This is a genomic window from Alteromonas sp. ABH4_456 (assembly GCF_056160645.1).
Window position 1 is genome coordinate 1 of record NZ_JBSWXO010000012.1, and the last position, 57,671, is coordinate 57,671.

The window sequence follows — 57,671 nt, forward strand, 5'->3', positions numbered from 1 at the left end:
CGGTAATTTCTTTTTGGCGATTGATCTGATCGCAGAAATCACACTGAGTTCCCCTATGGGGTGCTCTACACTTAAGAACAGTTATTTAGCAATACGAACAGGCAATTGAATGACAACTCCGTTTAGTTTTAACCCGCGGCGCCAAACAAGCGACAGACTTCCGCTTTCTAAGTGCAAAGCGAAACTATGACTTACCAGACACTTCAGATATGTCATACACCTGTCTTTACGAACATCTCGCCCATGTTGAAAATGATAACAATTATCATTAAGATGTAGAGGTCTGAGAATAATTACCAATACGATGTTCAGACAAACAATAAAGGAAAACGGACCTTTCCTACCTCACCATACATAGTTTTGCCTGACTGTTTGTCGGGGCTGGAAAGTTGCCGTTTGTTATATTCCTCAACCTTTCAGGACACCTAATGAACAGATTATCTTATTTATCAATGTGTATGTCTGCCGGCATACTGGCATCATGCCCGGTATTCGCTGAACAGAGCCCCCAATGCGCTGATGACAACAAAAACTGTACTTCAGAACAACGGATTCAACAGCTCGAAAAAACCGTCGTCACGGCCACACGAACAGAAACAGATGACGCCAGTTTTGCCGGTCAAATCGGCGTTGTGTATCCCGTCGATCTGGAAAGAAGTGCTAATGTAGTTGATGCATTATCCACGATTCCGGGCTTCGAAGCCGGGGGAGATGTTGGACGAAATATTGGCTCTCAGTTCACCATCCGTGGTTTTGGTTATCAGTCTGAAGCTCGCGTAATCATCAGGCAAAATGGCGTACCTCAGTCTCCCAGCTTGTTCTCAAACCATATCTCCAGTTTCAGGACTGACACTGACATTCTGAATCATGTTGAAGTAGTGAAAGGCGCTTCGTCAGTATTATATGGTAGCGGCGCCATCGGCGGGATTGTAAATATGCAGACAAAGAAAGCCACAGACTTCCTGACTGACGGAGAATCACTGGGCGTGATGATAGGAGGCAGGTATGAATCAAATAACATGCACAGTATTCGGGCTGGATTATACGGTCGGAGCAGGGACGTCCCTGTGGACTTTCTGGTATATGCCAAACAAGCAGATTACGGCGATATTGACCTGGCCGGTGGCGGTACTGAAGACTATCAGACTATAGGTAATGATGAGTCTATCGATACGGCCTATGCAACGGTGGGCTTTGATATTTCAGATGAACAACGTATTACATTCTCTGTATTCGACTTTGACGAATCACTGAATACAGTATGGCAAACTCTTTATCACTACGAAATTGATACCTCAAGCCCCATTACCGGCTCATTGCAGCAAACCGATTATGTGCTCGATTACAGCTGGGAAAGTAATGACAACACACTACTCGACCTTGATATTAAGCTATACAGTAATGACGCCTATTACGATCGTGGCTGGGATGACTACGAGCCGGAAACCGGTGAACGGGACACACTGCAGTATAAAAATGAAGAGAGCCGCCGGGGATTTAATATTAAAAACCTGGCAACTTTTTCTACAGGAGATATTGCTCACAGACTGCTGACCGGAATCGACTTTAATAATCGTGAAGAAGACGCCGTATACATCCGGAACGGTGTCCCGACTCAATTTAATTCTATGCCGAACACCTACGATGACTGGGGATTATATATTCAGGACATAATGTCTTATCAGGCACTTGAACTCACGCTTGGTGGACGGTTCGACAAGTTTGATCGTGAAGTACACCAGTCGGGTGCTACCGAATATAAAAACAATCATTTCTCGCCCCGCATTGCTTTAGCCTATTCTGTTACCCCCAGATTAAACTTACTTTTGGGTTATTCCGAAACTTTCAGGGCACCTACTCCTCATGAAACATCTTCTGTTGGTGCGCTCAATCCACACTATTACTATATGGCGAACCCTGACTTACAAGCGGAAACAGCCCGTGAAATTGAAGGCGGGTTTGCATACAACGCAAGGGCACTTCTCACGGATTCTGATCAACTGTCGTTAAAGGCTACCTATTTTGAGGGAAAAATAAACAAGCTTATTTCTTTACAACCTCGTCCTGAACTCGGCGATCCACCAGAATCAACCACGTATGCCCAATACATGAATGTGGAAAACGCCCGCAGAAGAGGGCTGGAAGTCAATGCTGACTACCTTATTGATGCCTGGCGAATAACCTCTACCTTCGAGCACCTGAAGTTATACGACGAAGCTACCGGGGAAGATGTGAATCAAAGCTTTGCTGATAAAATACAGCTTTCTGCAACGTATTATGCCGATGCAGTTAATCTGGAAATTGGTGCGAATGTCGAGCATTGGTTCGCGCCGGACCCTAATCCTGCAACAGTAATGTCCGGTGGCGTACTATATACCTATGTTGATCAAGCGTTTACCCAAGTGAATCTTCGGGGAAAATGGGATATCCCCCTTGCTGACACTGCACTTTTTTCAATGGCTACTGTGAATTTCGGGATTAGCAACCTGACCGATAAAAAGTACATTAATGCCCGCTATACAAACACAACCTCAAGGGTTGGTACTGGTCGTAATACGTATATCGATATTGAACTGCGATTCTGAAAAAAGACGGGCTGTCCACCGGACAGCCCGTCATGAGTTGCTGATAAATTACAAACTGAAAGACCTGCTTCCCTGCTGGCAAGGGAATTTACGCACTTCAACCCGTGAAGTGCGTAGTGTTTATTCTTCCTTGTTTGAAAGACTACTGAGCAGGCAGAACGTTGAAAGTCACTGAACTCGGGTGCGCCGCATCGTGGTAGATGGTGTGCTGAGCACGGACGAAATCATCTTGCGTCGCATGAAATATATTATCCACGTAAGTTTGCGGGTTCATATCAAGGAACGGGAAGATAGAGCTTTGGATCTGGATTTGTAATCTGTGGCCCCGTTTAAAGTCGTGCAGCAAATCGTAGAGATCAAAAGAGACCTGAGCCGGTTTGCCCGGTTCAAAGGGTTTGGGCTCAGAGAAGCTGTCACGGAAACGTCCGCGGATAATGCCCCAGCGCACCAGTTCATGACGGTCACCGGTTTCTTTGTCCACTTCATTGGTGTTTTCATCCACGCCCGGGAACACGTCAATAATTTTCACCACAAAATCCGCTGCGGTTTTATCCGTGGACACCCACAGGTTCACGTTCACTTCACCGGCAACGGTCATATCACTTGTCATGGGCTCGGTTTCAAATTTCAGCACATCCGGACGGCGGGCGGTGAAACGCTGATCTTCAGCCATATACGGGCGATCCCATCCACGGCTGATTGCTGCAGAATGAGGAACAGGATTACGGGGATCGGATACATAGTCTGAAGCACCGCCATCTTTATCCGGTTTGTTCTCAGACAAACTGTCGCCCTTTGTCAGATACAGTGTTTTTTCACTGGTATCAGCAGGTGGCCACTGACCGAAGAAACGCCAGCGGTTCGCACCTGTCTCAAACATGGTCGCAGTCTGCTCGTACTTATCTTCCGACTCTTCCTTCAGGTGCTGGTTAAAAAACGGCAACAGAACATTGTCACGGAACCACACACTGGTTTCGAAGCCGAACCGGGCCTCGCCCATATTGGAGCCTTTATCACCAATCCACTGACCGTGATACCAGGGGCCCATGACAATTTGCACATTGTCACGTTTGTTTTTGCGCGACATAGTCTGATAAGTCGCCAGCGGACCATACAAGTCTTCGGTATCGTACCAGCCACCCACAACCAGCACGGCCGGCTTTACCTTATCGAGATGCTGCAGAACATTACGGGCCTGCCAGTAATCGTCATAATTCGGGTGCTCAGTCAGTTCATTCCAGAACGGTCGCTCGCCGTGGAAGTAGTTTTTGTTTACGTTAGCCAGCGGCCCGAGGTCGCGGAAGAACTCGTAACCGTCAGGCGTAGTGGCTTTGCGTCCTTCCAGGCGGTAAGGATACGGTTCTGTACGGGGCGCATCGAAGGTATCAAAAAACAGAAATGCCATAGGTGTAGAAAACGCACCGTTGCGGTGAAAGTCATCAAAGAACCAGTCGGCAATAGGCGCCTGCGGAGAAATGGCTTTAAGGGCTTTATGGCTGTTGATACCGGAAACCGATGTGTAGTATCCGGGATAGGAAATGCCCCACTGCCCTACACGGCCATTGTTGTTGGGCACATTTTTTACCAGCCATTCGATAGTGTCGTAAGCATCTGTGGCATCATCAACAGCGTCTTTTCCGCGTTTATATGCGTCCTGCGGGCGCATATTTACAAACTCACCCTCAGACATTTGTTTGCCGCGAACATCCTGGAAAACAAAAATGTAGCCTTCCTGTTCGAACTTCTCACTGGGGCCTAAACGGGTTTTAAAATCTGACGAGCCATAGGGCGCAACGCGATAGGGTGTACGCTGCATCAGCATAGGCCAGCTTTTACTCTGATCGTAAGGTATATAGACCGAAGTAAACAGTTTTGTGCCATCCCGCATGGGGATGTTGTATTCATATTTAGCGTAGTGTGAACGGATATATTCCGCACGGGTATCTTTGTCAGGTGCTGCAGAAACAGCGGGAGTCATCACGCAACTGGCAATAACCAGCATGGCGTAGCGAAGGTATCGCATAAGCATCCTCTTTTTATATGTGCCGGTGACCGGCTATGGGAGACAGACAACGGTATCTGTCGTGATGTCACCTTATCACAGCGGGCTTGAGAAATTATTCCGCAGCGCTCTCGTTTAGCCCGGAGGTTCAGGCACTTATCGATTTGATGGAAGATGGGAGTCTTAGCGTACATCAGGCGCACATTTTATCAGCAACGTTGCTGTATCCCCCGGCGAGCTCCGGGAAATTAAGTAGAGTAAATTTCAAACAGAAAGGTTGACGAAGTACGCCATAAACGATAATAATTCTCAATACCATTTAACTAAATAAGTCTGAGTGATGCTCAAACAACTTGTTGCCAGACGATGCCCTTGTTGTTCACATGAAGTGCCGTTCTCCCACCGACTGCTCTTTTTGATCAGGGAGCCTGTAACCTGCCGTTATTGCGCGAAAACACTTAGACCGGATATCCGGACCATGAGTTTTAATATGTTCTGGCTGAGCATGACAGTAGCGTGGATGGTCCTGAGGTACACTTCACTCACGGACATTTTCGCTTTCATGGTCGCGGTATGCAGTGCGAATCTTTTATTACCCGCACTCGATTTATTATTTCCCCTGGAAGAGAGTTACAACAGCCCGGAGTAGCGATCAGCTCATCCGGACGGTATTGATTCACAAAGCGTTAGCCCGCTCCCTCAGGACATTCCCCACAGAATGTATAAGCCGAATAGCAGAAAGCCTGCAGTTACTACAGTATAAAATGTGTGAAAGGCAGCAGAAAAACCGGCCACTGGTACTTTCTGGGTGTAATCAGTGCCGATTTGCCAACCCGCCAGCAGAGAGTTCAGCATCACAACAACAAGGGTGATTGTTGAGTAGAGTTTGAATCCGGTTGACTGATGAAATGCAGTCCAGCTTTCGTAGTCAATATTCTCCATAGTGAAAACGCTCACCAGATAAAATATTGCATAAGCAAAAATCATCACGTTACTGATCCGCTGGAAAATCCACTCTTTTACGCCATTTCGCTTCATGTCAGTTAACCCCAAACCCAAAATCCGAATAACACACTCAGCAATATGCCTGATGCAATAGCCACCTGCGATATCAGCTTGCCACCTTCAAGTGTTTCAAAATAACCAAACTCCTGAATGAGATGCTTTATCCCACCCATCATGTAGTAGCCCAACGCGGTGAGAAAACCCCAGGTAAAAAATTGCGCAATGAAGTTGCCACTGATAAGTGACTGCACATTTTCAAAGCCTTCAGCACCTTGCAAAGAAAGAAACAATAACGGCAGAAACCAGGCCAGAGAGAACCAGATAATCACAGCACATATCCGGTGTAAAATGGAGGCCAGCCCCATCACCGGCAGCTTGATGGTAGTTAAGTCCATATTACGTGGACGGGTGTCTTTCATTCAGAAACTCCTGTAATCATACTTCTGGTAAACACGACAATACCTGAACCTTTGTTCAGTAAACACACTCATTCTGCATGTTCAAAACCGGGAATCAAATAGCACGCGGAAATTACATAGCCATTCGGAAATAAAAAGTTTCCATGATTTAAGCGCTGGTAATTTACTGCCTCGCACGTGATAATAATAATTCTTATTTGCAATAAGATACTTCATTTTATAAACGCCGACAATGAACACCGGAGCTTTTCTTATGCCAGACGCCGTACTCAGTTCTTCTTTCTGCCGCACACTATTCGGGGCGTTTATCACGTTAATCAGCCTGAACAGCTATGGAAACGGTGAACCGGCTGAAGCTGCAAAAGCAGGCAAGTGTGCAGCACTACCCCAATACGTGTTTGGCTGGCAATTCTTCGACGAACCTTGCAACTTCAAGCCACGTGGCGGCACATCAACAGGTAACAGCACGACGAAGGATCTTACCCCTACCCCGCACTGGCTGAAACTGCAAACGGAAGACATGGATAAATTTGAGCGGGACCGGCAGGCCATACTGGCGATGTCGGGGTATTTTCGCGTGGGCTTCGATTTTATAGAAACCATGGGCTTCACTGATAATTACACGCCTGCTGCCCCCTATCGTTCCTGGGGCACGGAAATGGTGATTGTTGTCGACAATGAACCTGAATTCATCAGTCTTCAGCACATTATGGTGATGTATTTTGTTGGTGAAGACGGCAAGATCAGTGAGCCAATGGTGATGAAACACTGGCGACAGGACTGGGAATACGAGAAGCCTTCAGAGTTTGTATATACCGGAAATAATGTATGGCGAAAGCACGAGCTCAACGGCCAGGATATTGAAGGCACCTGGTCTCAGTCGGTTTACCAGGTAGACGACTCGCCACGATATGAGTCTCACGGTAAATGGCAGCACAAAGGAAACCGCTCAGAGTGGATAAGCGAGTTAACCTGGCGGCCACTTCCCCGGCGGGAAAGCAGTGTGAGACAGGATTACCAGATCCTTGAAGGGATAAATAAACACATTATTTTACCCGATGGCTGGGTACAGGAAGAAGAAAACTACAAGCTGGTAATAAATGATACCGGCAAACCGGCCTCACCGGCTCCGTACCTTGCAAAAGAACTGGGGATTGCCCGTTACGAGCGCATCAAAGACCACGACTTTACGCCCGGCGAAGCATACTGGGAATCAACATCATCATTCTGGAGGAACGTACGTGAGGTGTGGTCCTCACTGATTGCTGACAATACGTCCATTGAAATCAACAAGCAGGCAGACGGAAAGTTCATGTTCATGCCATTCTTCGACTACGCCCAAAACGTCAGTGACAGCGCCCCTGTTGACCCTTCGACGGAGCAGCAAAAAATAAGAAACATGCTGGCGCCGTTTACAGAGCCAGCACGTTAAAGAGGGAATCAGCGAAGGTGACTACAGTTCCGCCTTCGCTTCCTTCACCAGTTCGCGAACATCTTCCAGCAACTGCTGAGCGTCGTACACGATGCCGTCTTTGATGGTGTAACGCACTGCTTTTTTTCGAACGGGCTCGTTGTTCTCATCCAGCTGGAAGTGGCCGGTGCCATAAAGTAACTTGAAGTTTTCCAGCGGATTACCATCCACAATAACCATGTCGGCATTTTTACCCACGGCAAGACTGCCAATTTTATCGTCGAGACCCAAAGCTTCTGCGCCATTTAATGTGGCTGCCTGAATGACTTCCAGCGGATGGAAACCGGCTTCCTGTAGTAACTCCAGTTCACGGATATAAGCAAAACCGTAGATTTTATAGATGTAACCGGCGTCGGAACCGGTAGTCACCCTGCCGCCATGGTTTTTGTAGTCATTAAGAAATGTCATCCAGCGGCGGTAGTTGTTGCGCCAGTTGATTTCATCCTGCGTGGTCCAGTTAAACCAGTAGCTGCCGTGGGCATACCGGCTGGGTTCAAAGAACTCCCACAGCACGGGTAAAGTGTAATCGTCATGCCATACGGCCTGACGCTCACGCATAAGATCACGGCTGGCTTCATAAATTGTCAGTGTAGGGTCGATGGTGAAGTCCAGATCGATAAGCTCGTCTCTTACCTGCTGCCACTTATTACTGCCGGGGGCTGCTGCCTGAAGCCAGAGTTTTCCGGCTTCAGAAAACCGGTGCTGCTCGTCGTTGTAATTATAGTGTGAGGTGTAGTCCTGAATAACCTTATCTTCAAACAGCGCTTCCGGCAGTCCGTACCAGTGTTCCATAGAGGTTAAACCTAACCGGGCTGAATCCAGAGCATTGGTGCCCATCACGTTCAGCTGGGCATGGTGCATCATAGTGCCTAAGCCCTGCTTCTTAGCTTCGTCTAAAGCTGCTGCCATAATTTTGGGGCTGGCACCGAAAAACTTGATTCCCTTCGCACCTTTACGGGCGATGTCTTTCACCCAGGCCCTTGCCTGCTTCTCTTTGGAAACCGGCTGATCGCCGCCCATACCAAAACCCACATAAGGCACAATTCGCGGAGCAACAATTTCATTTTTATCACTGCGCGCCTGATGCTCCAGCACCCAGTCTACGCCATTGAAGCTGCCGGGTTCGCGGATGGTGGTAATACCGTGAGCCAGCCACAACTTAAATACATACTCAGCGGGAATATTGTCGGCAGAACCGCCAATGTGGCCATGCATATCAATGAAGCCGGGCAATACATACTGGCCCTGAATGTCGATTTCCTTATCGCCACTTTTCAGCTCAGGACGGCTGTATTTGATAGGTACGCCCGGGTGGCCCACCGATACAATTTTCGCAATTTTGCCATTCTCAATCACAATATCCACAGGACCCTGAGGGGGTGCACCTTCGCCTGAGATAATGTTGCCGCCTCTCAGAATAAGACGGGATGCTTCCATACCTTCACCGGCCTTTCTGTCAGGGGCCTTACTGCCCGGTGTGGCGGCAGCCTGAAATGACAATGTGATACAAAGCACCAGAATAAATTTTTTCATTGCCTTACCTTGAAGCTATTATAATCAAAGGCCTATCATTACTCATTGTCAAATACATGCGCAAGCGCATCTTGCCGGGATTCGAACACTCGCTCTCACCCGAGGGTATTAGAAAAAGCACAATGCTTATTAATATATTGCTGATGAGATGGTAACGATGCTGCGGTTCTTTAAGCATTTGAATACCGGCCTGCACCAGATGAATACTGGTTGACTCCAGCGGCTCTATAAAGCCCCCCGCTAACCCTATCGCTATACAATTATTTTTCCAAAATGTCCTGCGGTGATCAGTACGGAAACGTAAAAAATTGGGCCCGGTAACCGGCTCCCCATGCAAATCGCTTAACAGGGAAATCAAAGCTTCCTGCTGCTCCTGAAACTGGCCAGAATACACATAACCGTTCCCAAAACGGCTTTGCAACGGAATTTGCTAACGCCACCCTGCCTCTTTGGCGTAAGCGCGTGTGTATGGCGGAGCATGTATATTCTCATAGATTGGGATTGCAATAGCGCGGTCGCACCGCAGAAAGTGTGTCCAGTCAATGAATTCACTTTGCAAATGTTCATTGATGAGTAAACCACGAAACCCGCTGCAGTCGATAAACAAGTCGCTGGCTATGACCAGACCGTTTTCAAGCCTTACAGACGTTATATCCCCACTTTTCGGCTCAACAGAAACATCAACAATCATGCCTTCAATTCGCTGAACAGCCCTTTGCTCTGCATACCGGCGCAAGAATTTCCCATAGGCGCCGGAGTCGAAGTGCCAGGCATGTCGCACGGTAGACAAAATGGTATTCGCCCCCCTTGAGCCTGTGAAAATCGTACTGATTTTGCTGCCACTGTGCACAAATTGTATTCGCAGATATTGCCGCAGAGCTCTTCCGGTAGTTCACCATTCCGTACTAAGCTATTGAGCTTTAGCCACAACTGAGCAGTTGATTCCAACATCACTTCTGCCCTAAGTAAGGATCAATGGTTACGATAGAGCCGTCCGGATTATAGGTAAGCTCTGTCATTTTCACACTTCGCAGGTGAGTTTGACCATCTGATAATGAGCTATCGTGATAGAACAGGTACCACTTTCCTTTGAACTCAGCGATTGAATGATGATTGGTCCATCCTATAACAGGCTGCAGAATCACCCCCTGATAAGTAAACGGGCCATACGGATTGTCACCCGTCGCATAAACAATTTTATGCGTATCACCTGTAGAGTAAGAGAGATAATATTTACCCTTATATTTGTGCATCCAGGCTGCTTCAAAGAAACGGCGATCGTTATCTCCTTGCAAAATTGGGTTACCTTCTTTATCCAGCAACTCAAGTTCTTTAGGTGTTTCTGCGTAGGACAGCATATCAGCGGCCATTTTCGCTATACGAGGTTTTACCGCTGGTGCATTATCTGCGGGATAGACATCTTCAGCATTATAGGAACCGCCTTCATAGCGTTGTAGTTGTCCTCCCCATATGCCTCCGAAGTACATGTAATAAGCCCCGTCATCGTCCTTAAATACGGCAGGGTCCATGCTGTAGCTTCCCTCAATGGGTTCAGCCTCTGGCACGAAGGGGCCTTCAGGTTTGTCACTTGTGGCAGCACCGATATGAAAAACATCGTTTTTGTCTTTCAGTGGGAAGTAGAGGTAATAAGTCCCGTCCTTATAAGCTGCATCCGGAGCCCACAACTGTCGACCGGCCCAGGGAATATCCTTCACAGATAAAGCCACACCGTGATCTGTCACTTCACCGCCGACCTCATCCATACTGAGTATATGATAATCACGCATGTCAAAATGATCACCATTGTCATTTTGGGGAATCCCTGATTTCACATCGTGTGACGGGTAAATGTACAGGCGTCCGTTGAAAACATGTGCAGAAGGATCTGCGGTATAAATATGTTCAACAAGAGGATCGCTTAATCCACTTTTTACTGAGTTTTTATCTCCGGAATGTTTTTGAACCGGAATATCTTTGTCTTCAACATCTTGTTGTTGTGGCTGACACGCTGTCAGAATGAGTGCAGACAGGATCGCTGAAAAAGTTAAAGAGAGTTTAGGTTGAAACGTCATATTACGCTCCCTGTTAGTGATGAAAAATGCATAGCCCGATAATGCAGGGAGAGTAAATTAACGGCAATATCAACGGGTGCGAAAACGATAAAAAGACAACGAGGTAATGAATAACATAAAGTTCACAACACTATTTTTCCTATCACAGCCATCACCACTATAAATTATCTATTTGAACCAAATGGTTGCGAGAACAAAAATATTGTAAGAACGCGTTCTCCAGAAAGTGATGTTACCTTAATGTTAAGCTCACTTAATTTACCTTAGCGGGATTTCAAAATCTGGCGCTGCAATGACATAAGCCCCTCAATGCAGATTCTGGAATATTTATTTTTTCTTTTATTTGTATTTAAAGGGATAATGATGTTCACGATGTTCGTCTGTAGTTTAGACGTATTACCCGTCACCATTAAAGGAAATGAAGAGGTGCTATAATGTCTGATACTGAGTCCCTGTTAGATTCCCTCAATACGCTTGTCTGTAAAGCGAACAAGGACGGATATTATACTTATCTGAATAACTATTGGGTCGTCAGTTTAGGCTGGAGTCTCGATGCACTGAAGAACCAGCCCTTTTTATCCTACGTACACCCTGAGGATCGGGCTGACACCAGCGCCACGATGGCGGCACTTTTCAATAGTAAACGCACTGTTGAGGGTTTTCGGAACCGCTACAAAAGTATCTCAGGTGAAGATGTCTGGCTTGAGTGGTTTGCAAAAGCCACCTCAGATACCGAAATAGTCGCATCAGCGACTATTATCACCGGGAAGGTGGTATTAGAAGAAGCAGACAGAAAACAAAAAGCTTTGTTGCAACAAGCTGAGTTGATTGCTTCCTTAGGACACTGGAGTGTTGACGTTGTAAATGAAAAGGTATTTTGGTCCGATGAGATATACCGCATTCACGGCGTTAGTAAAAGTGATTATGAACCATCGCTGCAATCTGCCATCGATTTTTACCATCCGGACGATATTTCTATCGTCCAGAATCACGTTAATGAGGCAGTCGAAAAAGGAGAAGGTTGGGAAGTAAAATTAAGAATTGTCCGTCCGTCCGGTGAAATACGACATGTGCATAGTAAGGGGATGGTAGAACATGACGCGACAGGAAGTATTAGTTCTATTTTCGGTACATTTCAGGATGTAACTGATCGGGTTAAAAAATCTCTGGAGCTGGAAGCAGCAAAAAGAAAGGCCGAAGTTGCGAATATTGCCAAAAGTCGCTTTCTGGCCTCAATGAGCCATGAGATTCGTACACCTATGAATGGTATTTTGGGTACCCTTCAGTTACTCGAAGACGAATTGACTAAGTCTTCTGACAGAAAACTTTTAAGCAATGCGCTTACTTCATCTTACTACCTGCTTAAAATTGTTAATGACATTCTGGATTTCTCAAAAATTGAAGCAGAGATGTTATCCCTCGAAAAAATAGCATTTTCTATCAGACAACTGTTAAACGAGGTCGCTTCCAATTTTGTTCCCCGTGCAAAGGCAAAAAACATTGTATTCCGAAGCTCCCTGCAAAAGAATCTACACGATGTTTGGTTGGGAGACCCAGTAAGAGTAAAGCAAATTATCACGAACCTCATTTCTAACGCAGTAAAGTTCACAGATACCGGTAGCGTCACAGTTGCAATGTACTCTGAGCAAACCACGGCCTCGTCAGCGTTGACGATTCAGGTTATCGACACAGGTATTGGTATGGAACAAAAAGTAATAGACGGATTATTTGAGAGGTTTACACAAGCAGATACTTCAACCACCCGCAAATATGGCGGTACTGGTTTGGGAATGGCCATAACAAAAAGCCTTGTAGAACTGATGAATGGCACACTGACGGTGACCAGTCAGAAGGATAAAGGGACTACTTTTTCCGTTACTTTACCTCTGGGAAAAGCCGAAAAGGCAGAGCCAATAAAAATATCAAACGCCAATGCCCCTGACCTCACCGGTAAAAAAATTCTCGTTGCCGAAGATAATGATATTAATCAGGTTATCATTACATCAATGCTGGAGAAAACCAATGCCGAAGTCAGGGTAGCGGAGAATGGACATGAGGCCGTTGAACTAACTCAAATATTTAAACCTGATTTAATTTTGATGGACATTCAGATGCCTGAATTAGACGGCCTTGAAGCCTGTAAACAGATTCGCCGCGATAATAGCACTATTCCCATACTCGCACTTACTGCTAACGTGATGTTAGAGGACATCAAAACCTACCTTGATGGAGGTTTTAATGAACATCTCGCTAAACCCGTTGAGGCCGGTAAGCTATACAGTAGACTAGACTTATATTTACGGAAGAAAAACCGCTGATTACCAGCTACGCTAATTTACTCACCATCCCCGTCAACCGGCAAATCGTCAGCTCTGTGAGTCAACCAGGTTAGTAAATGCCATAGCCAGCGCTTCTGCCACGCGGATGCCGTCAATGCCCGCAGACCAGATCCCGCCGGCATAACCTGCGCCCTCACCGGCCGGGTACAAACCCTTTACGTTCACGCTCTGGTAATCCTTACCACGCTTAATACAAACCGGAGACGAGGTACGGGTTTCCACACCGGTCAGCGTGCCATCAGCTTTGGCAAAGCCTTTTATCTGGCGGTCGAACGCAGGAATGGCTTCACGGATAGCTTCAGTGACATAGCCCGGCACCACTTTGCTTAAATCTGTCAGGGTAACGCCCGGCGTATAAGACGGCGTGACGTCTCCCAATTCTGCGCTTGGCTTACCGGCAAGAAAATCGCCGATAAGCTGGCCCGGCGCATGGTAGTTTTCGCCACCGGCTTTAAAGGCCATTTCCTCCAGCCTGCGCTGTAATTCAATCCCCGCCAGCGGGTGACCGGGATAATCTTCTTCCGGCGTGATGCCTACCACAATGGCACTGTTCGCATTGCGTTCATGACGCGAGTATTGGCTCATGCCGTTGGTGACCACACGACCCGGTTCAGAGGCCGCCGCGACCACGGTACCGCCCGGACACATACAGAAACTGTACACCGTGCGGCCATTTTTACAATGATGCACCAGCTTGTAATCGGCAGCACCCAGGATGGGATTTCCGGCGTTATCACCGAAACGGCATTTATCAATCATGCTCTGTTCGTGTTCAATGCGAAAACCGATAGAGAAAGGTTTTGCTTCAATATATACGCCCTGGTCGTACAGGTTTTGGAAGGTGTCCCGGGCGCTGTGACCCAACGCCAGAATTACCTGCTTGCAGGCCAGATAGCCGCCGTCAGACAAATGCAGGCCTTTCACCGCATATTCGCCGTCTTTTTCATCCATATCGAGCTTTTCTAGCCGCGTGGAGAAACGGATTTCACCGCCAAGGTCGATAATTTGCTGACGCATTTTCTCAACCATGCTCACCAGTTTGAATGTACCGATGTGGGGCTTACTCACATACAGAATTTCTTCCGGCGCACCGGCTTCCACAAATTCATGCAGCACTTTGCGTCCGTAGTGTTTACGATCTTTTACCTGACTGTACAGCTTGCCGTCAGAGAATGTACCGGCACCGCCCTCCCCGAACTGCACATTGGATTCGGGATTTAAAGGCTGTTTGCGCCAGAAACCGAAGGTATCTTTGGTACGTTCACGCACCGCTTTGCCCCGTTCAAGCACAATGGGTTTGAAACCCATCTGTGCGAGGATTAACGCGGCGAAAATACCGCAGGGACCGAGTCCCACCACCACCGGGCGGTTGTTCAGATTTTCCGGTGCCTGCGCAACAAACTTATACGTCATATCCGGCGTGATTCTGACCTGCTGATCAGCGCTGAATTTTTCCAGTAATTTTTCCTCATGGTTTACCGACACATCCACAGTGTAAATCAACTGAATATCTTTATTGTTGCGGGCGTCATAACCGCGCTTAAACACACTGGTTTCAAACAAATCACTGGCAGCAATACCAAGCTTACTGATGATGGCCTGCGGCAAGGCATCGTCGTTATGATCAAGGGGAAGTTTTATATCGGTTAAACGCAACATGAGGGATTTCCTGGTTCGCCGGACAGCCTGTCTGTCAGAGCCAGCATAGTGTAATGCAGATACTGACGATCCGGTAGACATTCACCGGCATTTGTCTTTTGATCCCTCTGCTTTACACTTATAATCCGCCCACATTTTCAGACATGCGGATAAACCATGACATTTGTAGTAACCGACAACTGCGTGAAGTGCAAATACACCGACTGCGTCGCCGTGTGTCCGGTGGATGCGTTTTTTGAAGGTCCGAACTTTCTGGCTATCGATCCGGCCATTTGTATTGATTGTGCTTTGTGTGTGCCGGAATGCCCTGCCGAAGCGATTATTCAGGATACCCATTTAACCGAAGAGCAAAAGCCCTGGCAGGAAATCAATGCGGAACTGAGTCAGCAATGGCCGAATATTACAGAGGTAATTGCGCCGCCGGAGGATGCCGACAGCTGGAACGGTGTGCCGGACAAACTGCCGCTGCTGGAACGCTGAGCTGCGACAAACAGGCTTAGCATGCAGTATGCGCCGCCGCTGGCGCATACAGGCCGGTTCAGCCCTTGAATCCGGTAGCCACCAGATACACTTCCCGGGAACGCGGGCGGGACGCCGCAGGTTTTCTTACCACCACTTTTGAAAATGACGTTCGTACATCTTTCACGTACTCATCGTAGCCTACGCCCTGAAACACTTTTGCACAGAAGCTGCCACCCGGTTGTAATACGTTTCTGGCCATGTCCAGTGCCAGCTCAACCAGATACATAGACGCATACTGATCGGTGGTATTCACACCACTCATGTTTGGCGCCATATCAGACACCACCACATCGACCCGGTCATCCCCGAGGGTATTCAGGATCTGGTCATAAACGGCTTCATCAGTGAAATCGCCCTGAATAAAATCCACGCCGATAATGCTGTCCATGGGCAGAATATCTGACGCAATCACCCGCCCGTTGTCACCAACGATGGGCGCCACAATTTGCGACCAGCCACCGGGTGCAGACCCCAGATCCATGACCACGCTGCCGGGTCGGAACAATTTGTCTTTTTCATTAATTTCGAGAAGCTTGTAACTTGCCCGTGAACGGTAACCGTCAGCCTGCGCTTTTTTAACGTAGGGATCATTAACGTGTTCTTCCATCCATTTTTTGCTGGTTTTTGAGCGGGCCATAGTCAGTTCTGCAGTAGCTAAAGGGAAAACGGCGTTCATTGTAATCACGCACAGCGGTTTTGCAAATGCAGCGCACCAACAAACTTCACAGCCTGCCTGACTTCCCTGCGGTTACAGGCTACAATGCGCAGCTTATTACCGCTTTTTGCAACACTGTTTCCGGAACTTACCTGCACATGAAATTAGACGACGTAAAAAAACTGCACCAGAAGAAATACCGTTCGCAGTTTGGCTTTTATCTTGTTGAAGGTGAGCATTTAATTCAGGAACTGCAACGCTCGTCATTGATGGCGCAGTCTGTCACTCTGTACGTAACGGAAAGCTGGCTTTCCCGTGGCATTGAGCTGGACACCCGTTTTGATGTAGTAACTGTCACAGACCGGCAAATGGCTTCACTCAGCGATACCAAAACCCCGCAGGGCGTGATTGCCAGAGTACCGCTGGCAGCCCATGCTGTGGCACCTGAGAATAAAACCGCCGGTGAGCGAAGTATTTATTTACATGAAATTCAGGACCCCGGGAACCTGGGCACCATTTTACGTTCTCTGGCCTGGTTCGGAGGCTTCCGGTTACTGCTGAGCCCCAACAGCGTTGACCCGTTTAATTCCAAAGCGGTGCGTGCGAGTATGGGGGCAATTTTTCATCTGCCGGTAGAAACCGATGTTACACTGGATGATTGTCAGCAACGCTTTACCCGCTTTGCCTGCCTTGATCTTAACGGTAAAGCCATCAGCGACCCGCAGTTCAACGATTTTCCCTGCTACCTGTTTGGCAACGAAGCCCGTGGTATACCGGAAGACGCACTGGCCCGGGCCGGCGCTGAGGCCTTCACCATTCCCGGCAACGGCCAGATTGAATCACTGAATCTCGCCAGCGCGGTTGGCATGTGCGTGTATCAGCTTTCACTGAGCAACAGCTGATAGCTACCTGATAATTTATGCCAGTGACTCCGGACTATGAATCAAATACATTGACCTGCGACTACCGGCGGGACGGTTTCACACGTACAATCAATCACTACCAGACAGACTAACCACACCGGTCAGATTAAACACCTCAGATAGTCACCGGCATTCAACAGGAGCCCTATGAACCTGTCGCAGATTGAAGCTTTCTGTGCCATCGCCGAAACAGGCTCGGTATCGGAAGCTGCCCGTCAGCTGGAATGTAACCGCAGCAAACTGAGCATGGCCATTAAAGTGCTGGAAAGTGAGCTGGGTGTGGATTTATTTGTGCGTACTGGTAATAAGATTGAGCTATCGGAAGTGGGTAAAGCCATTTATAAAGACTGCGAAAGTATGCTCATCACCGCCACCCGTATTCGCGGCACCTGCGCGCAGGTAACCGGTGAATTTGCTGCTGAAGTATGGATTGCGCCGGACGATTCATTGCCAGACCCTGTCTGGCAAGGCTTTATCCACTCGCTGAATAAACTGTTTCCGAATACGTCCTTCAACCTCGTGCTGGCGTCCAGCGGTGACCTTGCCAATCTGGTTGCTACCCAGCAGGTGGATTATGCTTTTGGCGTGGATTACGAGCGTTTCGATGATGCCAGGATCAGCTACAAACCACTGGGCAAAATTCGCATGATGTCGGTGTGCAGTGCTTCCCACCCGCTGACCCGCCTGAAACGGGTAACCGATGAAGATCTCCGCAATGCTATGCAGGCGGCGATGGTGTATCTGAACGAGCAGAATAACTCCAGTCTTGAACCCTTCTCCCGCCACTACATCGGGTTCTCCAGTTTTGAATTTATGCTGAATACCATTCTGACTGAAAGTGCCTGGGGTGTGCTGCCTGAACCACTCATCCGCCATCATTTGCGTGAGCAGCGCCTGTCGGTTATCCGCCATACCTATGGCCTTACTCAGGAAGATTATTGCATGGTCAGCCTCAACGGCAGTGCTGAAAACCCGGCCATGGCCTGGCTTGCCGATAAGCTGAGCGACTACCTTTTTGACTTCTGATGTAAAAGCACGCGGCTGCTGTCAAAATTATTGACAGCAAGTTTTATCTTTATCTCATTGTTTTAAATAAACTTTTCCAACCCCCCCCTGTCAGCCCTCTATCACGCGACCAAATCGTCATTGTAAATTACCGCCACCGGGCGAAAATCAGCGCAGATTTTTCAGAGGTTATCTTTCCCATGTGTGCCCGTACCCGTAATAACGAAAAGCAAACACTGACACTTTCAGCCCTTTTTGCCGGCCTTTTTGCCGTTGCAGGCCTGATGGTCGGACTGTTTGTTGACTCAATGGTTATTGTTTTCGACGGTGTGTATTCACTGGTGAGCCTGCTGTTAACTTTATTGTCGCTGGCAGCTTCCCGTTTCGTTATGCGCCCGTCCTGTGACCGCTTCACCTTTGGCCGTGCCATTTTTGAACCGGCCGTCATAGCTGTAAAAGGTGCGGTGATCCTGCTGGTTGTCGGCTATTCCCTCTACTCCGCCATTGTTTCACTGCTGACAGGGGGCCATGAAGTCGATGCGTCAGTCGCTACCGTATTCGGTGTGGTTAACGTAATTGGTTGTGTCTTTGTGTGGTGGAACGTGGCTGCGAAGAATAAACCTGTGTCATCAGACCTGATTGAAGCTGAAGCCAGTCAGTGGCAGATGGACACATTATTGAGTGTAGCCGTGACAGCAGGATTTGTGATTGCCTGGTTATTGTCACTCAGTCCCCTTGCCTCTTTCGCGGTGTATGCGGACCCGGTGATGATGTTAGCTATATCAGCGTTCTTCATCAAAGTGCCTTTTACGATGCTGATGTCAGCAATGCGCGAGCTGTTCTTAATGGCGCCCGCAGAAGAGCTTCGTCAAACCATTGATGAAAGCGTGGCCGCTGCGGTTGAAGAGTCAGACCAGGAAATTGAATTATCCGGTGTGGCAAAAGTCGGTCGCGAGTTGTGGGTAGATGTCGACTTTTATCCTGATAGCAGTGATGTTATCCGCGTGAAAGATATCGAGCAAACCCGTGAAACCATCCGCGAAAAGCTGTCTGACTTGCCCCTCAAACTGCAAATTACCGTGAATATCGCCGGCTAAGCTGCCGGCGGTTACCTGACTGACTGAGCCATGCCGGATACGGTACAATCCCGCCAGCTTGTTTACCTGCCAACATTTTAACAAGCTGGCAGCGTTATATTTACAACTCCCGTTGATCTTTTCCTCCTGCGATAAAGTAACCCTCAAAATCCTCAGGTTATCTCACATCTGCTTGTCAGCCAGTACAGCAATGCGTAGGATTTGCGGCGCTTTTTTTAGTGGTAACCTACTCAACATGTTAAATTTTCAGCAATTTCGCGAACAATTTATCCGGCAAAAGCTTCCCGCTTTACTGCTGCTGGTGTTCTGCGCATTTCTGATTGAAAACAAACAGGTTTACCTCACCACCGTCACGACATCCCATGTGGATGCCTCTATGTGTACGCTGGGTTTTGAAGTCGATAATACAGATGAAGAGCAACCGGACCCGTCTGTGCCGGTCACAGAAGTTCTCACTGTTTCTGCCTGCACTCCGGCGCTTGTCTCCGTCAGGCCCTCTCACTTCACCACCCCGTCCACCTGCCGCTACAAGTTACCTCCGCCCCGGGCGCCGCCCTACGCGTAATCATTCCGGAATAGTGCCTGCGCACTGCTCCGGGGACACTTCAACGATATTTTTCTCACAGGCAAGTCCGGACAGATCCCATTTCTGACCGGATGGATTTCTGCGGCCTTTTCTTCGCCACACACTCTGAGTGTGTGTGACGGGGCCGCGTCGGGCCTGCGCATGTCCCTGCGCAGGCGCAATAACCATAAAAAACGTGATCTATGAAAACGAGAACAATCCTGACTTTAAGTGTAGTGACAGCGCTGCTTGGCGGCTGCGGTCACGATGAAACCGCTGGCCATGAACAAACTGTAGAGTTTGATGTCACCCATCCTCTGCGTCAGAACAACACAACCGTGAAAGAGTATGTCAGTCAAATCCGTGCCATTCAGCACATCGAAGTGCGTGCCATGGAGAAAGGCTATCTGCAAAACACCTTTGTGGATGAAGGGCAAACGGTAAAAGCCGGTCAGCCTATGTTCAAAATTATGCCGGCTGTTTATGAAGCCGAACTTCATAAAGCACAGGCAGAGGCGGAAGCCGCCAGAGTGGAATACGAAAATACCCGTTCGCTGCAATCGCAGGATATTGTGTCTGATACTGAACTGGCCGTCGTCAAAGCAGGGTATGACAAAGCCCTGGCAGAGGTAGCGCTGGCACAAACCCACCTGGATTTTACCGACATCCGCGCGCCGTTCACCGGCAAAATGGACCACCTTGAAGCGCGAACCGGCAGCCTGCTGGATGAAGGTGAATTGCTCACCACCTTATCTGATCTCAGCACCATGTGGGTGTATTTCAATATGCCGGAATCTCAGTATCTGGATTATGTTCAGCGCGGTCAGGATATCACTGAAACTACTGTGCGGCTAAAGCTGGCTAACGGCTCGGTGTACGAACAACCCGGCCATATCGATACCATTGAAGCTGACTTTGATAACACCACAGGTACCATTGAAATGCGGGCTTCGTTCCCGAATCCCGATGGCCTGCTGCGTCACGGACAAACAGGTAACGTACTGATGGACGTTGACTATCCTGACAGTGTGCTGATCCCGCAAAAAGCCACTTTCGACATACTCGATCAAACCTATGTGTACGTCGTTGACGACAATAATACTCTGCACACCAGACACATTCAGATTGCCGCAGAACTTCCCCATGTATTCATTGTGGCAATCGGACTGGAAGAAAGTGACACCGTGCTTATCGACGGATTACGCCGGGTCAGGGACGGTCAGCAAATCGAAGCAGACATGGTGTCTCCTGAAGAAGTCTTCGACAGCCTTGAGTTGGCAGCAGAGTAAAGGTCGCGATTATGTTTGGAGTTTTTATAAAGCGGCCTGTCATGGCCATTATGCTGTCGCTCATGATTGTGTTTCTGGGCGTATTGTCGATTTTTTCTTTACCTACATCCCAGTATCCGGATATTGCCCCGCCTCGGGTGCTGATCTCTCTGGCATACCCGGGTTCCAATGCTGATGTGCTGGTAAAGTCCTCTCTGGTTACTATTGAGCGCTCCATTAACGGTGTGCCGGGCATGAAGTACATTGTGTCTGACGCCACCAGCGCCGGTGAAGCCACGATTCAGGTGATTTTCGAGCTGGGTGTGGATCCTAATCAGGCACTGATGAACGTGAAGAACCGGCTTGATCAGATCAAAAACCGTCTGCCGCAACTCGTTCAGCTTGAAGGGGTGGTGGTAAACCGCGTGCAACCCAGCATGCTGATGTATATTAACGTGTTCAGCACGGATAAAGATGCGGATGAAAAGTTTCTCTATAACTATTCCAACATCAATATCATTCCTGAAATTCAGCGTGTGAACGGTATCGCCAGCGCTAAAATTCTTGGTAGCCGTCAGTACGCCATGCGTGTGTGGCTGAAACCTGACCGCATGCGGGCCTACAATATTTCCACTGAGGAAATTATGGAGGCCATGGACGAGCAGAGCCTGATAGGACGGCCGGGCCGTCTGGGACGCAGCTCAGGGTTAAGTGCCCAGTCCAAGGAATATGTACTGGTGTATGAAGGCCGGTACAACAAACCGGAAGAATACAAGAACATCATTATCCGCGCAGACTCCGACGGTAAATTACTGAAACTGGGCGATGTGGCCGATGTGGAACTGGGCAGTGAATTCTTTGATATTTACTCCAACAAAGACGGTTATCCCTCAGCAGCCATTGTGCTTAAACAAAGTTACGGCAGCAGCGCCAGTGATGTGATTGAGCAGGTGAAAGCCAAAATGGAAGAGCTGCAGGATACCTTCCCGCCGGGCATGGAATACGAAATCAACTACGATGTATCCAAATTCCTTGATGCGTCTGTTGAGCAGGTACTGCATACGCTGGCCGAAGCATTTGTGCTGGTATCTATGGTGGTGTTTATTTTCCTCGGAGACTGGCGCTCTACCCTCATTCCCATCATCGCCGTACCGGTATCGCTGATTGGTACCTTTTTCTGTATGCAGGCCTTCGATGTCAACATCAACCTTATCACCCTGTTTGCGATGGTTCTGGCTATCGGGATTGTGGTGGATAACGCCATTGTGGTGGTGGAAGCCGTGCATGCCAAGATGGAAGTTGATGCAGCCATCACGCCCTACAACGCCACCCGGCAGGTACTGGGCGAGATGGGCGGTGCGATTATTGCCATTACCCTGGTAATGGTGGCGGTATTTATTCCGCTTATCTTTATGACCGGTCCGGTGGGCGTTTTCTACCGTCAGTTCTCCATTACCATGGCATCTGCCATTATCATTTCCTGTATTGTGGCGCTGTCACTGACACCGGTATTGTGCGCCATGTTGCTGAAGAATCATCACGGTCAGCCACAGAAACGCACGCCGGTAAGTATGTTCATCAACAGCTTCAACCACGTGTTTGATAAAGTTACCGGGCGCTACACGGGCCTGGTGAGGGCTGTGGTTACCCGCCGCACGGTAACCGCCGTTTTACTGGTAGCCTTTGTTGCCGGTACCGTGGGAGTAAACGCTAACTTACCGGCAGGTTTTATTCCCGGTGAAGATCAGGGACAAATCTACGCCATTATCCAGACGCCCCCCGGCAGTACACTGGAAGCAACCAATAAAGTTGCCAGAGAATTGCAGGAAATGGCGCTGGAAATTGAAGGCGTGTCTTCGGTATCTTCGCTGGCAGGCTATGAAATCCTGACAGAAGGACGGGGTTCCAACGCCGGTACCTGTCTGATCAACCTCAAAGACTGGGCAGACCGTGAGCAGACTATTCCGGAAATCATTGAGGAACTGGAAGAGAAGGCCCACCACCTCGGTGCGGTCATTGAGTATTTCGAACCCCCTGTTGTGCCGGGTTACGGAGCCTCATCCGGCCTGTCGTTCCGTCTGCTGGATAAGACCAACACCACGGATTACCATGAATTCGATGACATCAACAAAGACTTCATGGCTGAACTGGGTAAGCGCAAAGAGCTCAAAGGACTGTTTACCTTCTATGCCGCCGATTATCCCCAGTACAAAATCGAAATCGACAACCAGGCCGCCATGCAAAAAGGTGTTTCCATTAAAGCGGCAATGGAAAACCTCGATATCCTGATCGGCAGTACTTATGAGCAGGGTTTCACCCGCTTTAATAACTTCTTCAAAGTGTACACTCAGGCGGCCCCTGAATACCGCCGTTATCCCAGCGATCTGCTGGATTACTACGTGCGGAATGAAGAAGGGGAAATGGTGCCCTACTCTGCGTTCATGAAATTAATCAAAACCGAAGGTCCTAACGAGATCACCCGCTACAACCTGTATACCTCATCGGCCATCCGTGCTGAACCGGCTGCCGGTTATACGTCTGCAGATGCCATTAAGGCTGTGGAAGAAGTGGCAGCGGAAACACTACCACGGGGCTACGACATTGGCTGGGAAGGTTTGTCATTTGATGAAGCCAGACGGGGCAATGAAGCGGTGGTGATTTTCGTGGTGGTACTGCTGTTCGTGTACATTGTACTGGCAGCGCAATACGAGAGTCTGCTGTTACCCTTTGCCGTTATTCTTGCCTTGCCAACCGGTATCTTCGGCTCGCTGGCCATGCTGAAAATGATGGGTCTGGCAAACGATGTTTATGCCCAGCTCGGTCTCGTTATGCTGGTAGGTCTGCTGGGTAAAAACGCCGTACTGATAGTGGAATACGCCGTGCAGAAAAAAGAACAGGGCTTGTCTATTAAAGAGGCGGCAGTGGAAGCGGCAACCGCCCGGTTCCGGCCAATTCTGATGACCTCCTTCGCCTTTGTTGCCGGCCTGATCCCGCTGGTTATCGCTACCGGTGCCGGTGCAGTGGGCAACCGTACAATCGGTTCATCTGCGCTGGGCGGTATGGTAACAGGCACAGTCTTCGGCGTGCTGGTGATCCCGGGCCTTTACTATTTATTCGCCAAACTGGGCGACGGTAAATCTCTCATCAAAAATGAAGACCAGCTGCCCTTCACCGAAACTTACCACTACAACGATAAGGAGAGTGACAATGACTAAATCACGCTGTTTTACCCTTAGTCTGAAACCGCTTGTTGTCGCGGTAAGTGCGGCTTTACTGCTGCAGGGTTGTGCAATACCTGATATCGAAACCCGTGACGCCAGTGTGGAGATGCCGGAACAATTCACACCTGAAACGACAGAGACGCCGGTGAATATAAACTGGGAAGACTGGTTTAACGACCCGGATCTCATTGCTCTGGTAGACACTGCGCTGGCAAACAATCAGGAAGTCGCCATGATGCTGCAACGCATTAATATGGCGGCCAATGAAGTCTATGCCAGAGAAGGGGAATACCTGCCTCAGGTGTCTGCCGGAGCTGAAGCCGGCGTGGAGAAAGCCGGTGAATATACCCGTGACGGCGCAGTGGAAAAACAACTGGCTATCCGCGAAGAGAAGGAATTTCCTGATCCGCTGGCGAATCTGCGCCTTGGCCTTAATGCTTCCTGGGAGCTGGATGTCTGGCATAAACTTCGTGACGCCTCTAAGGTCGCGTCACTGGAATATCTGGCCAGTATTGAAAGCCGCAAGTTCTTCGTCACTGAAATGGTGGCGGAAGTGGCCCGCACTTACTACGAGTTGCTGGCGCTGGATAACCATCTTGCGAATCTGGATGCCAATATCGATATTCAGCAACATGTGCTCAATACCCTTGAGCAACTTAAGCACTATGGCCGCTCTTCGTCTTTACCACTCACCCGCTTTGCGGCTGAAGTGAATAAGAATAAGAGCGAGCGGTTTCAGGTCAGGCAGGAAATTGCTGCCACTGAGAACAAGCTTAATTTGCTGCTGGGTCGGCCTCCCCAGCCCATTGCGCGTAACGCTGAACGTTTGATGACAGCATCACTGACAAAGCCCTCTGCCGGCGTGCCGTCTGAACTGCTTGCCAACCGCAGCGATATTCGTGAGGCTGAACTGACACTGCAGGCGGCGAAGCTGAATATCGACGTTGCCCGCGCCAACTTCTATCCGTCTTTCGCGCTGAAAGCCGGTGTGGGGCTGGAGTCCTTTGATACCCGGTATCTTCTGGACACACCGGAGTCTGTTGCCTGGTCACTGTCCGGCGATATTTTTGCGCCGCTGATCAACCGCCGTGCAATTGAAGCTGAGTATAAAAATGCCAGTGCTGAGCAGATTCAGGCTGCTTATGAATACGAGTATACCGTTGTCAGGGCAGTTTCTGAGGTTTCCACCCGCTTGTCTGCACTGGATAACCTGAGCAACAGCTATGCAGCAAAACAAGCCCAGATTGAGCAGCTGGATGCGTCGGTGAATATTGCCAACAAACTGTTTGCCTCTGCCCGTGGTGAATACCTGGAAGTGTTGCTGGCACGCCGGGAGTCACTGGAAGCGAAAAGTGAACTGATTGATACCCGCAAAGAGCAGTTCACTGCACTGGTGGAATTGTATCAGTCGCTGGGCGGCGGCTGGCGCAGCTAAAGCTCAACCAAACCTTGCCGGAAACAAAAAAGCGGACAATTCGTTGTCCGCTTTTTTCAGGCTGTTTTGCTCAGAATGCATAGTCCGGCAGAGGAATATCAATCATACCTTTACGGTACTGTTCTGTTGTTTCTTCACTGAGTTCATCACGGTTCGACTCTGCATAGCGGCGCAGCTTTCTGATTTCGCTGTGCTCTTCCACTTCCCGCAATGCATCGCGGTAGCGCGCCATTCCGCTGCGGCCGATAGCATTGGTCAGCCAGGCAAAAGTATCCGCCTGATTCTTCTGTGCTGTGGCATAGTTTCTCAGTAATATTTCCGCAGCTAAATCACACAGGGCCTCGCTGCGAAGCTCTTTTGATGACATTTCCTGTGCCGCCCGTTTCAGACTGGCAAGGTCGCCGGCCAGCATCATCTCTTTAAGACGACTGACTACATCTGCGTCGGCCTCTTTGCTGTAAAGATCTTCCGGCAACGTGTACATGCCAGCCACAAATTGCTCTCCCTCTGCACCCGGCAACTCGTCGAGAGCGGTATCAGCATGGCGTTCCAGCTTGTCTATCTGTGTGTTTTCCACCACTTCAGACAACACGCCGTAGTAGCGGCCATTTTCGGATGCACCAATGGCACGTGCCAGCCACGCCAGGGAGTCCACATCACTGCGCACCGCATGGGGATATTTCTTCAGCAGAATAGCCGCAGCAATATCCAGTAATTCAGGATCGGCCATTTTAGTACTGAAAATACGTTTTGACGCTGTTTTTAACTGAACCATATCGCCGGAAAGCATCATGTCCGCCAGCTTCTGTTCCTCAGGGCCTAATTCCGCCATTGCACTGAAAGACAAGGCGCTTACCGATAATCCGATTGCCATCACGGCCGTTTTTATATATCTCATCATTACTCCATTTCGTTGAGATCACTTCACTTCAAAATCAGTACATACCGCCATTGACGCTGATCACCTGACGGGAAATATAGCGGGCCTCATCTGACACCAGAAAGCCGATGGTATTGGCCACATCATCCACATGACCGAAGGTGCCAAGGGGAATCATTTTCTTCGCTTCGTCTGCCACCGCCCCTTCAATCATACCGGTTTCAATGACGCCCGGTGCAACACAGTTTACTGTGATCTTTCTTTTACCCAGCTCAATAGCCAGCGCTTTAGTGGCACCGATAATGCCGGCTTTAGACGCGCTGTAATTCGTTTGCCCGCGGTTGCCCATCAGGCCGGAAACCGAGGACAGGGTAACAATACGTCCGCCCTGACGCAGCCTGATCATGGGCATGATCACCGGATGCAGCACATTGTAGAAACCATCCAGATTGGTGTGTACCACGCCATCCCACTCTTCACCGGTCATGGCAGGAAAGGCAGTATCGCGGGTAACACCGGCATTACAGACCACACCGTAATAAGCACCATTTTGTTCAATATCGGCTTCAATGGCGGAGCGTGTTCCGTCTCTGTCGGCAATATCAAATTGCAGGGCCACGGCACTGCCGCCGCCGGCAATAATATCCTCAACCACCTTGGCAGCAGCGTCTTTACCACTGCGGTAATGTACCGCTACGGCAAACCCCTGCGCAGCCATTTTGTAGGCAGTGGCTTTTCCGATACCGCTGCTTGCTCCTGTAACGAGGATTCTTTTTTGTTCAGACATGAGATCCTTTTTCCTTCTTGTCAGGCTCACCGTTAAACAGGCTTATTGCCGCAATAAAATTAATCGTATTTCCAATCAGAATGATGCTGCCGAAGGCCTGAACTACCGGCATTTCGCTGAATGCCAGCAAGCCGAAAGACAGCAGGCTGGTTACTGCAGACAGCAAAATTGCTTGTTGGGTAGTGTCCGGTTTGTCCGCCATTTCACGGGCAAAGATGATGTAATCCATGCCAAGTCCCAGCACCAGAAACAGTGCCATGACATGAAACACATTGAGGGCCTGACCGCACAGAAGCACCAGCGCGACGGCAATCAGGCTGGCAGATGCAGGAATAAGCAGCAGCCGGAGTACCCCGGCACTGCGGTACCAGAGCGCCAGCAGCAGTCCGACCAGACCGTAGGCAATAACCAGTAAAAAGGCACCGGTTTCCCGCTGGGATTTCAGTGCCAGTGTGGCATTGCCCAGGGTATTCACATAGTCAATTTCAGGAATGGCAGCCGCCGCTTTTTCTATGGCAGCTAAATCACTGTTTTTGCTGATAAGAGCAAAACTGATTATTTCTTTGTTGTTACCGGCCCCTCTTCCTGCCGACCAGAGCGGCGGTAGACCATCAACTCGTTCAGACAAACCGGCGAAATCCAGTACCTTGCCGGCACCGTCAACGTAAGCCGCTTTTACCGGTGCAACAGACTCTGGCGGTAAACCCAGCGCGCCGGCAAATACATCAAGCACACCGCCATCACTGTAAAGTTTTGCCTGCAATGCATAATCCGCCTTTTGCGCTTCAGGTGAAGGCAACCAGTCAGCGATGCTGCTCACGGAATCGCGGTGCACACCTTCAGAAGTCAGCAAACGATCCAGTGCATCAAAAATCTGTTGTGGCTGTTGCCCGCGGATAAGCAGATAACGACCGGGCTCGTATACCTGGGTCAGCGCCGATACAGCCTGCTCCTGCTCAAGTAAGGCAGGAGAAACATGGAAAAAGCGTCTGGGATCGTCATTCACCTGCAGTCCGCCGGCGTACAGGTACAAGGCACTCATCACCGCCATGGCGAGTCCGGCAATAGCCAGAGCGCGGGGTCGTCGGGCAGTGACACGCTGACAGGAACGAATTACAGTTTTCAGCAACGGCTGTCTGGCTTCGATGGGACGGCGCACTATTAACGGCCCCAGCAACATGACGCTCAGCCAGGCCATGGCCAGCCCGGCACAGGAAAACAGAGCAATTTTCTTAAGAATAGTAAGTTCAGCCAGGCTCAGGGCACCATAACCCACCAGCGATGTAATCACACTCAGCACCATGGCGCGGTACAACACGGTATCATGACCGCTGGCACGGGCTTTCTCATTTGCTGGCTGCGCCGGAGACTGTGCGGCAGATAAGAAGTGATAGAAATAGTGCAGTGAATAATCCACCACAATACCAATCAGACTGGCACCGAAAACAATGGTCAGCACATGCACAGAACCGTATACCCATACGCTGGCGAGAATGCCGGCCCCCACACCGGCGGCAATGGAGCCAAGGGCCAGGGTTAACGGTAACAACGAACGGAAAACCAGCAACATCAGCACCAGTACGCCGGCTATTGAGCCTGCAGCAATAAGCTGAATATCCGCTTTGGCTGACTGCGCTGAATCCACAGCAAAAAAGAACATCCCGGAATGCAGCACGGACACATCAAACTCTTCACTGACGGCCTGCTCTGCGGCTTTGATTTGTTCGTAAACAGCATGCTGCTGCGTCATACCGGCGGGAAAATCAGTGAAACTCACGCTGAATGACGTAACGGCTGCGGAGCGCTTTTCAGCCACCATGGACGGCTCAAGACGTGCCGACATCCCGATAAGGTAATCTGAAAACCAGCCGAGGGGATCCTGTTCAAAGGGAACCAGTCTGACGCCCTCTCCCAACTGATAAAGCTTTCGCTGCGCCGCTGCGGCCAGTTGTTCAGGGGTTTTGTCGTTGAGGGCTTCCCGTTGAGAATCACTGAGAAAATTGAACCTGAAGGGTGTAATAGCAGGCAAATATGCGGCCTGCATTTCATCATTGCTGGCAACGTGCAGGCCAGGCACGACATTCAGAGCCGTTTGCAATGAACGGGCAGCTTGTTCAGTGCGCTTATCGTCGTCGCTCTGCACAACCACCATAAAACGCTGGCTGATGTCATCAGTTAACGCGTCCAGCGCATATTGCAGGGCGGGGTCGCGTACTTTATCCGGATTTAAGTCGTTGAGATTCGTATCAATCTGCACTGCCTGCGGATTGATAACAACAAACAGCACACCGGCCAGTAGGGTAACAATGAAGCACAGCCGGAGAAAAAACGACATCATCGTTGATCAGAATGCGTCGAAGCGGGCGGGTGAAAGCAGAACGCGACACCAGTTTGTTTTACCGGAATACAGGGTTTCACATTGTTCCCAGGCTTTCCGCTTGCCCTCAAAACTGTATTCCTCAATCTGATCAATAAGCACCTGCGTATTTTGCCCGGTTGCGTCTGTGACTTTAATCGTTACGGCAGGTTGCGGGACATCCCCGTCTCCGGTCGCGGATTTGGCGATACGGATAGCTTCCAGTCCCTTTCTCATCATCTCGCTTTCAGGAATAAGTAACAATGTGCCATCCGGTTCCTGAGTGACCGCAAATTCATCAGTAAAATAGCCGGTGTCGCCTTTCAGCAAACGAACAAAAATGTTCGACATAATATAACGGGCAACGCCGCTGAGAGGCGTTAATGTGCCATCATCTTCAGCCCTGAAATTGTTGGTGCTGTTCACGTACAATATGGCTTCACTGAAGGGTTCGCTGGTATGCCATACCAGTCCCAGATCGCAGGAATAATAAAAATCACCGGCAGATTTAAGCGGTACAGGCAGGCCCTGCATAGATTTTTGCTGGCTGAACTGACCGGAAAAGTGACAGCCGGAAGGAAACATGGAAGAGAGTAACTGCTCTTCGGTGGCCTTGTCTTCAACTTCCCGGGAAGGTTCTGCATCCGCCATAGCCGGCAACACTGCCAGCAGTCCCGTCAGCAAACTGATGAACGCAAGGCGACTCATGATTTATTTATCCATGCAGTGACAGCGTCAGTAAGAAATGCCGGAGATTCGTACTGGGTGATCTGCTCAGGCATAGCCACCGCAAACTGGGTTGTCTTGCCTTTAGTGAACACCTCACCGGTATCACGATCTTTAATGGCATAGCTGATTTTCAGGCGGTTTTCCCATTCAGTCAGCCAGGATTCCACCACGACTTTTTGCTCAAACAGCAGAGGCTTGATGTACTTCACCTGAATATCAACGATGGGGAAAAAGAACCCCTGCTCTTCCATCACACTGTACGGGCAGCCTATTTCAGACAACAACGCACAGCGGGCCATTTCCATGTATTTAGGATAGTTACCGTGCCAAACCACGCGGTACGCATCCACATCGAAAAAAGGAATGTCGATATTCAGGCGATTTTTTTTCATCGGTTTATGCTTTCGCCGGCAACTCAGCAAGTACGTCAACGACGTCCTGTATGGTTCTCACCTGCTTGAACTGAGACGGAGAGATTTCTACGTTAATGGTCTTTTTCAGGTCAACCAGTAAATCTACGGCATCAATGCTGTCGATATCCAGGTCTTCGTAGAGACGGGCTTCAGGCACGATTTCCGCCGGTTCCAGCTCGAAAAGGTCGACTAAGGTGTCTCTGACCTGTGCCAGGATATTTTCTTTTTCCGCATTCATAACGCATTCCCTCTTTGATTTTCCAGCTGTTCCGGCGTGGCCGTTGTCTCTGTAGACAGCTGTTTGTTGTAATAGTTTTCCAGAAACTGAGTCAGATGTCTGTACTGCTTAGGTCGCGGTAACGTAGTGTCTATGCAGTCATCCAGTGCCAGTAATTCACCTGAACGCAGTGTAAATGCCGGGCCGCCTTCCGGGATATCATACCATTTATCGCCCTTTTTCAGCGCCCGGGGGTAGCACTCTATCATCACAGGCATGATGGAGGCATTAACGGCCACCGCCATATTGGCAGCTCCCCTTTTAAAGCGCAAAACGTTATCTTCTTTGGTCCGCGTGCCTTCAGGAAAAATCAGAATATTCTCCCCGGCTTCCAGTTTGGCCGCCGCCATAGGTAATACCTGCTCAGCATTGTTTGGTATAAACCCGGCCTGGCGCACCACCGCACCGGTAAAAAAGTTATCCCAAATGGCGCTTTTCACAAAACAACACATCTGCTTATTCACGGCAAGCAGCAGCACCACATCAATCAGTGACGGATGGTTCGCAATAACAATGTGCCCGGGGCGGGCTTTGTGCATAGAGTCCACATCGAACGAATACCGGATAAGGCCGAAAAATCGCATGATACGAATAAATGTCAGGCACCCTTTATGAATACACCAACGGATCATGCGTTGCTTTTTAGCCGGCGAAATAATGGTGACAGGACTCATCAGCCGGAAGAAAACACCGACCAGCAACGCCCCCACGCCAAACAGCGAATAACTCACACCGGCGCTGAGGATTTGCCAGCTTTTGCGCAGTTTAGCTAACAGCATACCAGCACTCCGGTGCGGCAACCGCCAGGCTGTTCCAGAGGCAGATACCGGCTCAGACACAAAAACATTCGATTTCAACCAGCAAGTCTTTACGACAGATATCGGCCAGAGTGTACACCGCTTCAACGTCAGGGTAATGGCTGCTCAGCCAGTCACGGATATAGGCGACATCCTTTTCGTGACGGACATAGACTTTAAAGGCTGACAACGGGCACTGCTCCGGATTCGCTGTTTCAAGCAAATGGCGGATATTTCCCATGGTCACATTGAGCTGCTTCTTAATATCTCCCTCTCCCAGTGTCTGATGGCCTGTGATGCTGGCCGTTCCTGAAATAAACAAAAAGTGAGAGTCATTCAGTGTCAGTGCGGTAGCACGGGCAAATGAGGGACTGGAAATGCCATACTGGCGGGGATATTCGTAGGCGTTCACCTGATGGTGGTTATTGTAGTGCCGTGGCTTAACGCGGCTGGCGAACACATAAAATACAGCACCATCGTTATGATGCCCCAACGCTGATGCAGCGGGGAAAGCCTGAGGGGAAATACCTGCTTCTTCAAACGCTTTCAGACGACCGGTGCAAAACTTTTTATACACCTCATGGTCGCCGTCACCGGCATTAATCGCCGGCAGATAATTCCAGAAGCGGAACGGATGCGCGAACCCTTTCTCACCCAGCACACCCAGAATTGTCCCGTAGGCGGTTTGCGTGTGTTGCTCAATATCACAGCATTCATCCTTTGTCAGCCAGTGTGCAACGCAAATCACATCGTCCGTTTCAGACCAGTAACAACGTCCGGTCTGGCCACGGGTCACTTTGCCCTTTACCGTCCACACTTCACTGACTGTATCAGAGCCCGCTTCTTCAAGCCCTGTTGCAATCAGGCCGTTCCCGAAAGGTTCACACTGGTTGATAAGAGGCATTACCGCTAGAACATCCTCACGGGATTGCAGGGCTTTGGCGGGGGTGGAACAAAAATGCTGTTTTAACATGAGACAACTGGATGTGGTGTAATTTCAAACAGGAATGAGGCAGCCATTCACATGGCAAAAATATCAGCAGGTAATCATTCCGTGACACAAAATTAGTTTTTAATCTGGCGGTAGTTTAAACTAGCGAAAATTGAAAATAAAGCGAATGGACTCACCCTTTACCATGGCTGTTAACATTCGTGAACACCAGTAAATAACTCTTTCATGCCTGATACTTTTCCCCTTTTTACCCGTGAAGCAGAAGACACAATTGCTTATCTGACCCGGCCTGTCGGTGCAGCAGATCTCAATACCGGGCCGGTTACTGAAGTTAATTGCGGGTAACAGGGAAAAGTGCCATCAACCCTTCCGTTAGCGCACCCCGCCATACAAAATAGTCATGCCCTCCTGCATATTCCCGGTATGAAACATCATAGCCTTTAAGCTTTAATATATCCCGAAGGTGACGGCTGCCATCAAGGATCCCTTTTTCTCCATTACGGCCACCTTCAAACAAACCCGCACTGATAAAAAAGCGAACAGGAAGGCGCTCAGTACGCATGATATTTTCAGACACATAGTACGTTTGCGCAGCCATTGGGCCGCTGTCGGCTGACCACCAATAAGATCCGCTCATTGAAATAACGTTGCCAAATATATCTGACCGGCGCAGTGCATGGTTGGTTGCCCCAAGCCCGCCATAGCTGGATCCCGCAAGTACCCGTTGCTTCGGGATAAACTGACGTTGGGATTTTTTCTCAACATACGGTATTAATTCCTGTACCAGCATCCCGGTAAATGCTCTGTTATCCGGAAGTTCATTACTCCGCGTCTGACCATCAAGGTTATCGATAAAAATGGCTTCTACCGGTGGTAGCTCACCTGATGCCACCAGGTTATTTAATATATCCGGCAAACTCACTTTTTTAATGTATGCGGGACCATCGAATATCAATAACTGAATGGCACTGTCCTGTTGAATATCTCCTATTTGGAATACCTTTATGTTCCGGCGGTTATTGAGTTGTTTACTATCAAGTACAAATGAATAAGACGGAGAAAGATGAGAATCAAATTGCTTTACACCAGGTTGAAGCGGTGCTTTTGCCAGTTCCACAGTAGATTCTTGTTGATATTTGTCTTGTGCGTCAGGCCACACATTTGGGTTATTGGGGTCCCGCTGAACCTTAGCAAGTAAAGCAACACGTTGTTCATAGCGTTCACCTGCAAATTGGGGAACATCTGGCGCAAGCTGATATGCAAGCCGTGTGTCTTCAGGAACAAGGTAACTTTTGTACCAGATATCCGACGAGGAAAGTCTGTCCAACCACCCGTGATCGTTATCTGGCGCGCCAAACAACAAAACGTTTTGTTTAGCTCCGCGATAGATAAATGTCAGTAAAACGTTATCGCCCACTGCTTCCATGAGCGGCGTACCATTTTCAATTAAACCCGCCCAAACTTGATCAACATCTCCCCCTGCATCAAGCGCGGCTACTGCACGACTCATTATTTTACTCTGAGGAGGGCGCTTATAGCTTTGTTGCTCTTCGATTGACACGATTCGTTTTATGTTAAAACGAGGCGTGTCTCCGAAGTACCGGATAACCGGGTTGTTGTAAGCAGCTACAAAGTGCACGGGAGACTGGCTATCCGGTCTCAAACTGAACTGGCGACAGGCCTCACCATTTTCATCGAGCAGCCAGGCTTTGACTCCATAACCTGCGACGATTTCCGCACTTACATAACTCCCCTCCGGAGCATGGATAGTGAGGGTATTACCTGCACTATGGTGGAGAGGTTGATTCTGAGTCAGGGCGAATGAATGAAAGGCGTAAGATAATGATGCAATAATTAGGTAAATACGTAGACGCATTCCCTGCTCCCTCTTTAAGGCATGACCAGACGAAAGCTTGATATATTATCCAGATGAACCAAAATGTAAATGATAATGCTTATCAATACTAAATTTAACCCAGGCATTTTTCTTACAAGGGGATTTTTATCCCACACTCCCCTTATTGCAGCAGAATACTGCTGAACCTCCCCCGATTTATTTAGATTAACCGTACAAGAAAGAGTGGTTTGCGTGACTACTTAAATATGAATGTAAAGAGACATAAATTCTCCTGACAAGTTGTTGATAACAGTTATCATTATCATTTAAGATTAAATGGATTGTTTCCGCTATAATTAAAAATGGAGAATTAATGAACACTCAAACTCCTTCAGGCGCTAAGAAATTCCTGTTAGCGACCTTAACTTCCACCCTTTTCATCCCTCTTGTGCAAGCTGAAGAAAGCAAGGAAAAAATTGAAAACATCACTGTTTACGGTACAAAAACCTCAGCACTGAAGTTAAATTCTAATGGTGGCGCATTAGGTGCAATGGCTATTATCGACACCCCTTTTTCAATCGCGACGATTACAGAAGACGAGCTCGCCGCGCGCCAGGTAAACAGTCTCGAAGATCTATTTGCCCACGAAGCATCAGTAAATGTGAGAGCCGACAGCTACTCAAGCTGGGGAGAGACCATGAGCGTACGCGGGCTGGATCTCAACTACGAAAATAACTACAAATTAAATGGTCAGTCACTGAATGCTTTCAATAGCGAATTACCCTATGAGGTTTTCAGTCAGGTGGCTCTTTTAAAGGGGGCAACTGGTTTCATGTACGGCTTTGCTGCACCAGGTGGGATCGTGAATTACACCACCAAAAAACCAACGAGCGATTTGCTTTCAGCCAGCCTGGGCTATGCCAGTGATAGTATCTACAGTTTACACCTTGACGCAGGTAAGCGCTTTGGTGACCACGGCCAGTTCGGCGCTAGGGTTAATCTGGTCCACAAAGAAGGGGATACCCATATTGACGGCGGCACTATGGAACGAAATACCATTTCAGTGGCACTGGATGCACAATTAACGGATAGCCTTTACTGGACGTTCGACTTTATTTCCGATTCCAGGGACAGTGAAAATATGAGCAGTTTGCTCTACTACACTGAATGGCGAATGGACGAAGCTGTCACCAGTATTCCTGATACAGTAGACGGTAGCACTAATCTGGCGCTGGATGATTCTTTTGATGACAGTGATTTTCTTGTGTTTCAATCAACGCTGGCCTATCAGTTCAATGATGAATGGAAAGCACAAATTGAATATAGTCGCACTGAAAACAATACATGGTGGATGAAATCCGTACCCTACGTGGCTAATAATGACTTTGACTATAAAATCATGGTTTATGAGCAAGCTCTTGATATTAAGTTTGATCAGGTTAATGGCTTTTTTGAAGGCAGTTTCGACACCGGCAACTTAAAACACGAAATAGTTTTAGGCGCTTCGTATCAAAAAGAAGAGATTTATCGCAATGACCCGAACCGGATCACTGTCGTGCTTGATGAATACAACAATTTATTCAACCAGGTCGATATTGATTACACCAAATCCCTCGTGAAAGACCTCAATAAACTATGGGCTTATGACCAAACGTCCTATTTTCTCAGTGACGCTATTGCTTTTTCGGAACAATGGCGTTTATTAGCTGGCTTGAGATACAGCAAATACAATTATGGTGACCTGAACACGGACGTTTACGCATGGTTTGAGGGTACTGAAAGAGACAGCGAGGCAACGACCCCCACCATAGCGTTGATCTATAACCCGGTTGATGACACCACCATATATGCCAGTTATGTCGAATCATTAGAGGAAGGGCAAACTGTAGGTGACACTTATGAAAATGTGGGCGAAGTGCTGGATGCAACCATCAGCAAGCAATATGAAATTGGCGCTAAATTAGAGCGGGAAGATTATAGCCTTACATCGGCATTGTTTCGCATTGAGCGGGTAGCAAACATTGCGACGGCCGACAATTATTTAACGCAAGATGGCGTAACCTTATATCAGGGTTTTGAATTCAATGCATTGGCTAACGTCAACGACAATACAGGATTGTATGCTAACTTACTCCTGCTGGATGCCAGTTACGACAGCATGGAATCAGGAAGTACAATAGAAGGAAACCAGGTGGCTGGTTCTCCTGAACAGCAATTTAGCGTCGGAGCAAATTATTCTTTTAGTGCGATTCCGGGGTTAGCAAGTGATATTGCCGTGAGATACTACGACAAAACGTTTATCGATTCAGCCAATGAGCTTGAGCTTGATAGCTATATACTCATTGACGTTAACGCCAGCTATGAAACGACATTATCAGGTAAGAATGTGGTATTCAGAGCCGCAATTAAAAACCTGACCGATAAAGAATACTGGGCGAGTACAGGGAGTACCAGTGAGGGGATTCGTATCGGCGCACCGCGAACATTATCACTCAATGTCAACGTGGATTTTTGATACAGAACGATTTATTTGAAAAACGGGTGGGATTGACATGGACGTCTATCCCGCAATCATTCCGTGACACAAAATTAGTTTTTAATCTGGCGGTAGTTTAAACTAGCGAAAATTGAAAATAAAGCGAATGGACTCACCCTTTACCATGGCTGTTAACATTCGTGAACACCAGTAAATAACTCTTTCATGCCTGATACTTTTCCCCTTTTTACCCGTGAAGCAGAAGACACAATTGCTTATCTGACCCGGCCTGTCGGTGCAGCAGATCTCAATACCGGGCCGGTTACTGCCTCCCGCTTTCTTTCCCATGTGAAGCAGGTCGCAGAGGCTCTGACCTGTCAGGGTTACGCGATTAACCTGTGTGAGAACCGTTACCTGTTTCTGGTGGGGCTGTGTGCCGCTGTTTTACGGGGCGCAACGACCTTATTACCGCCGGATAAAAATATCGCCACCCAGGAGCAGATGAACGGGGACTATGGGGATTGTTTTATCATTCACGACGGGAGTGAAATCAGTGCCGCTATCCCTGCATTTAATATTTTATCGGTGAAATGCCCGCAGGCTGACAGCAGCGATTTTTCGGTACCCGCCATTGCGGATGATTTTCTGGCCTGCATCAGTTTCACTTCCGGCTCTACCGGAAAATCAAAGCCTAATCTCAAATACTGGCGCACCTTGCACCGCAGCAGCCTGATCAACTACACCTTCATGATCCCTGATTGTGAAGAGACCCTGTACCAGCTGGCTACCATGCCCGCCCAACACATGTGGGGTTTTGAAACCTCAGCCTTGCTGCCGTTATTCAGCAAAGTATGCATGAGTGATGCTAAGCCCCTGTTCCCGCAGGACATTCTGGACATCTTTGCAGCTCTGCCAGAACCCAAACAGCTGGTTTCCACTCCCGTACATTTGCGGGCGCTATGTGCCGGTATGAGGTCTGAAGTTCGCGCCCATTCCGTACTGTGCGCCACGTCCCCGCTTACCACAGAACTGGCCACCGAAGTGGAGCAGAAATTCAACGCGCCGTTAAGAGAAGTCTACGGTTGTAGTGAAGTGGGATCGATGGCGGTGCGGCGTTCTGCCAAAGAGCAAGCCTGGTTTAAATTTGAAGGCATTGATTTTGCGCAGGAAGACGGTACCACCACGGTGCGCGCTGAACATTTGCCCTCCGATACCGTACTGCAAGATTTCATTGAATTTAAAGATGACAATCACTTTGTGTTATCCGGGCGGGCAAGTGACCTGATAAAGATTGCCGGCAAGCGGGGTTCGCTGTTTACCATTAATCAAACGCTGCTGACGTTTAAGGGCCTGGAAGATGGCATTGTGATTCATCCTGAATCAGCAGGACCGGTTACCCGCCTTGTCGCCATTGTGTCGCTAAAGCCGGGGGTAGAAAAAGCCGAATTGGTGCGCTTTTTACAAGCGCGTCTGGACAGTGCTTTTGTGCCGCGACCTGTGTACGTGGTAGATGCCCTGCCCCGCGAACCTAACGGTAAGCTGCTGCGCAAAAACATTGATGCGCTCCATGCGTCACTGAAAAAGAAAAGATAATCAGAGTACCGGCAGTTAAGTAAAAAAGGGCGTCCCGAAAAATTCGTGACGCCCTTTTTGTTTGTTTTTTCACTGCCCTGCCGGCAATGTTTTGCGTTTAAACCCGCTTTATGATCAATGAGGTATTAATACCACCGAAAGCGAGGTTGTTACTCATGAAGCAATCGGTTTTGATTTCGCGGCATTCCTGACGAATGTAATCCAGCGGCGCACACTCTGGATCAACGTTATCCAGATTCAATGTGGGTGCAAACCAGTTTTCTTTCATCATATTAATGGTTGCCCACACTTCAAATGAGCCGCAAGCACCCAGGGTGTGGCCGGTATAGCTTTTCAGCGAACTAATGGGCTTGGCGCCCACAACCTGAAAGGTGGCGTGGCTTTCAACAATATCACCGTGCTGCGTTGCCGTGCCATGCGCCGAGACATAACCAATGTCATCAGCGGTTACACCGGCATCTTTCATGGCTGAGGCCATGACACGTTGCACCGTTTCCGGATTAGGTTTAACCAGATAAGCGCCGTCGGTATTGGTGGCGTATCCGGTGACTTCTGCCAGAATATTCGCACCACGGGCTTTAGCATGTTCGTAGGATTCAAGAATAAGCGTACACGCCCCCTCACCCAGTACCAGACCATCACGATCGCGATCGTAAGGCCGGGGCGTGGCTTCCGGGGTATCATTTTTGGTGCTGGCAGCGAACAGTGTGTCAAATACCGCTGCCTGGGAAGGACACAATTCCTCTGCGCCACCGGCAATCATCACATCCTGCTGACCAAACTTAATGGCTTCATACGCATAGCCAATCGCCTGGCTGCCCGCCGTGCAGGCACTCGATGTAGTGTACATGCGGCCCTGGGTACCGAAATATACACTGATGTTCACAGCCGCAGTGTGGTTCATCATGCGCAGATAGGTGCTGCTGTTAATGCGGGAAGTCGAAAAGTTCTCCAGCATAGGCGCAAACTCCAGTGCTGCTTCACTGCTGCCTGTGGCAGAACCGTAAGCCACACCTGTCGCAGAAGAGCGAATCACCGGATCATCTGTCAGGCCGGCATCAGCCAGCGCACGCTCTGTGGCCAGCACACCCATTTGGGCAACACGGCCCATACTGCGTTTTTTCTTTTTGGTATAGTGGGCAGGCAAAGCAAAGTCATGGACGGGGGCCGCCAGATAAGTGCCAAGTCCGTCATACTTTTTCCAATCTTCCATGTAGCATACCGCTGACTTCATCGACTGAAGCGAAGATTTTACCTGCGACCAGTCATCACCCAGTGCAGACACTACACCGGCTCCGGTAATCACAACCCGTCTGTCATTTTTGTTATTCAAACTACATCCTTTTCTTAAACAGGCCGGCGAAATACCGACAAACTCGCCGTAGCCAGGCACTGCATTTCGCTACCGTCTTGCGGCTCATTTTCAATGAAGCAATCGAACGTTGCAAGCCCGTCGCCCACCAGCGCTTTTTCTTCACAGCGCACCGTGTACTTACCCGGCGCGAAGTAATCGCAATGGGTTTTAAATGAGCGCGTTCCAAGCAGAAACCCCAGGTGCGGTGTAACTTTCCCCAGCGCGAGCTGATGACCGGCAATGAGTGCGGCAGTCTGGCCCATGTATTCCAGACCAATCCAGGCAGGGACGCCTTTACCGGCTTCAAAAAACGGGCTTTCTTCATCGACGTAGGTACGCGATACCGATGAGGTTTCAGTGACATCCAGTACTTCGTTAATCAGTAACATGGGCGGACGGTGAGGAATTAACTCAAACAACCGGCTGTCGAAACGGGTTTCCTGCGACATTACTTCCCTTCCCCTTTGGTGCCCGCTGTTAAAGACGTGGTGTCGCCGGGCTGCCAGAAATCATAAAAATTAAACCATTGATACGGTGCGTTCAGGCTATGCTCTTCCAGTTTCGAGGCAAACTGTTGCGCATAATTCTGTAAGTCCTGCTGGCGGGTCTTGCGGTTGATTTGCAATTTGTCACACAACGGCGCCACATCAAACAACACCTTGTTGTCTGACGCTTCACAGCGATAAGCAAACATCAGCTTAACCGGACACGCCAGCGCTTTTGCCAGCATGTAGGGACCGATGGGCAGTGGCGCATGTTTACCCAGAAGCTGAACATCAACGGTGCGTTCCAGACCACTTAAGGGAACGCGGTCACCGGCAATGAACACCCACTCGCCGGCATCAATTTTTTCCTTCAGCATCATGATGGTGGTGACATCAAACTCATCAACCTGAAAGACATTAAGACGGGATTCGTTATTTTCGTCCTGCATCATTTTAACGAAGTTGCCGGCGTGCTTGTCGTAAACCAGTATGTTGATAACCTTGCTGCGGTAACGGTGCATAAAGCCACGGCAAAATTCCAGATTACCGAAATGAGAGCCTATAATAAGCTGCCCTCTGTCATCGTTGTGCAGTGCTTCAATATTCTCCGGCGAGCTGAGTACGAAATCTTTTTCTGAGATTTCATCCAGCCAGCCCAGCATCTTATCCAGAATCACTTCAGCAAAGGTTTTGAAATGCAGCAGCACATGACGGTAACCCGGCTTACTTTGCCAGATCTCTGGCTTAAACCGGTAATGAGCGGTCAGGTATTGCAGCGATGCCTCACGCTGCTCTTTGCGGCACAGCACAAAATACAGCGCCACCGGATACATGATGACCGAAAACACTTTGCGGCCGCACAGCCGGTAAATAAAAAACACCAGTCGCATGGCTGCCATCGTGCCGGCTTCACGGGTTTGCGACCAGTGCGCCTGCTGTTCTGAAGTTTTATCTGACGTAGTCATCGCTTCCTCTTTACTTCCCCAACAAGGCACGAACGCGGGTGACTATCAGTTTTGGCAAGCGAATAAGCATGCCAAACATCAACCGTACATGCAGCCGGATCAGCATGAGGTTATCTTTCAGATAATGAAAATGGGATACGGTGTTTTCGTGATAAATCACCTTGGTAGGAATGAAGTGCAAGTCGATGCCTGCCCAGACCGCTTTCACCAGCAGTTCCGGGTCGAAATCCATGCGCGGGCCAAGGTAGTAGTTATCGAATACCCGCTCGATTTGTTTGATGGGATACACCCTAAAGCCGCACAGGCCGTCTCTAATTTGCAAAGACAGGGTTTCCAGCGCTACCCAGAAATCGGTAATTTTGCGGCCGTATTTTCTGGCGAACGGCGCAGTTTCATCAAAATAAGGCTGACCGGAGATAAAGGAATCCGGGTGTGAGCGACTGTAATCCAAGAGTTTTTGCGCGTCATCGATGTTGTGCTGGCCGTCGGCATCCAGTTGCAATACGTGGCTAAAGCCCATGGCACTGGCGTGATAACAGCCGGTGATCACCGAAGCACCTTTACCACGGTTCGTCTGGTGTCTGACAAGACGAAAATCCGGGTAAGGTTTAAGTAGTGCTTCTACCTTCGCCACGCTTTCTTCACCACTGCCATCATCTACCACAATGCAGGGTAAATTCAGTGATGCCAGCGCCGGCAGAAACTTTTCAAACAGCACTTCGTGTTTGTAATGAGGAACAATAATGCAATATTTCATGATGCGGAAAACTTAAAACTGCCCGTGGAAAATGAGTCCGTTTCGTTAGAGAAGTGAAACGAAACACTGCCTTTGGCTGCATTGTGATTGAGCGTGAGCTGCATCTGTGCACCCGGCATGACCATGGTTTTGAATTTGATGTTGGTGAGTTGATGAAAACGGCTATCGCTGATAAACAACGCTTTTGCCAGCTTTCCCGCCCAGTCTATCTGCACCACACCGGGCAGCACTTTATGATCAGGAAAGTGACCGTCAAACCAGGCAAGATCTTCGCTTACCTTAAGCGTGATCTCAGCAGACGCTTCATCCATTTTTACAGCCGTAATATCCGGCCCTTCCTGCGCGTTAAACAGTGCTTTCAACGCATGTATATCAGTCATCAACAATCTTATGCTTCTTTTTGTAGTGGCGCCGGAAGAGTAATTCAGCAACCACAAATACGGCAAAAATCAGGTAGGACAGTAAACCGTTGTAGAGTGTCCATACAGCTAAACTGCTGAACCAGACTGTCCAGGCTGCCACCGCTGCATTGAGTAACAGCAACAGCCCCCACGCCAGGCTCAGCGCCCTGAGATATCCTTTCGCCTGTGCCGGCGGATTGTGTCCACCAGCCCGGGCGAAGCGTTCTATCAGGGTGTGCTCATCAAGCAACGAGATCAGGAACAGCAGTCCCATTCCGGCGCTCATGATCACAGGGTAACATTTCAGCAGTATTTCACTGTTCAGAAATATAACCCCGGCGCAATATAACGCAATCACGGCAGTCATCAACCAGTCACTGGTTTTACGACCCCTTCCTGCAACCACCAACCTGAAAATAGCCACTAACAGTAACACCGCACCGAACCAGCGGGGGTCTATCGTGTCGATGTTGAGCCACACCACAAACGGGTAAACCACAGACACAAGAACAAAGAGCAGCGGAATTAAATCCTTCGGGCCTCGCTGCCGCGGTGATGCACTCACGCCAGCACGCTTTGCCTGTAATTTCCCAGCACCGCACGTTCTTCATCATCAATCTGCGTGGTCGCTTCGTCGCTCAGCATATCTTCAAAGTACGGGACAATTTTCTGCATAATGGCAATGTTCTTCTCCAGTGCCATTTCCACATCAATATCCGGATTTTTCAGTACGTCATTAAGCTCGCCCAGACACGGCACCAGGAACTGATCCATAAAGCTGCCTCTGGCGGGTAAAACCAAACGCCTCTGTGCTCTTTCAGCCAGCAACATCTGCATTTTCTTATTCAGCTTCTGGGTTTTCAGCAGGTTCGGGGTAATTTTACGCATGGTGTCTAAGTCGCCGATAGCGTCGGTGAAAAACAGCAAGGCAAACACACCCCAGTAGTAGGTGTAATCCCATACCAGCTTAATCGACATCATCTTACGATCGCCAAAACCGCCATACTGACCTTTGTAAATTGACAGGGTGTTCTCAAAGAACGAGTCGTAAAATTTGTGGAACAAGGCCGCTTCAAAACAAATGTCCTGTCCTTTCCTGTCACGCTCGATAAGATGGGTAACAAAGGTATTATTCAGCGCGATGAAATCGCTGCCCGGTGAATAGAAAGGGTCAGCAAAGGCGCCGGCTTCACCCGTCATGGCCCAGCCAGAGTCTGAGAACATTTGCTTGCAGCCGTAGGAATAGCCTTGCATGACTTTAAAGTCGAGCAGTTCCGCCCCTTCAATGGCCTCTGCGCAAAGTGGATGTTCTTGTTGTAGCCACGCCATGGTGTCTTCAAAGGTGCTGATTTTGCTGTCGGCCAGCGCTTTATCGTCCATGACGATACCAAAGCTGGTGGCGCCGGACGCAAGAGGAATAATCCACACCCAGTAACCCGGGCCCATCAGATGATTGGTGCTTAACCAACGTTTACCCGGTTCGAGGACACGATTTTGCCAGGCTTCATTATCAGACCATTCATCGATAATGACCCGCTTATTGATCCGGAAGAAAACCGCATTGCCCTGATGACCGGTTTCAGTCTGCAAGTTCAGCTTATTTCGTAGCAACGCCTGACGGCCCGCTGCGTCGATTAACCAACGCCCCTGAACGGTAATCGTGTCGTCGCCGCGACGGCAAACCACAGTATGATTTTTATCGCCCAGTTCAATGTCTTGAGGTACTGCGCCATCGAGAAATACCACGCCTTTTTCTTTCAGCATGGTGTAGAGGTAGTTTTCCAGCGTGCCACGTTCAATTTGGTAAGCCGGAATGCCGAAAAGCTCGCTGACGCCCAGTTCATCATAATCGCTGTAGTCGTTTTGCACTCTGCCGAAGAACAGCCTGAGGCCGTACTTACGCAGATGCTTTTCCTTGAAATGGTCTTTCAGGCCAAGTACATCTGTAAAGTAGTGCGCACCAATTTCAACTGTAGACTCCCCCACTTTTGCCGTGGTGTCGTGTACCGGAAAGGTGTTTTTCTCAATTATGGTTATGGCGTAAGTGTCGTCGCGGTTAAGCAGTTGCAGCGCCAGGCTCATGCCTGCCAGCCCGCCACCGGCGATGATAATATCCGTATTCATCTGATCCATCATTTACCCTTCACAAGCTAAAGTGAGACTGGTTCCGCTGCTTAGCGGAATCGTGATCTGCCCGTCAGGTTGATTCAACAGCTCAGCAACACACAATACCTTTGCCGCAGGGTTTTGGGTGTACATCTCTGTGAGATACGTACTGCCGGCATTGAGTTTTGGCCAGCTTGCATCTTCCTGCTGATTTACCATTGCTGTGAGCACCTGGCCCTCCACATCGGCGTCGTGCGGATAAATCACCAATGAAAACGCAAAGGTTTCCTGATTAGGCAACACGGGTGTCAGAATATCTGCCACCGGCGCATCATAAAACGTGAGCAGCATAGGCACGTTTTCAGTTTCGCACTGAATAATCGCCTCAAGAATGGTTAACGACACCGACTCTTCATATCCGGCAACAGAATTGGCCGCGCTCATGGTGCCCGTACTGATGGTCCAGTAGCCGGCCGGCGCGTTGTGTACCGAGTTATGGAATTTGGTAGGCGAAAGCTCTTTATGTTCAGACGCCAGCGTCTTGCACATGTAGTCGGTCAGGTCGGTATCGCCCAGACCAGAAACAAACACGCAAGTAAGGATGTTGGGCTCAACACCGGCATCTTGCGTCGCCTGCCATGAACTCTCAACCGCCAACTTAACCGGCAACGGGGCACGGCGTCTTTCATTGGCGGGAATAATACCGGGTTTCGGGCTTTTCAGCTTTGCTTCTGGTAAGTCTGCGCCACCAAGCAGCGCTTGAAGTGCAGACCAGTTTTCAAAGTAGCTGCCCCAGGCTCCGGTGCCTGCAATTTTACATTTCAGTGCTTTTGTCTGCATATTACTCTGCCCTGCTAAACAAAAGTGTACAGTTGTTACCACCGAAGCCGAATGAATTGGTCATCACGTGCTGACACACTTTCTCTTCGTCTGTGGCTTTAATGGAGAAATCCAGAGCATCATCCAGCGTTTCCAGGTTCTTTGAGCCCGGGATTACGTTGGTGTGCAAGGTGTCCATGGCAATAATGGCTTCTGTAATACCGGCTGCGCCCAGGGTATGTCCCATCCAGGCTTTGGTCGATGAACAACGTACAGACGCAGGGAACAATTCGGAAATCAGCTTTCCTTCAATTAAATCGTTAGCCCGGCTGGACGTGCCGTGAAGGTTAATATAATCCACCGACTCAGGAGACAATGCAGCCCGTTTCAGCGCCTGTGTCATCGACAATCTGGCGCCCAGTCCTTCCGGATGCGGGTGCGACATATGGTGTGCATCTGAGCTTTCACCGTAACCGGCCAGTGTAATGCCTTTGCCGTTGTCATTTTCACCCGCGCGCTGGAGTACGGCAAAACCGGATGCTTCACCCAGGTTAATCCCGTCCCGATGCTGATCGAAAGGCTTACACGGGTTCGGCGACAGTAACTGCAGCGAATTAAAACCGTGCAGCACACTCAGACACAGCGTATCCACGCCGCCTACCAGCACCGCATCGACAATGCCGGTTTCCAGCCATCGAGCGCCGGTGGCAAACACTTTGGCGGAAGAAGAGCACGCTGTATTGATTGTGAGTGACGGGCCTTTGATGCCGGAAAGATATGCGGCAAATAAAGCAGGTGCATGAGGATTATGCACAAACGGCTGTTTGAAAGCTTCGGTTAACCCATTGTACCTGTTGAGTTTGGTGTAGGCCTCTTCAGTACGGTCGATACTGGACGTACTTGAGCCCATGACCAAACCAATTCGGGCAGCGCCGTATTTGTTGATTAACGCTGAAACCGTATGGCGAATCGTGCCCTGTTCATAACCTAATGCAGCAAGGGCATTGTTCCGGCTTTGCCATTGACCGAGGTCATCCACCCCGTTGATTTGCTCAACGACGCCAATCCAGGTGCCTAAATCTGAACCCGGCAGGTTGTTCTTAATCAGGCCGCTTTTATGCTGTTTGAGCGAAGTCCGTAAGGCGCTGAGATTAACCCCGGCCGCCGAACAGGATTCGTAATCGATGATATCTATTTTCATGTCGTCAAAGATAACCCTCAAACCGCTTTATTTACCGCAAATCAGAGGGTACCCGCCCGATTTTATTTATTCTTTTCAACAAATGCGGTTAAGCTTCGTAAGGTCTCGAACGCTTCGCGTGTACCTTCGTCTTCAGCTTTAATTTGCACGCCGTATTCTTTTGATATCGCTAATGAAATTTCCAGCGCATCAATAGAATCGAGTCCCAGACCGTCACCGAATAATTGATCTTCCGGATCAATTTCTTCCGCTTCCATGTCTTCAAGGTTGAGTGCTTCAACCAAAAGCTGAGCCATTTTTAATTCGGATTCTGTTTGTGTAGCCATAGTTGATACTGTCCTTACTATGTACGCTTCTCTCTGAAAGGGCGCTAGTTTAAACTAATGTTACAATAAAAACTATTTCTGCAAAACGGCATGTTTTCCGATTTTACCCCTTCAAAACCGGCAAAATTCATCAGTGATCAGGAGGTACACCTCTGGCTCGTTGATGTTGCTGATACACATGAAAAAAATGTTATGTCTCAGTTGCAGTCGTATTTGTCTGAAGATGAAAAGCTGCGTATGGCAGGTTTTCGCAAGCGGGAAAGCCTGCACCGCTTTCTGGCTGCACGCGGGACGCTCAGGCTCATTCTGGCCGGATTACAGAAAGCCGGCGATCCGGCTGACATGCAATTCAGTGTCAACGACCACGGTAAACCATTTCTCACAGTAAACCCGGAAGATCTGCACTTTAATCTGTCCCATTCCGGTGACATGATTTTAATTGCCGTTACCCGTGGACGTGAGTGCGGCGTCGACATTGAACGGATGGACAGCGCCCGCAATTTTAATGAACTGGCGGCTTTTTACTTTCATTCGTCAGAGCGTGATGTACTTTTAGCGGCAAAAGGCGATACAGACACCATGCATCGCTTTTATACACTCTGGTCTTTAAAGGAAGCTTTCATCAAAGCGGAGGGTAAAGGAATGGCCATTGCCGGAGACAGCTTTTACTTTTCCGGTATTGATTCTTTGCAGCCTGAGGTAGTTACAACAGCGGGTTCTCAGACCAGCGGCCGGCACTGGCTATTCAGTTGTGAGTTTTACAGGCAGGATTACAGCATGGCCCTTGCCGTTGAAAAAATAAATGAAAGGGATATCACGGTTAAACGGCAACGCCTGGTCTTCGATTGATTTGGCAGCCAGTGATTATCCCGTGCCACGGCGGTAAAATTGCGTTAACGTAGCGCCGGCGTAAAGAAAAACACTGTTGATAAAGGAGTTCGCAGTGCAGCATATTAAACAGGCTCTGAAAGCGGCTTTCAAAAAAGCCGACAAGCCTCTGTTGGACCGGTGTATTACGGATCAGCGTTCACCCGGTTTGCCAGACATCCGTCGCACTCAGCATTTTCCTGCCAGGCGCGTCATCCGTGCATCCCGGGCTTTTAACCGCCTTCATCACTGGCAACACGACACCCTGCATCCCTGCTTTCCTCTCTTTATGGGGTTGTCACTGCACATCGATGTACTTACCACTAACGCATCGCCTTTTCCGCTGATGGGGCTGGTGCATACAGAAAATACCATCAATCAACTGTTACCACTGAATGCAGAAAACATGGAGATTACATGTCATTTCAGTGATGTACGTCTTCATCCGAGGGGCATTGCCGTTGACGTGATGCTGACAGTGAGCCAGCAGGATATTGTGCGTCAGCAAATTACCAGTACGTATTTATACCGGGGCGCTTCCGGCGTGCTGAAACAGGCCGGGGAAAGTGACGGCGCAGATGTCTCCGGGTCTGAAAAAACCTTTGCAGTCACTTCTGTAATGAACTTTGACGCCGCTGCAGGACGCCGGTACGCCCGTATCAGCGGCGACTATAACCCTATTCATCTTTACCGCTGGTGTGCCAGGCTGTTTGGCTTCAAACACGCCATTGCCCATGGCACTCATGTACTTGCACGATGCATCTCGACGCTGAGCGATGCGACAGTCACAGGACAGCATGCTTTTTCTGTTACCAATGCGTTCAGGTATCCCGTGCCGTTGCCGTCTGAAATGCGGCTTAACAGCAACGGGGAAGAAAGTATCGAAGGCAGTAAAGTGTCTGAAGTGTCTTTCGAACTGCGTGACAAGCAGGCAGTCCGCAGGAAGCAGGTAGTGCTGTGCGGACGCATCGGCGCACCGTTACAACACATACCGGCTAATCCGTGAAACTAACTGGCCTGCGCCAGCTTTTTAAGTAGTAAGGTTTTGAGTTCGTCTGCCGGCAGGGCTTTACTGTAATAATAGCCCTGATATTCCTGCCCGTTCAGTGAACGGATAAATTCCAGCTGTTCTTCGGTTTCAATCCCTTCGGTGGTCACTTTAAGGTTCAGTATTTTTGCCAGCGCAATGACCGATTTCACAATAGCCGCATCCTGATCATTAAATACCGCTTCTGACATAAAGCTCTTATCAATCTTCAGGCGGTCGATAGGGAACCGGCGTAGCTGGGCCAGATTGGAATAACCTGTTCCGAAATCGTCAATGGATAATGACACCCCGGCATCCCGTAAGGCCGACATAACGCCCTGCGCATATTTGGGATCCTTCACCAGCGTGCTCTCCGTCAGCTCAAGTTCAAGACGGTTCGCAGCCAGACCAGTTTCCTCTAAAATTAATTTTACTGATTCCACAAATCCTCTGTGACTCAATTGCAGCGCTGAAATATTCACTGCAATAGGCAGCGCCACACCAAACTCCTTTTCCCAGTTTGCTGAAAACTGACACGCTTTTCTGAGCACCCACTCACCCAATGGCAAAATGAGATTCGAATCTTCAGCAAACGGAATCAGTTCATCCGGCGTAACCGTTCCCAGTACGTCATCCTGCCAGCGGACCAGAGCTTCCACACCGGTGACTTTGCCTGAGCTCACCTCCACTTTAGGCTGGTACGCCAGACTCAGGCCGTCGTTTAATAGAGCCAGTCTGAGACGTTCATCCATTTTGCTCCGGCGCTCTGTACCGCTGGTCATATTTTCCTGATAAAACACATAATTGTTTCTGCCGGACTTTTTCGCCGCATACATGGCAGCATCGGCGTAAATCATCAGTTCATGCTTCTGCGCAGCGTGATCAGGATACATGCTCACGCCCACACTGCTGGATACGTGAACCAGCATGTCTTCAATCTGAAAGGGTTGCTGCAGAGACTCAACAATGCGAAACGCCAGACTATCCGACACTTTACGGGACGGATTGCCCTGGATGAGCACCATAAATTCATCGCCACCAACCCTGGCAACCAGGTCCGTTTCCCTGACCGCTGCCCGTAATCTGTCTGCCGATTGCCTGATCAATAAGTCACCCACATGATGGCCCAGCGAGTCATTCACATTCTTGAAATGGTCCAGGTCGACGAAAAACACACTGAAGGAATCACTCCCCTGTTGCAGTAATTCCTCGATTTTTTCTTCGAAGTGCAACCGGTTAGGGAGCGTAGTCAGCGAATCACGGTAGACCATGCTTTTCAGTTCACGGTTTGCATCACTCAGCGACGCCGCCAGTTGAGCGTTTTTCGATGTCAGGTGAGTATCGTAGATAGACAGCACCAGAGCACTCAGCATAATGCTCACCGATACCGAGGCCACTGACACCGCCAGTCTGCCGGGAGACAAGCCATCCACCGGCATCATATGCATGCCTTCAGGATAAATGGTTGCCGCCATACCGGTGTAGTGCATACCGGCAATCCCCACAGCCATCACCATACCGGCAGCTACCCGAAACCAGAAGGAAGGACGTTGATTAGCGACCGGGTTCAGGCTGAACACTAACCATAGCGCAGCAGCAGACGCGCCTACAGCTATCAGCACCGAGCAGGCAAAAATAAGCGGGTCATAACTCAGTTCACCGTGCATTTGCATGGCTTCCATTCCCACATAATGCATGATGCACACGCCGGCTCCCATCAGCAGAGCACCAACCGCCAGCCGTCCGGCTGTCGGACTACCGTTACGAACCACCGCCAGCGCCAGGCCGGAAGTGAGAATGGCTGCCAGAAAAGATACCAGGGTCAGAGGAATGTCGTACATCACCCGGGTGGACATATCCATTGCCAGCATGCCGATAAAATGCATGGACCAGATCCCGACGCCCATAGAAAACGCACCACCGGTCAGCCATAAATGTGAGGCGATGCCTTTGGTCGCACGCAGGCGTCCCGCCATATCCAGTGCAGTCAGGGAAGCAATGAATGCGACACCAAGTGAGAGCGCAACAAGTCCGGGGTGATATTGTGCATCCATGTTCGTTCCTTTTTTATAAACCGGCAGGTCAGTTGTCCGGTGAACACAACACCGGAAATTAGACTTAAGTCTAATTAGCTATGCGGGAAGGAAAAATGCCCGGTGATCAACATGGGTATACGGTTTCATACGTTTTCATCATTTGAGCCAGCCTGGCCGGCCTGTGACGAGCGTCAGGCAAGGATCGCTGCAACCTTCTCTCTGAGTAAAGGCAGCACCCTCTTTTCAAACCAGGGATTCCTCGCCAGCCAGCGGTTATTGCGGCCTGACGGATGGGGCAGCACCATAGCATCCGAACCTGATGATGCTGTTTGTTCTACAGCATCAGTTAACGTTTTGTACTCCGGAAAATAATATTGCTGTGAGTAGCGCCCGATATGGATCATGAGTTCAGGGGACAACTGAGCGAGAACCGGTTTGTGCCAGGTGGCAGAACAGATTTTAGGCGGTGGTGCATCTGCACCATTCTTGTAGCCCGGAAAGCAAAATGCCATGGGAAGGTGAGTAAATAAAGACGAATAAAATGCTGACCGGTTCACCCCGAGCCAGAGGCGAAGTTTATCGCCACTGGCGTCATTCCAGGGCTGGTGGCTTTCGTGAGCTTTGATGCCGGGTGCCTGTCCGACAATCACAATTTTCGCTTCAGCATGCAGTTGCACTACCGGTCGGGGAGCATGAGGTAATCCCCCTGCACACAGCGTGCAACGGTGTATGTCACTGAATAATTTGGCCGGATCCGTTTCAGTCATAGACCCACACTGATTGCATAAACTTCAAACTCTGGCACTATGAAACTGCCTGAAAAACCATCAAATAATAAGGACATATCCATGACTTCGCTACTCAAGAAATACTTGTCTGCCGCCATCATAACATTCTCGTTGTTTCCTCTGGCAGCCAATGCAAAAGATTCACCTCAGTATGCCGACATTCCTGCTCCGGAGTTTGAGTTTCTTTTTGAAGCCGTTGTAACACTTGATCCGCCCCTTGAAGTCGGTGAGACACGATACGGTAAACGCCGGATTATAGGCATTAATGGCGGTGAATTTCGCGGCCCCGAACTCAATGGAAAGGTGTTGGGAGGCGGCGCCGACTGGCAGACAGTGAGAAAGGACGGAACCGCTGATCTGGTGGCGGATTACAGCCTGCAAACCGACTCCGGCGAAATCATCTATGTGCATAATGAAGGGATCCGCACCGCTTCACCTGAAGTGCTGGCCAGACTGGCTAAAGGAGAAGACATGCCTGCAGCGTCTTACTACATGCGTACTGCCGCAAAACTGGAAGTCGCTTCAGACAGTCCCCACGCCTGGCTGAATAAGTCAGTTATCGTGTCCACCGGTATGCGAAAAGCCAACAGCGTCGTCCTGCATTTCTACCGCGTTAAGTAACCGCCTTACTCATGCTGCGCGCAGAGAAAGTCTCTGCGCCTCTCACTCCACCGTGCGCTTAAGCGGATCCCACCAGCATTTTTTAAGCCACGCAGTGCACAGAGCTATCACAGACAGGCTGACAACGAAGGGTTCCCAGGCTTTAATGACCATAAAGATTGGTGCTGCGGTTAATGCTGTATGCCAGATAACACCCACCACCACATTAGCGGCATCTTTTTTAAACTGGTTGTTCGCAGTTATTGCGACGCCATCTTCCTGCAGCGCCCGCACGACAGGCTGCCACCAGCCCCAGGGACGGGTTTTCTGATAGAACGCTTTCAGCACTCCCATATCATCCGGTCGGGTGAGCAGGCTGACGCCAATGCACACCAGCAAGCAGAAACCGAATAAAAACGGGAACGCATACAACGGCTGAATGTCCGTGAACATAAGAAAGACCGACAGAATGATTCCCGCCGTCATGCCGCAAAAGAATGCCATGCCGTTGAAACGCCACCAGTACCACTTCAGTACGTTCGCTGCCGTGTAACCACCGTATAACGCAGACACCAGCCACATCACCATACTGTTCAGTGACGGTACAAACAACCCGAGTAACGAACCGAAGACGATGAAAAGAACAGACACCAGATAGCTGAGTTTCAGCGCCTTTCTTTCCGGTATATCAGGATTGATGTAGCGTTTATAAATATCGTTGACCACATAGGCCGGCGCGGCGTTTGATGTGGCAGCAAAGGTAGACATGAAAGTTGCCAGCAGCCCGGCAATAATGAGCCCCAGCAGACCTGACGGAATAAAATTGGCCAGGGTCAGCGGTAATATTTGCTCGAAATCTGCAGCGCTGTTCATTTGATTTAAAGCCGGCGTGAGATAAACCAGCGCCAGTACGGTGAGCCCGGTGACCATCATGTAGCGGGGAAATAACAGTACAATACTGACAAAACCGCTCATTTTAGCCGCCTCTGATGGTGTGCGCGCAGCAAGAATACGCTGCATATCAAAGTTAGGCGCCGGCCCGGCCAGACTTTGCAAAATGCCTTTGAAAAGCCCCAGCATGATAAAAAGCGAAAACAGTGAATAGCCGTCACCGGCAATCCGGTCATTAGCCTCAGGCAACAACGTTTGCCAATCCAAATCCAGTTGCCAGCCAAACGACAGTGATGTCCATCCCTCAGGCACCACTGCAGCCAGCATGCCAGGAGAAACCTGCATCATTGCAATCACACCGATGGCAATGCAGGCCGCTGTCATAACTAAAAACTGTAACACCTCTGTGTAGACCACACTCACCATGCCACCACGTACAACATAAAGCGCAGTAAACCCGGTGATCAGAGCGCCGTAAAGCACTTCGTTAAGCCTGACATCTGTACTTAACTGCCAGGGCAGGAAGGCCGCAGCGAACTTGCCGATGCCGGTGAATCCGTAAGCGAGAAGCCCCAGCACACTGATCAACGCAAATACAACCACAATGATATGGCTCAGCGTGGCCCCCCGCCCTTCGCCAAACCGGAACCGTATCCATTCTGCCCCCGTCATCACACCCGACCTGCGCAGCCAGACGGAAAGGAAAATCATAAGAAAAATTTGGTTAAAGCTGGGCCAGAGCCAGGGAATGAATACGCTTTTCAAACCATAGATAAAAAGCAGGTACACCATCCACATGGTGCCACTGATATCGAACATGCCTGAGGCATTGGACAGCCCGAGCAACGGCCAGGGGATTTTATTCTGGCCGAGAAAATAATCTGTTGTGTTTTTTTTGTTAAATCTGGCTATTCCCATTCCAAGCAGAATGACAACACAGAGATAGCCAGCAATGACGAGAACGTCAAAAGACGACAACTTCATAGCATGTTCCATTAAGGCCGGTGAGGCTCAGTCACCATTTTACCTTTTTGAAACCGGTTGTCGTCAATAAACAATGTATTAACGAATGTAACCCGTCAAACGGTGTGACGCTACTGCCCTGCGGTTACCGATGAAGCGGTCCAGTTGTCCGTTCTGAAGGGTACTGCGGGTAAGCCTTCCCCGTTCACCAGATTCACGACCGGATAATCAGCCCAGGCATAGCGCACGGCAACAGGTTTCTTCACATTCGCATTAGTTAATATAATTTTCTCACCGTCCAGTTCCGCGTCAGCAAGAAAGAACCGCTTATCTTCACCGGCGATAATAAAGCCTGCAGGTGCGTTACCTTCTGTTGTTGTCAGGCCCTCAGCATTACTGAAACGTAACGTCACTTTATCGCCTTTAATATCCATACCTGAAAAGTCCGGCCCTGACGTTACGATATCCTGATGGCCGTACGCCTGCCGGGCCGCCTGACGCCATAACCTCTCGCCCACAGGCCGCTTGTTTTTAGGATGAATGTCGTCCGGATTACCCACATCAATGGACACAGCCATGCCAGTATCCGGCAGAGATAACGTCTCTTTTTGTGCATCCCGCAGGTAAGCCCATGCACTGTCGGGCTGTAAGGCCTGTGGTTTCAAAAATGCTGAAAGCTGCACAAACAGGAATGGCAATGTGCCGTCATCCGCCTTTTTGCGCCATGTCCTGATCAGTGTTTTAAATAAGTCTGCGTAGTATTCCTGACGATCGACATTGCTTTCGCCCTGATACCAGATAACGCCTTTTACCCGGTAAGGTAGCAAGGGATTTATCATCGCGTTATACAAAAACCCGGGAGTGAAGGTGTAGTTTTCAACCTCAGGAACAGGGGGCTCAATGGTATTAGTGCCCCGCCATTGTCCGGATATATCAACTTTCTCAGAGCCGACTTCGCGCCAGATTTGTGCCGGCCGGCCCACATAGGCTTTGTTATCCCAGTCGTTCGTCACCCGGATAGCGAATACGTTTTTTCCCCGCCGCAGCCACTTTTCTGGCAGGTGATGCAGTGAATCACCATTGCGCCAGTCTTCTTTCGCAATCACGTGACCGTTAATAAACACAAAAGCGTTCTGAACAATGTCACCCACATTAATCGTGACAGATTTCGACATATCATCATCTGTAAGCGTGAAGGTATGCCGCAACCAGGTAAATTCAGTAAACGGTGTACTGTTCGGCAGGGTGACTTCAGGCCATTGACTGTCATCATAATCAACCTCAGCCGCACCGGTAGCCAATGCTACGGCTTCACTGTCGATGCGGCGCCACTTTTCGGTATTTCGCGTGTCGTTGTCACGCAGCGTTTTTGCCCAGTCAGGGTTGCGCTTTACTGCTTCAGCCTGTTCCCGGTAGCCGGGCACAGTTTCAACCGTCGCCAAATCAATCCAGGCTTCTGCCGGTGTGCCGCCCCAGTTACTTTCAATAATGCCCACCATTACATCTTCTTCTGATGAGACTTTTTCAGCAAAAAACCAGGCCACGGCAGAGGATGCACCGGCGGTGCTGGCATTGGCGACCTGCCACTTGCTCTCAGGCAATGTGGTCTGCACTTCCGGCGACAGGGTATTTGGCACATCATAAAGGCGAATGCGTGCATTACCGGCTTCAGCCAGTGCTTTTTCATTACCTGTAACGTGGTCTTTTAAATCCCATTCCATGTTGGATTGCCCGGCGGCAATCCACACATCGCCGTACCACACATCATCAAATGACGAGGTATTATCGCCCTGCACAGAAAGGGTATAGGGGCCGCCTTTTGCTTGTGCCGGTAACGAAACGGTCCAGTTCCCGGAAGCAGTTACCGTTGTGGTTTGTTCCACGTTATTTATCACAACACGGACAGTTTCGCCGGGCGCACCTGTGCCCCACAGATTGACCGGTTTGTCACGCTGTAACACCATGTGATCAGTAAATAACGTCGCTATTTCTGCTGCGGATGCGTGCACTGACATGACAATGGACAGTGTCATGCACAAAAGGCTTTTTTTCATTTTAATTTCCTGAGGTAAACCGGCGTGCACGCAGCAAGAAGAGTGCTATTTAACAGCCCGCGTGCTTTCCCGGATAATGATTTCAAACGGTAAAATGTATTCGGTAAGTTTCGGCTGTTCACCTTCAATTATGCGGAACAGCAATTCGGCAGCTTCTTCCCCCATTCTCACAGCAGGCTGCCTGATGGTGGTCAATGGAGGATCGCAGTAATTGGCCATATCCAGATCGTCAAATCCGGTGACAGAAATGTCATCGGGTACTTTCAGACCTTTCTCTTTTAAGCCTTTGAGTGCTCCGATTGCCATTTCATCGTTGGCACAGAAAAGCGCCGTAGGCCGCTCGTCCATGTTGACGAAATGCTTCACTGCATTAAATCCGGACCAGAACGAAAAGTCGCCTTCAACCACCAGCTCTTCATCAAAGGCAATGCCCGCATTTTCCAGCGCCTGTTTATAGCCATACTGCCTGGCCATGGAGTGAAGGTTGTCTTTCAGGCCGGAAATCATACCGATGCGGCGGTGGCCCTGACTGATCAGATACGTCACCATTTTGGCAGCGGCTTCTTCATTGTCGATGCGAACAGAATAGTAAGGGGTACCGGCACAGCCAGCCGCATTCACGGCTTTTACATCTTTAATAGGCAAAACAGCTTTGTCATTGTGGGGAGTCAGCTGAATTAATCCGTCCGCCTGACGGGTTTCCACCAGTTGAATAAATTCCTGCTCCCGGCTGGCACTGTCACGGGTATCACCGAGCAACACATTAAAACCATGCTTTGCAGCCGTATCTTCAACGCCACTGATTAACTGCGCGAAGAACAGATTAGCGATATTAGGTACCAGCACTACAATGGTGTTAGTGCGCTGTAAGCGAAATTTTTGAGAGGTGAGATTTGGCCGGTACTGCAATTTCTCTATCGCCTGATTCACACGGCGGAGACTTTGTTTTGAGACCATTTCAGGGTTACTGATAGCTCTTGAAACGGTGGCTATTGATAAGCCTGACTCTCTGGAAACATCACGGATAGTGGCCATAGTCGATACTTTCTACGCTGGAATGGTAAGGGAATTCAACAAACTCCCTTCACGCTTTTTTAATAATTCATGCAGTGTAAAACATCGGGGGTACTATTCGTACCCCCGCTTCACGACTTTCTG

Annotated in this window: 47 protein-coding genes and 1 pseudogene; 16 read left to right on the forward strand and 32 right to left on the reverse strand. The window is 49.3% G+C overall.

The window, feature by feature from the left end; translation table 11 throughout:
- Positions 1 to 428: 428 nt before the first annotated feature.
- The gene (locus ACXAG2_RS16665; protein ID WP_474868815.1) at positions 429 to 2,585 is read left to right on the forward strand and encodes a TonB-dependent receptor domain-containing protein; all 2,157 of its coding nucleotides are present in this window, start codon (positions 429 to 431) and stop codon (positions 2,583 to 2,585) included.
- Positions 2,586 to 2,727: 142 nt separating this feature from the next.
- Here the strand turns inward: ACXAG2_RS16665 and ACXAG2_RS16670 are convergent, their stop codons facing one another.
- The 3 genes from ACXAG2_RS16670 to sdhC form a co-directional block, all read right to left on the reverse strand.
- Positions 2,728 to 4,608 (reverse strand): CocE/NonD family hydrolase, encoded by a 1,881-nt coding sequence (locus ACXAG2_RS16670; protein WP_474868817.1) that lies wholly within the window; start codon positions 4,606 to 4,608, stop codon positions 2,728 to 2,730.
- A gap of 678 nt (positions 4,609 to 5,286) precedes the next feature.
- A complete protein-coding gene (sdhD, locus tag ACXAG2_RS16675; protein ID WP_303572753.1) occupies positions 5,287 to 5,625 on the reverse strand; it encodes a succinate dehydrogenase, hydrophobic membrane anchor protein in 339 nt (112 codons plus the stop codon).
- Between the two features lie 5 nt (positions 5,626 to 5,630).
- Positions 5,631 to 6,011 (reverse strand): succinate dehydrogenase, cytochrome b556 subunit, encoded by a 381-nt coding sequence (gene sdhC, locus ACXAG2_RS16680; RefSeq protein WP_474868819.1) that lies wholly within the window; start codon positions 6,009 to 6,011, stop codon positions 5,631 to 5,633.
- 253 nt (positions 6,012 to 6,264) lie between these two features.
- Between sdhC and ACXAG2_RS16685 the strand changes: the two genes are divergently transcribed.
- On the forward strand, positions 6,265 to 7,443 hold the full coding sequence (locus tag ACXAG2_RS16685; protein WP_474868822.1) for a DUF6607 family protein: 1,179 nt from the start codon (positions 6,265 to 6,267) through the stop codon (positions 7,441 to 7,443).
- A gap of 21 nt (positions 7,444 to 7,464) precedes the next feature.
- On the opposite strand, the gene ACXAG2_RS16690 is transcribed toward ACXAG2_RS16685, so the two are convergent.
- The 3 genes and pseudogenes from ACXAG2_RS16690 to ACXAG2_RS16700 form a co-directional block, all read right to left on the reverse strand.
- Positions 7,465 to 9,015, reverse strand: a complete 1,551-nt coding sequence (locus ACXAG2_RS16690) for an amidohydrolase family protein (protein ID WP_474868825.1) — start codon at positions 9,013 to 9,015, stop codon at positions 7,465 to 7,467.
- Between the two features lie 4 nt (positions 9,016 to 9,019).
- Positions 9,020 to 9,865 (reverse strand): annotated as a pseudogene (locus ACXAG2_RS16695) (tryptophan 7-halogenase).
- Between the two features lie 100 nt (positions 9,866 to 9,965).
- Positions 9,966 to 10,985: a glycoside hydrolase family 43 protein gene (locus tag ACXAG2_RS16700; protein ID WP_474869030.1), complete on the reverse strand. Its 1,020-nt coding sequence runs from the start codon at positions 10,983 to 10,985 to the stop codon at positions 9,966 to 9,968.
- 536 nt (positions 10,986 to 11,521) lie between these two features.
- On the opposite strand from ACXAG2_RS16700, the gene ACXAG2_RS16705 reads away from it, so the two are divergent.
- Positions 11,522 to 13,405 (forward strand): PAS domain-containing hybrid sensor histidine kinase/response regulator, encoded by a 1,884-nt coding sequence (locus ACXAG2_RS16705; RefSeq protein WP_474843256.1) that lies wholly within the window; start codon positions 11,522 to 11,524, stop codon positions 13,403 to 13,405.
- A gap of 48 nt (positions 13,406 to 13,453) precedes the next feature.
- On the opposite strand, the gene ACXAG2_RS16710 is transcribed toward ACXAG2_RS16705, so the two are convergent.
- A complete protein-coding gene (locus ACXAG2_RS16710; protein WP_474868828.1) occupies positions 13,454 to 15,085 on the reverse strand; it encodes an NAD(P)/FAD-dependent oxidoreductase in 1,632 nt (543 codons plus the stop codon).
- Between the two features lie 156 nt (positions 15,086 to 15,241).
- Here ACXAG2_RS16710 and fdxA point away from each other — a divergent pair, with 156 nt between their 5' ends.
- Positions 15,242 to 15,565, forward strand: coding sequence for a ferredoxin FdxA (gene fdxA, locus ACXAG2_RS16715; RefSeq protein ID WP_119502361.1), 324 nt, complete (start codon positions 15,242 to 15,244; stop codon positions 15,563 to 15,565).
- Positions 15,566 to 15,623: 58 nt separating this feature from the next.
- Here fdxA and rlmE read toward each other — a convergent pair whose 3' ends face one another.
- On the reverse strand, positions 15,624 to 16,244 hold the full coding sequence (gene rlmE / locus ACXAG2_RS16720) for a 23S rRNA (uridine(2552)-2'-O)-methyltransferase RlmE (protein ID WP_474843467.1): 621 nt from the start codon (positions 16,242 to 16,244) through the stop codon (positions 15,624 to 15,626).
- Positions 16,245 to 16,420: 176 nt separating this feature from the next.
- On the opposite strand from rlmE, the gene ACXAG2_RS16725 reads away from it, so the two are divergent.
- From ACXAG2_RS16725 to ACXAG2_RS16755, 7 genes are all read left to right on the forward strand, one after another.
- Positions 16,421 to 17,164, forward strand: a complete 744-nt coding sequence (locus tag ACXAG2_RS16725) for a TrmH family RNA methyltransferase (RefSeq protein WP_474868831.1) — start codon at positions 16,421 to 16,423, stop codon at positions 17,162 to 17,164.
- Between the two features lie 168 nt (positions 17,165 to 17,332).
- Positions 17,333 to 18,211: a LysR family transcriptional regulator gene (locus ACXAG2_RS16730; RefSeq protein ID WP_119502365.1), complete on the forward strand. Its 879-nt coding sequence runs from the start codon at positions 17,333 to 17,335 to the stop codon at positions 18,209 to 18,211.
- 179 nt (positions 18,212 to 18,390) lie between these two features.
- Entirely contained in the window at positions 18,391 to 19,287 is an 897-nt protein-coding gene (locus ACXAG2_RS16735) for a cation diffusion facilitator family transporter (RefSeq protein ID WP_474868833.1), read from the forward strand.
- A 235-nt stretch (positions 19,288 to 19,522) separates the two neighbouring features.
- Positions 19,523 to 19,852 carry a hypothetical protein gene (locus ACXAG2_RS16740; protein ID WP_474868836.1) on the forward strand — a complete coding sequence of 110 codons (330 nt, stop codon included), beginning with the start codon at positions 19,523 to 19,525 and terminating at the stop codon, positions 19,850 to 19,852.
- A 203-nt stretch (positions 19,853 to 20,055) separates the two neighbouring features.
- Positions 20,056 to 21,141 carry an efflux RND transporter periplasmic adaptor subunit gene (locus ACXAG2_RS16745; RefSeq protein WP_474868838.1) on the forward strand — a complete coding sequence of 362 codons (1,086 nt, stop codon included), beginning with the start codon at positions 20,056 to 20,058 and terminating at the stop codon, positions 21,139 to 21,141.
- An 11-nt stretch (positions 21,142 to 21,152) separates the two neighbouring features.
- Complete coding sequence (locus tag ACXAG2_RS16750; RefSeq protein ID WP_474868841.1) at positions 21,153 to 24,335, forward strand: efflux RND transporter permease subunit; 3,183 nt, start codon at positions 21,153 to 21,155, stop codon at positions 24,333 to 24,335.
- A complete protein-coding gene (locus ACXAG2_RS16755) occupies positions 24,328 to 25,776 on the forward strand; it encodes a TolC family protein (RefSeq protein ID WP_474868843.1) in 1,449 nt (482 codons plus the stop codon). Before ACXAG2_RS16750 ends, ACXAG2_RS16755 begins: the two co-directional genes overlap by 8 nt.
- 70 nt (positions 25,777 to 25,846) lie before the next feature.
- Here the strand turns inward: ACXAG2_RS16755 and ACXAG2_RS16760 are convergent, their stop codons facing one another.
- The 9 genes from ACXAG2_RS16760 to ACXAG2_RS16800 all read right to left on the reverse strand — a co-directional run bounded on the left by ACXAG2_RS16760 (position 25,847) and on the right by ACXAG2_RS16800 (position 34,843).
- Positions 25,847 to 26,677 (reverse strand): hypothetical protein, encoded by an 831-nt coding sequence (locus tag ACXAG2_RS16760; protein WP_474868845.1) that lies wholly within the window; start codon positions 26,675 to 26,677, stop codon positions 25,847 to 25,849.
- Between the two features lie 34 nt (positions 26,678 to 26,711).
- Positions 26,712 to 27,443, reverse strand: coding sequence for a 3-oxoacyl-ACP reductase FabG (gene fabG, locus ACXAG2_RS16765; protein ID WP_474868848.1), 732 nt, complete (start codon positions 27,441 to 27,443; stop codon positions 26,712 to 26,714).
- Positions 27,436 to 29,781 (reverse strand): MMPL family transporter, encoded by a 2,346-nt coding sequence (locus tag ACXAG2_RS16770; protein ID WP_474868850.1) that lies wholly within the window; start codon positions 29,779 to 29,781, stop codon positions 27,436 to 27,438. Before ACXAG2_RS16770 ends, fabG begins: the two co-directional genes overlap by 8 nt.
- A gap of 6 nt (positions 29,782 to 29,787) precedes the next feature.
- Positions 29,788 to 30,507 (reverse strand): outer membrane lipoprotein carrier protein LolA, encoded by a 720-nt coding sequence (locus ACXAG2_RS16775; RefSeq protein WP_474868853.1) that lies wholly within the window; start codon positions 30,505 to 30,507, stop codon positions 29,788 to 29,790.
- A complete protein-coding gene (locus tag ACXAG2_RS16780; protein ID WP_474868856.1) occupies positions 30,504 to 30,920 on the reverse strand; it encodes an acyl-CoA thioesterase in 417 nt (138 codons plus the stop codon). The genes ACXAG2_RS16775 and ACXAG2_RS16780 overlap by 4 nt, the downstream gene beginning before the upstream one ends.
- A gap of 4 nt (positions 30,921 to 30,924) precedes the next feature.
- The gene (locus tag ACXAG2_RS16785) at positions 30,925 to 31,179 is read right to left on the reverse strand and encodes an acyl carrier protein (RefSeq protein WP_119502376.1); all 255 of its coding nucleotides are present in this window, start codon (positions 31,177 to 31,179) and stop codon (positions 30,925 to 30,927) included.
- Positions 31,176 to 31,997, reverse strand: a complete 822-nt coding sequence (locus tag ACXAG2_RS16790; protein ID WP_474868858.1) for a lysophospholipid acyltransferase family protein — start codon at positions 31,995 to 31,997, stop codon at positions 31,176 to 31,178. Before ACXAG2_RS16790 ends, ACXAG2_RS16785 begins: the two co-directional genes overlap by 4 nt.
- 52 nt (positions 31,998 to 32,049) lie before the next feature.
- Positions 32,050 to 32,988 carry a chorismate transformation FkbO/Hyg5 family protein gene (locus ACXAG2_RS16795; protein ID WP_474868861.1) on the reverse strand — a complete coding sequence of 313 codons (939 nt, stop codon included), beginning with the start codon at positions 32,986 to 32,988 and terminating at the stop codon, positions 32,050 to 32,052.
- A 310-nt stretch (positions 32,989 to 33,298) separates the two neighbouring features.
- On the reverse strand, positions 33,299 to 34,843 hold the full coding sequence (locus ACXAG2_RS16800) for an alpha/beta hydrolase-fold protein (RefSeq protein WP_474868863.1): 1,545 nt from the start codon (positions 34,841 to 34,843) through the stop codon (positions 33,299 to 33,301).
- Positions 34,844 to 35,177: 334 nt separating this feature from the next.
- Here ACXAG2_RS16800 and ACXAG2_RS16805 point away from each other — a divergent pair, with 334 nt between their 5' ends.
- Both ACXAG2_RS16805 and ACXAG2_RS16810 read left to right on the forward strand, forming a co-directional pair.
- Complete coding sequence (locus tag ACXAG2_RS16805; RefSeq protein WP_474868866.1) at positions 35,178 to 37,319, forward strand: TonB-dependent siderophore receptor; 2,142 nt, start codon at positions 35,178 to 35,180, stop codon at positions 37,317 to 37,319.
- Between the two features lie 186 nt (positions 37,320 to 37,505).
- Positions 37,506 to 38,873: an AMP-binding protein gene (locus ACXAG2_RS16810; protein ID WP_474868868.1), complete on the forward strand. Its 1,368-nt coding sequence runs from the start codon at positions 37,506 to 37,508 to the stop codon at positions 38,871 to 38,873.
- Between the two features lie 97 nt (positions 38,874 to 38,970).
- Here ACXAG2_RS16810 and ACXAG2_RS16815 read toward each other — a convergent pair whose 3' ends face one another.
- The 10 genes from ACXAG2_RS16815 to ACXAG2_RS16860 form a co-directional block, all read right to left on the reverse strand.
- Positions 38,971 to 40,206, reverse strand: coding sequence for a beta-ketoacyl-ACP synthase (locus ACXAG2_RS16815; RefSeq protein WP_474868870.1), 1,236 nt, complete (start codon positions 40,204 to 40,206; stop codon positions 38,971 to 38,973).
- A gap of 14 nt (positions 40,207 to 40,220) precedes the next feature.
- Complete coding sequence (locus ACXAG2_RS16820) at positions 40,221 to 40,676, reverse strand: hotdog family protein (protein ID WP_474868873.1); 456 nt, start codon at positions 40,674 to 40,676, stop codon at positions 40,221 to 40,223.
- Complete coding sequence (locus tag ACXAG2_RS16825) at positions 40,676 to 41,677, reverse strand: LpxL/LpxP family acyltransferase (RefSeq protein WP_474868876.1); 1,002 nt, start codon at positions 41,675 to 41,677, stop codon at positions 40,676 to 40,678. Before ACXAG2_RS16825 ends, ACXAG2_RS16820 begins: the two co-directional genes overlap by 1 nt.
- A gap of 10 nt (positions 41,678 to 41,687) precedes the next feature.
- Positions 41,688 to 42,434 (reverse strand): glycosyltransferase family 2 protein, encoded by a 747-nt coding sequence (locus ACXAG2_RS16830; RefSeq protein WP_474868878.1) that lies wholly within the window; start codon positions 42,432 to 42,434, stop codon positions 41,688 to 41,690.
- Complete coding sequence (locus tag ACXAG2_RS16835) at positions 42,431 to 42,814, reverse strand: ApeI family dehydratase (protein ID WP_474868881.1); 384 nt, start codon at positions 42,812 to 42,814, stop codon at positions 42,431 to 42,433. Before ACXAG2_RS16835 ends, ACXAG2_RS16830 begins: the two co-directional genes overlap by 4 nt.
- A complete protein-coding gene (locus ACXAG2_RS16840) occupies positions 42,807 to 43,400 on the reverse strand; it encodes a COG4648 family protein (RefSeq protein WP_474868884.1) in 594 nt (197 codons plus the stop codon). The genes ACXAG2_RS16835 and ACXAG2_RS16840 overlap by 8 nt, the downstream gene beginning before the upstream one ends.
- Complete coding sequence (locus ACXAG2_RS16845) at positions 43,397 to 44,959, reverse strand: NAD(P)/FAD-dependent oxidoreductase (RefSeq protein ID WP_474868887.1); 1,563 nt, start codon at positions 44,957 to 44,959, stop codon at positions 43,397 to 43,399. The genes ACXAG2_RS16840 and ACXAG2_RS16845 overlap by 4 nt, the downstream gene beginning before the upstream one ends.
- A 12-nt stretch (positions 44,960 to 44,971) precedes the next feature.
- Positions 44,972 to 45,781 carry a beta-ketoacyl synthase chain length factor gene (locus ACXAG2_RS16850; protein WP_474868889.1) on the reverse strand — a complete coding sequence of 270 codons (810 nt, stop codon included), beginning with the start codon at positions 45,779 to 45,781 and terminating at the stop codon, positions 44,972 to 44,974.
- A 1-nt stretch (position 45,782) separates the two neighbouring features.
- A complete protein-coding gene (locus ACXAG2_RS16855) occupies positions 45,783 to 46,961 on the reverse strand; it encodes a beta-ketoacyl-ACP synthase (protein ID WP_474868891.1) in 1,179 nt (392 codons plus the stop codon).
- Positions 46,962 to 47,023: 62 nt separating this feature from the next.
- Entirely contained in the window at positions 47,024 to 47,287 is a 264-nt protein-coding gene (locus ACXAG2_RS16860; RefSeq protein WP_119502389.1) for a phosphopantetheine-binding protein, read from the reverse strand.
- A 192-nt stretch (positions 47,288 to 47,479) separates the two neighbouring features.
- Here ACXAG2_RS16860 and ACXAG2_RS16865 point away from each other — a divergent pair, with 192 nt between their 5' ends.
- Together ACXAG2_RS16865 and ACXAG2_RS16870 are read left to right on the forward strand one after the other, a co-directional pair.
- A complete protein-coding gene (locus tag ACXAG2_RS16865; RefSeq protein WP_474868894.1) occupies positions 47,480 to 48,136 on the forward strand; it encodes a 4'-phosphopantetheinyl transferase family protein in 657 nt (218 codons plus the stop codon).
- 94 nt (positions 48,137 to 48,230) lie between these two features.
- Positions 48,231 to 49,160: a MaoC family dehydratase gene (locus tag ACXAG2_RS16870; RefSeq protein ID WP_474868897.1), complete on the forward strand. Its 930-nt coding sequence runs from the start codon at positions 48,231 to 48,233 to the stop codon at positions 49,158 to 49,160.
- Between the two features lie 2 nt (positions 49,161 to 49,162).
- Here the strand turns inward: ACXAG2_RS16870 and ACXAG2_RS16875 are convergent, their stop codons facing one another.
- The gene (locus tag ACXAG2_RS16875) at positions 49,163 to 51,235 is read right to left on the reverse strand and encodes a putative bifunctional diguanylate cyclase/phosphodiesterase (protein WP_474868899.1); all 2,073 of its coding nucleotides are present in this window, start codon (positions 51,233 to 51,235) and stop codon (positions 49,163 to 49,165) included.
- 173 nt (positions 51,236 to 51,408) lie between these two features.
- A complete protein-coding gene (locus tag ACXAG2_RS16880; RefSeq protein WP_474868901.1) occupies positions 51,409 to 51,984 on the reverse strand; it encodes a uracil-DNA glycosylase family protein in 576 nt (191 codons plus the stop codon).
- A gap of 81 nt (positions 51,985 to 52,065) precedes the next feature.
- On the opposite strand from ACXAG2_RS16880, the gene ACXAG2_RS16885 reads away from it, so the two are divergent.
- A complete protein-coding gene (locus ACXAG2_RS16885) occupies positions 52,066 to 52,626 on the forward strand; it encodes a DUF3237 domain-containing protein (RefSeq protein WP_474847444.1) in 561 nt (186 codons plus the stop codon).
- A gap of 42 nt (positions 52,627 to 52,668) precedes the next feature.
- On the opposite strand, the gene ACXAG2_RS16890 is transcribed toward ACXAG2_RS16885, so the two are convergent.
- From ACXAG2_RS16890 to ACXAG2_RS16900, 3 genes are all read right to left on the reverse strand, one after another.
- A complete protein-coding gene (locus ACXAG2_RS16890; RefSeq protein WP_474868903.1) occupies positions 52,669 to 54,480 on the reverse strand; it encodes a sodium:solute symporter family protein in 1,812 nt (603 codons plus the stop codon).
- Between the two features lie 110 nt (positions 54,481 to 54,590).
- Complete coding sequence (locus tag ACXAG2_RS16895; protein WP_474843318.1) at positions 54,591 to 56,513, reverse strand: sialate O-acetylesterase; 1,923 nt, start codon at positions 56,511 to 56,513, stop codon at positions 54,591 to 54,593.
- A gap of 45 nt (positions 56,514 to 56,558) precedes the next feature.
- Entirely contained in the window at positions 56,559 to 57,548 is a 990-nt protein-coding gene (locus tag ACXAG2_RS16900; RefSeq protein ID WP_474868905.1) for a LacI family DNA-binding transcriptional regulator, read from the reverse strand.
- Positions 57,549 to 57,671 lie beyond the last annotated feature (123 nt).

Coding starts and splice junctions, on each gene's coding strand:
- ACXAG2_RS16705 (WP_474843256.1), top strand. CDS start 11,522: ATGTCTGATACTGAGTCCCTGTTAGATTCCCTCAATACGCTTGTCTGT.
- ACXAG2_RS16890 (WP_474868903.1), bottom strand. CDS start 54,480: ATGAAGTTGTCGTCTTTTGACGTTCTCGTCATTGCTGGCTATCTCTGT.
- ACXAG2_RS16790 (WP_474868858.1), bottom strand. CDS start 31,997: ATGCTGTTAGCTAAACTGCGCAAAAGCTGGCAAATCCTCAGCGCCGGT.
- ACXAG2_RS16745 (WP_474868838.1), top strand. CDS start 20,056: ATGAAAACGAGAACAATCCTGACTTTAAGTGTAGTGACAGCGCTGCTT.
- ACXAG2_RS16855 (WP_474868891.1), bottom strand. CDS start 46,961: ATGAAAATAGATATCATCGATTACGAATCCTGTTCGGCGGCCGGGGTT.
- ACXAG2_RS16895 (WP_474843318.1), bottom strand. CDS start 56,513: ATGAAAAAAAGCCTTTTGTGCATGACACTGTCCATTGTCATGTCAGTG.
- ACXAG2_RS16710 (WP_474868828.1), bottom strand. CDS start 15,085: ATGTTGCGTTTAACCGATATAAAACTTCCCCTTGATCATAACGACGAT.
- fdxA (WP_119502361.1), top strand. CDS start 15,242: ATGACATTTGTAGTAACCGACAACTGCGTGAAGTGCAAATACACCGAC.
- ACXAG2_RS16735 (WP_474868833.1), top strand. CDS start 18,391: ATGTGTGCCCGTACCCGTAATAACGAAAAGCAAACACTGACACTTTCA.
- ACXAG2_RS16885 (WP_474847444.1), top strand. CDS start 52,066: ATGACTTCGCTACTCAAGAAATACTTGTCTGCCGCCATCATAACATTC.
- ACXAG2_RS16725 (WP_474868831.1), top strand. CDS start 16,421: ATGAAATTAGACGACGTAAAAAAACTGCACCAGAAGAAATACCGTTCG.
- ACXAG2_RS16785 (WP_119502376.1), bottom strand. CDS start 31,179: ATGAATGCGGAAAAAGAAAATATCCTGGCACAGGTCAGAGACACCTTA.
- ACXAG2_RS16775 (WP_474868853.1), bottom strand. CDS start 30,507: ATGAGTCGCCTTGCGTTCATCAGTTTGCTGACGGGACTGCTGGCAGTG.
- ACXAG2_RS16820 (WP_474868873.1), bottom strand. CDS start 40,676: ATGTCGCAGGAAACCCGTTTCGACAGCCGGTTGTTTGAGTTAATTCCT.
- rlmE (WP_474843467.1), bottom strand. CDS start 16,244: ATGGCCCGCTCAAAAACCAGCAAAAAATGGATGGAAGAACACGTTAAT.
- ACXAG2_RS16750 (WP_474868841.1), top strand. CDS start 21,153: ATGTTTGGAGTTTTTATAAAGCGGCCTGTCATGGCCATTATGCTGTCG.
- ACXAG2_RS16810 (WP_474868868.1), top strand. CDS start 37,506: ATGCCTGATACTTTTCCCCTTTTTACCCGTGAAGCAGAAGACACAATT.
- ACXAG2_RS16830 (WP_474868878.1), bottom strand. CDS start 42,434: ATGAAATATTGCATTATTGTTCCTCATTACAAACACGAAGTGCTGTTT.
- ACXAG2_RS16835 (WP_474868881.1), bottom strand. CDS start 42,814: ATGACTGATATACATGCGTTGAAAGCACTGTTTAACGCGCAGGAAGGG.
- ACXAG2_RS16665 (WP_474868815.1), top strand. CDS start 429: ATGAACAGATTATCTTATTTATCAATGTGTATGTCTGCCGGCATACTG.
- ACXAG2_RS16825 (WP_474868876.1), bottom strand. CDS start 41,677: ATGACTACGTCAGATAAAACTTCAGAACAGCAGGCGCACTGGTCGCAA.
- sdhD (WP_303572753.1), bottom strand. CDS start 5,625: ATGAAGCGAAATGGCGTAAAAGAGTGGATTTTCCAGCGGATCAGTAAC.
- ACXAG2_RS16740 (WP_474868836.1), top strand. CDS start 19,523: ATGTTAAATTTTCAGCAATTTCGCGAACAATTTATCCGGCAAAAGCTT.
- fabG (WP_474868848.1), bottom strand. CDS start 27,443: ATGTCTGAACAAAAAAGAATCCTCGTTACAGGAGCAAGCAGCGGTATC.
- ACXAG2_RS16850 (WP_474868889.1), bottom strand. CDS start 45,781: ATGCAGACAAAAGCACTGAAATGTAAAATTGCAGGCACCGGAGCCTGG.
- ACXAG2_RS16760 (WP_474868845.1), bottom strand. CDS start 26,677: ATGATGAGATATATAAAAACGGCCGTGATGGCAATCGGATTATCGGTA.
- sdhC (WP_474868819.1), bottom strand. CDS start 6,011: ATGAAAGACACCCGTCCACGTAATATGGACTTAACTACCATCAAGCTG.
- ACXAG2_RS16900 (WP_474868905.1), bottom strand. CDS start 57,548: ATGGCCACTATCCGTGATGTTTCCAGAGAGTCAGGCTTATCAATAGCC.
- ACXAG2_RS16755 (WP_474868843.1), top strand. CDS start 24,328: ATGACTAAATCACGCTGTTTTACCCTTAGTCTGAAACCGCTTGTTGTC.
- ACXAG2_RS16780 (WP_474868856.1), bottom strand. CDS start 30,920: ATGAAAAAAAATCGCCTGAATATCGACATTCCTTTTTTCGATGTGGAT.
- ACXAG2_RS16730 (WP_119502365.1), top strand. CDS start 17,333: ATGAACCTGTCGCAGATTGAAGCTTTCTGTGCCATCGCCGAAACAGGC.
- ACXAG2_RS16860 (WP_119502389.1), bottom strand. CDS start 47,287: ATGGCTACACAAACAGAATCCGAATTAAAAATGGCTCAGCTTTTGGTT.
- ACXAG2_RS16875 (WP_474868899.1), bottom strand. CDS start 51,235: ATGGATGCACAATATCACCCCGGACTTGTTGCGCTCTCACTTGGTGTC.
- ACXAG2_RS16805 (WP_474868866.1), top strand. CDS start 35,178: ATGAACACTCAAACTCCTTCAGGCGCTAAGAAATTCCTGTTAGCGACC.
- ACXAG2_RS16685 (WP_474868822.1), top strand. CDS start 6,265: ATGCCAGACGCCGTACTCAGTTCTTCTTTCTGCCGCACACTATTCGGG.
- ACXAG2_RS16880 (WP_474868901.1), bottom strand. CDS start 51,984: ATGACTGAAACGGATCCGGCCAAATTATTCAGTGACATACACCGTTGC.
- ACXAG2_RS16845 (WP_474868887.1), bottom strand. CDS start 44,959: ATGAATACGGATATTATCATCGCCGGTGGCGGGCTGGCAGGCATGAGC.
- ACXAG2_RS16670 (WP_474868817.1), bottom strand. CDS start 4,608: ATGCGATACCTTCGCTACGCCATGCTGGTTATTGCCAGTTGCGTGATG.
- ACXAG2_RS16795 (WP_474868861.1), bottom strand. CDS start 32,988: ATGTTAAAACAGCATTTTTGTTCCACCCCCGCCAAAGCCCTGCAATCC.
- ACXAG2_RS16865 (WP_474868894.1), top strand. CDS start 47,480: ATGTCTCAGTTGCAGTCGTATTTGTCTGAAGATGAAAAGCTGCGTATG.
- ACXAG2_RS16690 (WP_474868825.1), bottom strand. CDS start 9,015: ATGAAAAAATTTATTCTGGTGCTTTGTATCACATTGTCATTTCAGGCT.
- ACXAG2_RS16770 (WP_474868850.1), bottom strand. CDS start 29,781: ATGATGTCGTTTTTTCTCCGGCTGTGCTTCATTGTTACCCTACTGGCC.
- ACXAG2_RS16800 (WP_474868863.1), bottom strand. CDS start 34,843: ATGCGTCTACGTATTTACCTAATTATTGCATCATTATCTTACGCCTTT.